This is a genomic window from Streptomyces caatingaensis (assembly GCF_001187435.1).
Lineage (GTDB): Bacteria > Actinomycetota > Actinomycetes > Streptomycetales > Streptomycetaceae > Streptomyces > Streptomyces caatingaensis.
Genome location: NZ_LFXA01000018.1, coordinates 338,510 through 394,912, shown reverse-complemented (window position 1 = coordinate 394,912; position 56,403 = coordinate 338,510). Strand labels below are relative to the sequence as shown.

The window sequence follows — 56,403 nt, the reverse complement described above, 5'->3', positions numbered from 1 at the left end:
CCTCTGCGGTAGGCCGTGTGGGACTCGAACCCACAACCAATGGATTAAAAGTCCACTGCTCTGCCAATTGAGCTAACGGCCCGCACCCCGCAGCATAGCCCGGAGGGGCGCCGGAGCCCGAGTCGTTATGCCCGGGACTTTTCCGGCGGCCTTTCCGGAAGAGGCCCGTCCGGTACGAGCGTGCCGTACGGGCCCTCAGTTCGGCGGGGTGGCCGGGCGCTTGCCCAGGGCTCAGCCGTTGCGCTTCCAGCGGGGCTTGTCGGCGCGGCGGTCGAAGGAGCCGGCACGGTGGCCGTCGTGGCGGTCGTCACGGCGGCCGTACGGACGGTCGCCGCCGGAGCGGAACCCGCCGGAGGGCCGGTCGTCACGGCGGTCGCGGTTGAACGGACGGTCGCCGCCGCCGGAGCGGTAGCCGCCGGACGGACGGTCGTCGCGGCGGAAGCCGCCGCGCTCGTCACGGCCGCGGAACCCCCCGCGGTCGTCGCGGCGGAAGCCGCCCCGATCGTCACGGCGGTCGTCACGACGGTCGTCGCGGCGGAACGCCGGACGGTCGTCACGGTCGCGGCGGAAGCCGGGACGGTCGTCACGCCGCTCGTCACGCCGGAAACCACCACGGTCGTCACGCCGGTCGTCGCGGCGGAACGCCGGACGGTCGTCACGGTCGCGGCGGAAGCCGGGACGGTCGTCACGCCGCTCGTCACGCCGGAAACCACCACGGTCGTCGCGGCGGTCGTCACGACGGTCGTCGCGGCGGAAGCCGGACGAGCGGCGCTCGAAGTTGCCCCGGTCGTCGCGGCGCTCGCGCTGCTCGCGCTCCCGCTCGGCCTGGGCGGCGGCCTCGGCGGCGAGCCGGGCCTCCTCGCGGGCGGCCTCGGCGGCGGCCTCCTCGGCCGCGGCGGCGACGGCGGCCTCCGGGTCCTCGCCGCGCTCGCGGGCGGCGCGGGCCAGCAGGCGGTCGGCCTCGTCGCGCAGCTCGGCGGCGCGCCGCGTGGCGCGCTCCACCTGGCGGTTGAGCTCGGCGAGCTCGCGCTCGGCCTGCTTGGCGGCGTTGGCCGCCGAGTCGGCCTGGACCTCGGTGAGGGAACGGGCGCCGGTGATCCGGGCCACGTCCTCGTCGAAGGCGCCGGCACCGCCGACGATGTGGCGCGAGGCGTCCACGCCCGCGTCCTCCATCAGGCGGAAGATCTGGCGGCGCTGGTGCGGCAGGGCCAGGGAGACGACCGTGCCGGACTGGCCGGCGCGGGCCGTGCGGCCGGAGCGGTGCAGGTAGTCCTTGTGGTCACCGGCCGGGTCCACGTTGAGGACCAGGTCGATGCCGTCGACGTGGATGCCGCGGGCGGCGACGTCGGTGGCGACCAGCACGCCGACGCGGCCGGACTTGAAGTCCTCCAGGACGCGGGTGCGGGCGCCCTGGGTCATGCCGCCGTGCAGGGCGTCGGCGCGCACGCCGGCGTCCACCAGCTGCTCGGCGACGCGGTCGGCGCCCATCTGGGTGCGCACGAAGATGATCGTGCGGCCCTTGCGGGCGGCGATGGCGGCGGTGACCGGGGCCTTGTCCTTCGGCTTCACGACGAGGACGTGGTGGGTCATGGTGGTCACGGCGCCGGCCGACGGGTCGACCTCGTGCGTGACCGGGTCGACCAGGTAGCGCTTGACCAGGGTGTCGATCTCGTTCTCCAGCGTCGCGGAGAACAGCAGGCGCTGGCCGCCGGTCGGCACGAGGTCGAGGATCTCGGTGACCTCGGGCAGGAAGCCCATGTCGGCCATCTGGTCGGCCTCGTCGAGGACGGCGACCTTCACGTCCTCCAGCGAGGCGGCACCGCGGTTGATGATGTCCCGCAGCCGGCCCGGGGTGGCGACGAGGATGTCGACGCCGCGCTCCAGGGCGTAGATCTGGTTGCCCATGGACGTACCGCCGCAGACGACCTTCATCTTCAGGCCGAGGACGTCGCCGTACGGCTGGAGGGCGTCGGCGACCTGCATCGCCAGCTCACGGGTCGGGGTGAGGATCAGACCCCGCGGGCGCTTCTTCTCCGTGCGGCCCTCGGCCAGCAGGGACAGCAGCGGCAGGCCGAAGGAGAGCGTCTTGCCGGAGCCGGTGCGGCCGCGGCCGAGGATGTCCTTGCCGGCCAGGGCGTCCGGGATGGTCGCGGCCTGGATCGGGAAGGGGGTGGTGACGCCGTTCTGGGCGAGCTTGCGGACGATCGCCTCGTCCAGGCCCAGGTCGGCGAAGGTGACGGTCGGCTCGTCGGCGGCGACGGCGTCCTCGGTGACGATCTCGTCGTTCCCGAGGTTCTCGATGCTCTCGTCGTTCTCGAGCAGCGTCGTCGGGTCAGTGGAAATGGACATGCGAAATGCGAAACCTTCCGGAGTTTCGGCACGCGCCCAAGCTCCGTGTCGGCTTCACAAATGACCGCCTCGATGCGGTCAGCCACGGCAAGGTAAGGAACGCGCCACGCGGCGCGCTTCGGTAGGGCGCCGGGCAAATGGGATCAAACGATCTACCACCATACGCACTCGAGGCCGTCCGGCGCAACCCCGCCTCCTCGGTCCGCCGCCGCCCGCCCCGCCCGTCAGTGCGACGGCGGCCCCGACTGGGGGGTCGGCTGCGGCGCCGGGGCGTCGGTGGACGGGGACGGCGGGGCCGGGGGCGCGGAGGTCGGCTTGTCGGGGTTCGGCGCCTTGGTCGGCGGCGCCGGGGTCGGCGGCTTCGGCGGGGCGGACGAAGCGCCGGGCGCGGGCGGCTTCCTGCGCTCCCCCGGCTTGCCGTCCGGCCGTGCGGCCGGCGGCGAGGCCTCGGCCGGCTCCGCCGACGGGGCGGCGGCCGAGGGCTCCCCGGGCCGGGCGCTGCGGACGGCCGACGGCCCGCCCGTGACGCCGCGCACACCCTTCGCGTCCGCGTGGGCGCTCCGCCCGCCCGGCGAGGCCTTCCCGTCCTCCGGCTCCCGCCCGGCCGCCCGCTGCCTCCCCGGCTCGGACGGCGCGGGCCGGCCCGGCTCGCTCACGCTCATGCAGCCGCCGAGGGCCAGGGTCGCGACGGCCGCGGCCGCGATACGGAACGCTGCGTGCACTGGGGTCGCGCGCATGAGGGGGACCGCCTTACGGGATGTACGGGACCACCGGGGGATCCAGGGGATCGCTGGGGAACGGGCCCCCTGCCCAACTGACCCCGCCCCGCCCAGGACACGCGCACGGACCGGCGGACCGGTCGCGGCTCAGCCGTAGCCGAGCGCGTGCAGCCGGGCGTCGTCGATGCCGAAGTGGTGGGCCACCTCGTGGACCACCGTCACCTCGACCTCCGCCACGATCTCGTCCCGGCTGGCGCACATCCGCTGCGTCGGGCCGCGGAAGACGGTGATCCGGTCCGGCAGCACCCCGGCGTACCACTCGCCGCGCTCGGTCAGCGGCGTCCCCTCGTAGAGCCCGAGCAGCTCCGGGTCGCCGGACGGGGGCTCGTCCTCGACGAACACGGCGACGTTGTCCATCAGCCGCGTCAGCTCGGGCGGGATCCGGTCCAGCGCCTCGGAGACCAGCTCCTCGAACTCCTCGCGCGTCATCTCCAGCACGCCGCCATTGTCCGGCACGGACGGGCCCGGCGCGGGTCCGGGGCGGGACGCCGCGGGGGCCCGGGCGGGCGCTGCGGCGGGGACCTCGGCAAACCGTTTTGGCGTTCGCTCCCCGCATCCCATATGCTTCTCACGTCCCCGAGGCGCCGCAAGCGCCCAGGTGGGCCATCAGCCCTCATCGTCTAGTGGCCCAGGACGCCGCCCTTTCAAGGCGGTAGCACGGGTTCGAATCCCGTTGGGGGCACGCACGATCGTGTGCGAGACTGGTTCTCGCACTCGCGCTTGGTCCTGTGGAGCAGTTTGGAGTGCTCGCCACCCTGTCAAGGTGGAGGCCGCGGGTTCAAATCCCGTCAGGACCGCTGCGGTTCCGCGAGGAACCGCGTGGCTGGGTAGCTCAGTTGGTACGAGCGTCCGCCTGAAAAGCGGAAGGTCGCCGGTTCGACCCCGGCCCCAGCCACGACGAGCCCCTCATCCCCGGATGAGGGGCTCAGTGCTGTGTGCCGGGGCCGTCACCGAAAGTCGTTCGCCGCTCCGGCGCGCCTGGTGCGATCCTGGACCCCGTATGTCTACGCAGCCTGCCGCCCCCGCCGCCGCCTTCGCCGACCTCGCCGAGCGCCTCTCCGAGCTCATGCTGCGCGACCAGCAGCGGCTGGGGCGCAGGCTCGACGGCGCCCGCCGCATCCGCAAGCCCGAGGCCCGCGCCGCCGTCCTGGCCGAGATCGCCGACGGGATCGCCGAGGCCGAGCTGCGCGTCGAGAGCCGGCGGGCGGCCCTGCCGGCCGTCAGCTACCCCGAGCAGCTCCCGGTCAGCCAGAAGAAGGACGAGATCCTGGAGGCGATACGCGACCACCAGGTCGTGATCGTCGCGGGTGAGACCGGCTCCGGCAAGACCACCCAGATCCCCAAGATCTGCCTGGAGCTCGGCCGGGGCGTGAAGGGCCTGATCGGCCACACCCAGCCCCGCCGCATCGCCGCCCGCACCGTGGCCGAGCGGGTCGCGGAGGAGCTGCGGACGCCGCTCGGCGAGTCCGTCGGCTGGAAGGTCCGCTTCACCGACCAGGTGAGCCCGGACACCCACGTCAAGCTGATGACGGACGGCATCCTCCTCGCGGAGATCCAGACCGACCGCGAGCTGCGCGCCTACGACACGATCATCATCGACGAGGCGCACGAGCGCAGCCTCAACATCGACTTCATCCTCGGCTACCTCGCCCAGCTGCTCCCCCGCCGCCCCGACCTCAAGGTCGTCATCACCTCGGCGACGATCGACCCCGAGCGCTTCTCCCGGCACTTCGGCGACGCCCCGATCATCGAGGTCAGCGGCCGGACGTATCCGGTGGAGGTGCGCTACCGGCCCCTCCTGGAGGAGAACGGCGAGGACGCCGACCGCGACCAGATCACCGCGATCTGCGACGCCGTGGACGAGCTGGTCCGCGAGGGCGACGGCGACATCCTGGTCTTCCTCTCCGGCGAGCGGGAGATCCGTGACACCGCGGACGCGCTGGAGAAGAAGCTCCCCCGCGCCGGAGGCGCTGACGGACACGGCACTGAGATCCTGCCGCTCTACGCGCGCCTCTCCCACGCCGAGCAGCACCGCGTCTTCCAGCGCCACACCGGCCGCCGCATCGTGCTGGCGACGAACGTCGCGGAGACGTCGCTGACCGTCCCCGGCATCCGGTACGTGATCGACCCCGGCTTCGCCCGGATCTCCCGCTACAGCCACCGCACCAAGGTCCAGCGCCTGCCCATCGAGCCGATCTCACAGGCCAGCGCCAATCAGCGCAAGGGCCGCTGCGGCCGCACCAGCGACGGCATCTGCATCCGGCTCTACTCCGAGGAGGACTTCCTCTCCCGCCCGGAGTTCACGGACGCGGAGATCCTGCGGACGAACCTGGCGTCCGTCATCCTCCAGATGACCGCCGCCGGCCTGGGCGACATCGAGAAGTTCCCCTTCATCGACCCGCCGGACCGGCGCAACATCAAGGACGGCGTCGACCTGCTCCAGGAGCTGGGCGCGCTCGACCCGCAGCAGAAGGACCCCAGGAAGAGGCTCACCCCGCTCGGCCGGAAGCTCGCGCAGCTGCCGGTGGACCCGCGGCTGGCCCGCATGGTCCTGGAGGCCGACCGGAACGGGTGCGTCCGCGAGGTCATGGTCATCGCCGCCGCCCTCTCCATCCAGGACCCGCGCGAGCGGCCCTCGGACAAGCAGCAGCAGGCGGACCAGCAGCACGCCCGCTTCAAGGACGAGACCAGCGACTTCCTCGCGTTCCTCAACCTCTGGCGCTATGTGCGCGAGCAGCAGAGGACGCTGTCGTCGTCGGCGTTCCGGCGGATGTGCAAGTCGGAGTTCCTGAACTACCTGCGCATACGCGAGTGGCAGGACATCTACACGCAGCTGCGCACGGTGGCGAAGTCCATGGGCGTCCACCTCTCCGAGGAGGACGCGGCCCCGGAGCGCATCCACCAGTCGCTGCTGGCCGGCCTGCTCTCCCACCTCGGCCTCAAGGACACCGACAAGAACGAGTACCTGGGCGCCCGCAGCGCCAAGTTCGCGATCTTCCCCGGCTCCGCGCTCTTCAAGAAGCCGCCGCGCTGGGTGATGTCGGCCGAGCTGGTGGAGACCTCCCGGCTCTGGGCCCGGGTGAACGCCCGCATCGAGCCGGAGTGGATCGAGCCGCTCGCCCAGCACCTCGTCAAGCGGAACTACAGCGAGCCGCACTGGGAGCAGAAGCAGGCGGCCGTGATGGCGTACGAGCGCGTCACGCTCTACGGCGTGCCGATCGTCGCCCAGCGGAAGGTCAACTACGGCCGGATCGACCCGGAGACGAGCCGCGAGCTCTTCATCCGCAACGCGCTCGTGGAGGGCGACTGGCGGACGCACCACCAGTTCTTCCACGACAACCGCAAGCTGCTCGGCGAGGTCGAGGAGCTGGAGCACCGCGCCCGCCGCCGCGACATCCTCGTCGACGACGAGACGCTCTTCGACTTCTACGACCAGCGGCTGCCCGAACACATCGTCTCCGGCGCCCACTTCGACTCCTGGTGGAAGCACAAGCGCCGGGAAGAGCCGGAGTTGCTCAACTTCGAGCACTCCATGCTCATCAACGAGAACGCCGAGGCCGTCACCAAGGACGACTACCCGGACTCCTGGCGGCAGGGCCGGCTGAAGTTCAAGGTGACCTACCAGTTCGAGCCCGGCGCGGACGCGGACGGCGTGACCGTCCACATCCCGCTCCAGGTGCTCAACCAGGTCTCCTCCGAGGGCTTCGACTGGCAGATCCCGGGCCTGCGCGAGGACCTGGTGACGGAGCTGATCCGTTCCCTGCCCAAGCCGCTGCGGCGCAACTGCGTCCCGGCGCCGAACTACGCGCAGCGCTTCCTGGACCAGGCATCGCCCCTCGCGGCGCCGCTGACCGTGTCGCTGGCGCGCGAGCTGCACCGGATGACCGGCGTGCGGATCGAGGCGGACGACTTCGACCCCGGCCGCGTCCCCGACCACCTGAAGATCACCTTCCGGATCGTCGACGAGCGGAAGCGGAAGATCGCCGAGGACAAGGACCTGGAGGCGCTGCGGACGCGGCTGAAGCCGAAGACGCAGGCGGCCATCTCCCGGGCCTTCGAGAAGGCCGCCACGGCCCCCGGGAGCGCCCCGGGGCCCGAGCAGCGGTCCGGGCTCACCCGGTGGACGATCGGCGCCCTCCCGCGCACCTTCGAGACCCGGCGGGCCGGGCAGCCGGTCAAGGCGTACCCGGCGCTGGTCGACGAGGGCGCGTCGGTTGCCGTCCGGCTCTTCGACACCGAGCCGGAGCAGCGGCAGGCGATGTGGCGCGGCACGCGCCGGCTGATCCTGCTCAACCTGCCGTCGAACCCGGCGAAGTTCGCCCAGGACCGGCTGAGCAACCAGCAGAAGCTCGCCCTCTCCGCGAATCCCCACGGCTCGATCCAGGCCCTCTTCGACGACTGCGTCTCCGGCGCGGCCGACAAGCTGATCGCCGCGCACGGCGGGCCCGCCTGGGACGAGGAGGGCTTCCGCAAGCTCTTCGACGCGGTCCGGGCGGACATCGTGGAGGCGACGCTCGACACCGTCCGCAAGGTCCAGGAGGTACTGGCCGCCTGGCACGCGTGCGAGCGCCGGCTCAAGGCGACCACCAGCCCCGTCCTGCTGCCGTCCCTCACGGACGTCCGGCAGCAGCTCGCGGAGCTGGTCAAGCCCGGCTTCGTGACGGCGCACGGCGTCCGCCGCCTCCCGGACCTCCTGCGCTACCTGGTGGCCGTGGACCGGCGCCTGACGCAGCTGCCCGCCAACGCCGAGCGCGACCGCTCGCGCATGGCCAAGGTGCAGGAGATGCAGGACGAGTACGCCTGGCTGCTGGAGCAGTTCCCCAAGGGCCGCCCGGTGCCGCAGGAGGCCCTGGACGTGCGCTGGATGATCGAGGAGCTGCGGGTGAGCTACTTCGCGCACGCGCTCGGCACGGCGTTCCCCGTGTCGGACAAGCGGATCGTGAAGGCGATCGACGCCTTGGCGCCCTGACGGGCGCGCCCTCCCCGGGGGTGCGGCCGCGGTCGGGTTCGACCGCACCCCCTGACCTGCTGTACAGTCATCCACGCAACCCCGCGAGAGCGGGAAGCGACCAAGGTCCTGTGGAGCAGTTTGGAGTGCTCGCCACCCTGTCAAGGTGGAGGCCGCGGGTTCAAATCCCGTCAGGACCGCAGTTGACCGAAGGGCCCGTACCAGTTCTGGTGCGGGCCCTTCGGCTACGCGGGCACCCCGCCGCAACCCCCCGCGCCGGCCCGCCCCTTGGGCCGCGATGTCTTGACGACGACACGTGCCAGGGGTACCCAGTCAGTGGGAGGTGCGCGCCCGATGACGACGACGAGCCGGTCCGGTGGCTCCCGGCACGAGACCGGGGCCCTGTTGCGCGCCCACCTCTCGGCCGCCGTCGGCTCCGGGCACCTGACGCTCCACTGCGCCGTCTGCCACCGGCTCCTGCGGCTGGCGGCCCTGGACCCCGGCGCCGAGGGGGACGGAGCGGTGCGGGCCGCCCGCGACAGCGGCCCGGCCGCGTGGTGAGGCGCACCCGGGAGCCCGGGAGCCCAACGGCGGCCCGGGCGGCGGCAGTCGGCCCCGCCGCGGACGAACCGACGGGTCGGTCCGCTTCTTTACCGCGGCGACACGGTGGGTGACAAGCAGACCGCGTTGTGACGGGAGTCACCGAAAGAGTTACGAAGACGGAGGAACTCACCCCCCGCTCACCACCGGTCAATTTAATATGTGCAATTGCACCGCCCGCTCAACCACCCGCCATCCTCCCGCGGGTCACCCGCGAAAGGCACCGACCTGACCGGAATCTGCCCTTCCGAGAGGCCGCCGCCGGCGCGAAGCGGGCACAAAAAAGACCGCGCTGGACCCGGCGGAGTCCAGCGCGGCCGACGACTTCCGCCCGGTTGCCGGCCGGGCGTGGACTCCCGTTGGGGGCGGGCGTCCGTCGTGGTACTGCCTGGTGGAGCTCGGTGGAGCTGAGGGTGGGCGGTCACCGGGTTGGGGGCCCCGGAAAACGCCCGGTCACGCGGTTGTTCAGGACTCGCTGCGCTGCTGCGGGATACCCGCCAGCAGCGCCCGGACCTCCGCCTCGCGGTAGCGGCGGTGTCCTCCGAGCGTGCGGATGGACGTGAGCTTGCCTGCCTTGGCCCACCGCGTGACCGTCTTCGGGTCCACGCGGAACATCGTGGCAACCTCAGCCGGGGTCAGCAGCGGCTCGGCATCAGGGGTGCGAGCGGTCATGAGCGGCCTCCTCGGGAGAACCGAGTTCAGGATCGGTTCTTTCCTCTAAATTCTGCACCTTGACCCACGTTGCCCGAAATGGCAGACGCGGGCCGAGTCGGTTATAGGACGAACGGCTTGTCCTCGGCACTACAACTACACCATCTGTCCAGCCGCGTCGGCCAAACCGATGGAATTGCCCTCTCAGGTGTTCAACCTCGACGGAAGCCGATGGACCGTGCCATAGCGGACAGTCACGCCACCGTGACGATCAGTCACAGCGGGATCAGGGGTCACCAGACCCGCCAAGGAGTGCAATACCGATCAATCCACCCTTACTCGGACGGAAGGAGGACGGAAGGAGTCCTTCCCGGACTCCTTGTCCTATTTTGCCACGAGGATGGGCGATGGGCGCAAGAGCTAACGTAAGTGCGCTAGATCACGATTGCGGCAATTGGCCGGATCGGGACCTAGGTCCTGAGCGCCCGAAAAACCCGCTCCCGACCGCCAGTTGACCGCCGCCGGCCACCCCTGACGTCAATTGGCGAACTGGCGGTCCCGTACCGCCCGCCAACGCTCCGTCAGCCGCTCGTACGCCGCCCCCGCCCGTACGCCGTCACCGTCCCGCAGCGCCGCCAGCCCCTCCGCGATGTCCGCGGCGGACCGGTCGTCCGCCAGCTGTGCCTCCGGAACCATATGCACCAGACCGCCGTAGTCCAGCTCCACCAGGGAGCGCGGATGGAACTCTTCCAGCCACCTCCCGACGTCCACCAGGCCGTCGATCAGCGGTCCCTCCTCGATCGCGTCGCGCAGCGTGCGCAGCCCGCGGGCCACCCGGCGCCGGGCCTCGACCATGGGGGTGCGGTACCGCAGCACCGGCACCTCGCCGGCCCGCCCGTAGTCGCGCTCGCCGTCGGAGAAGAGGACGAACCAGCGCAGCGGCACCTGCCAGGTCGCCGTCCGGATCCAGGGGCGGGCGTCGGGGTTGCCCTCCAGCCAGCGCGCGTAGTCCGCCTCCGCCTGGCGCCGGACCACCGGCGGCAGCACGGCGTCGAGGACCGGCGCGGGGAAGCGCTCGGCCAGCTCCTCCAGGGCCAGCCAGCCGCGCAGCCGGGTGCGCCAGGGGCAGACGCAGACGACCCCGTCCACCACCGCGACGAAGGCGTCGCGGCTCTCGTGCACCGGGACGGGCACGGGCGGGGTCGGCAGCAAGTCGGCCAGCGAACGCCGCAGTTCGTCCTGGGCGGTGGGGAGCGCGTCGCGCCGCGCGTACTTCTCCCAGCGCCGCCGCTCCGCCCGGGGGAAGGCGCTGAGCGGCTCGTAGACCCTCAGGTACGCCGCGTACGGGACGGTCACCGACGTCGCCAGACCCACGCTCGCTCCCTCAAGCAGCAGGAACCCCCAGGGGGCCGCGCCGAGCGCGCGGGCCTCCCGTACCGACCGAATCGTCCCACGGCGCGGCAGCCCGGGAGAGTGATCCTCGGCACCGCACCGGTACGAGCGGCGCTTTGGGCCTATCCTCTGGCCAACCGGCCCTCCTCCACCCCCGGAGGGCGACCTCCGCGAGACATATGGAGTCACCACCGTGACTGACGTACGTCCCACCACCGAAGCCGAGGGCGTGCTGCACACCCTCTTCCGCTCGGACCTCGGCGGTCATGAGCAGGTCGTGCTCTGCCAGGACCGCGAGACCGGCCTCAGGGCCGTCGTCGCCATCCACAGCACCGCCCTCGGCCCGGCCCTCGGCGGCACCCGCTTCCACCAGTACGCCTCCGACGAGGAGGCCGTCCTCGACGCGCTGAACCTGTCGCGCGGCATGTCGTACAAGAACGCCCTCGCCGGCCTCGACCACGGCGGCGGGAAGGCCGTGATCATCGGCGATCCCGAGACGGTCAAGACCGAGCAACTCCTGCTCGCCTACGGCCGGTTCCTGGCCTCCCTCGGCGGCCGCTACGTCACCGCGTGCGACGTCGGCACGTACGTGCGGGACATGGACGTCATCGCCCGCGAGTGCCGCTGGACCACCGGCCGTTCGCCCGAGAACGGCGGCGCGGGCGACTCCTCGGTCCTCACCGCCTTCGGCGTCTTCCAGGGCATGCGCGCCGCCGCGAAGGCCCGGTGGGGCGAACCGACGCTGCGCGGCCGGCGGGTCGGTGTCGCGGGCGTCGGCAAGGTCGGCCACCACCTCGTGGAGCACCTGGTCGAGGACGGCGCCGAGGTCGTGGTCACGGACGTCCGCGCGGACGCGGTCGAGCGGGTCACCGCCCGGCACCCGCGGGTCACCGCGGTGGCCGACACGGACGCCCTGATCCGCACCCCGCTCGACGTCTACGCCCCGTGCGCCCTCGGCGGCGCGCTGGACGACGCGACCGTCGCCGCCCTGACCGCGACCGTCGTCTGCGGCGCGGCCAACAACCAGCTCGCCCACCCCGGCGTCGAGAAGGACCTCGCCGACCGCGGCATCCTCTACGCGCCGGACTACGTGGTGAACGCGGGCGGTGTCATCCAGGTGGCGGACGAGCTGCGCGGCTTCGACTTCGACCGCGCCAAGGCCAAGGCGACCCGGATCTACGACACGACGCTGGCCATATTCGAGCGCGCGGAGGCGGACGGCATCCCGCCGGCCGCGGCCGCCGACCGGCTCGCCGAGCAGCGCATGGCCGAGGCCCGTGGCCCACGCACCCCGGAGGTCCCGCACCAGTCCCGCCCGTGACCGAGCGACGCCTGTGACGCCCGGGAAACCCGTGGCAGGAGCAGGCCGCTCTGGTGGTCGGGGCCCGCACAGCGGTCCCGACAGACCGCCCGCCGGGGGACGGCAAGAGAGAGATCCCTCACCACCCCTCGGCGGGTCGCCGCGCGGATCGGGTTAAAATCGCAGCTGACCAGCGGGGACGGGGCTCCTCGCGGGTCGTGCTCCGTGGCACGTCATGCGGGCGACGTACCGTATGGCCGCGGAAGCAGGTACCGTGGAAGTCCTACAGACCGGGTCCCTCCGCGGGGGTCCGCTCTGACTCATGACAGTGAACGCGTGTCAAGACTCTGGGGCCGTCGAGCCCCGTAATTGAGGGGGTCGAGCCATGGGGCGCGGCCGGGCCAAGGCCAAGCAGACAAAGGTCGCCCGCCAGCTGAAGTACAACAGCGGTGGGACCGACCTCGCACGCCTGGCTGATGAGCTGGGCGCATCGTCGGCGAAGCAGCCGCCGAACGGTGAGCCGCTCGACGATGAGCTGGACGACGACCCGTACGCGCAGTACGCGGCGCGTTACAACCAGGACGACGACGAGGACGAGCAGCAGCCGTCCGGTCAGTCCGTATACCGCCGCCGCGCTTGACGCGATAGCTTTCTCCGACCCGGTCCGGGGCCTCGCCCCGGGCCGGGTTCTGTGCTGCCCGGGACCGGTGGCCCCGGGCGGCACCCCGGCGTCGCCGGTCAGCTCGCGTGGTCACCGTTCAGCACCACCGCGTCGGCGCCGTCGGCGCGCTCGGTGATCTCTCCCGCGACCCAGGCGTCCACACCGCGGTCGGCACAGGTGGCCAGCGCCACGTCGGCGGAGTCCCGGGGGACGACGGCGACCATGCCGACGCCCATGTTCAGCGTCTTCTCCAGCTCCGCCCGCTCGACCCCGCCGACCTCGCCGACCAGGGAGAACACCGCGCCCGGCGTCCAGGTCGAGCGGTCGATCGCCGCGTGCAGACCGTCCGGCATCACCCGCGCGAGGTTGTTGGCGAGCCCGCCGCCGGTGATGTGCGAGAAGGCGTGCACCTCGGTGGTGCGGGTGAGGGCCAGGCAGTCGAGCGAGTAGATCCGGGTCGGCTCCAGCAGCTCCTCGCCGAGGGTGCGGCCGAACTCCGGGACCTCGCGGTCGAGCGCCCAGCCGGCCCGGTCGAAGAGCACGTGGCGGACCAGCGAGTACCCGTTCGAGTGAAGTCCGGACGAGGCCATCGCGATGACGACGTCGCCCTTGCGGATGAGATCGGCGCCCAGCACCCGGTCGGCCTCGACCACTCCGGTGCCGGCGCCCGCCACGTCGAACTCGTCCGCGCCGAGCAGCCCCGGGTGCTCGGCGGTCTCGCCGCCGACCAGCGCGCAGCCCGCGAGGGCGCAGCCCTCGGCGATGCCCTTGACGATCGCGGCGACCCGCTCGGGGTAGACCTTGCCGACGCAGATGTAGTCGGTCATGAACAGCGGCTCGGCGCCGCAGACCACCAGGTCGTCGACGACCATGCCGACGAGGTCGTGGCCGATGGTGTCGTAGACGCCCATGCGGCGGGCGATGTCCACCTTGGTGCCGACGCCGTCCGTGGCGGAGGCGAGGAGCGGGCGCTCGTAGCGCTTGAGGGCACTGGCGTCGAAGAGGCCGGCGAAGCCGCCGAGGCCGCCGACGACCTCCGGGCGGGTCGCCTTCCTCACCCACTCCTTCATGAGTTCGACGGCGCGGTCGCCCGCCTCGATGTCGACGCCCGCGCTCGCGTAGCTGGCACCGGTGCCCGCGTGCGGAGCACGCTCCGAAGATGCTGCGGAAGTCATGTTCCTGAGATCTTTCGTGTCGTTCTTACGGGCGGCGCAGGGCGTCCGCGGCGTCGGGGCCGCCTGCGAGCTCGGACTCCAGCAGGTGCTTGCCGAGCAGCTCGGGGTCGGGCAGCTCCATCGGGTACTCGCCGTCGAAGCAGGCCCGGCACAGGTTCGGCTTGGCGATCGTGGTCGCCTCGATCATGCCGTCGATGGAGATGTAGGCCAGCGAGTCGGCGCCCAGGGACTTGCCGATCTCCTCCACCGTCATGCCGTTGGCGATCAGCTCGGCGCGGGTGGCGAAGTCGATGCCGAAGAAGCACGGCCACTTGATCGGCGGCGAGGAGATCCGGATGTGGACCTCGGCGGCGCCCGCCTCGCGCAGCATCCGCACCAGGGCGCGCTGGGTGTTGCCGCGGACGATGGAGTCGTCCACGACCACCAGGCGCTTGCCGCGGATGACCTCCTTGAGCGGGTTGAGCTTGAGCCGGATGCCGAGCTGGCGGATGGTCTGGCTGGGCTGGATGAACGTCCGGCCGACGTAGCTGTTCTTGACCAGGCCCGCGCTGTACGGGATGCCGCTGGCCTCGGCGTACCCGACGGCGGCCGGGGTGCCGGACTCCGGGGTCGCTATGACCAGGTCGGCCTCGGCCGGCGCCTCCTGGGCCAGGCGGCGGCCCATCTCGACGCGGGAGAGGTAGACGTTGCGGCCCGCGATGTCGGTGTCGGGGCGGGCCAGGTAGACGTACTCGAAGACACAGCCCTTGGGCCGGGCCTCGGCGAAGCGGCTGCTGCGCACGCCCTGCTCGTCGATGGCGAGCAGCTCGCCGGGCTCCACCTCGCGGACGAACGTCGCGCCGACGATGTCGAGGGCGGCGGTCTCCGAGGCGATCACCCAGCCGCGTTCCAGGCGGCCCAGCACGAGCGGGCGGATGCCCTGCGGGTCGCGGGCGGCGTAGAGGGTGTGCTCGTCCATGAAGACGAGCGAGAAGGCGCCCTTGACGTCCGGGAGGACCTTGGCGGCCGCGTCCTCGACGGTCAGCGGCTTGCCGTCGTCGTCGGTCTGCCCGGCGAGCAGGGCCGTGACCAGGTCGGTGTCGTTGGTCGCCGCGACCTGGGTGGCCCGGCCGCCGTCGCGCGGCAGCGCGGCGACCATCTCGGCGAGCTCGGCCGTGTTGACCAGGTTGCCGTTGTGACCGAGGGCTATGGAGCCGTGGGCGGTCGCGCGGAAGGTGGGCTGGGCGTTCTCCCACACCGAGGCCCCGGTGGTGGAGTAGCGGGCGTGGCCCACGGCGATGTGGCCGGTGAGCGAGCCGAGGGAGGTCTCGTCGAAGACCTGGGACACGAGGCCCATGTCCTTGAAGACCAGGATCTGGGAGCCGTTGCTCACCGCGATGCCCGCGGACTCCTGTCCACGGTGCTGCAGCGCATACAGCCCGAAATAGGTGAGTTTGGCGACCTCTTCCCCCGGAGCCCAGACACCGAAGACGCCACAAGCGTCCTGGGGGCCCTTCTCGCCGGGGAGCAGGTCGTGGTTGAGTCGTCCGTCACCACGAGGCACACCTCGAGTCTATGGCAGCCACGTGGTTCATCCGAACCGGGGACGACCGGGGATGTCTCACACCACGCACAGCCACTCGCCGCGTACGCAGGGGAGTTCGGCGCTCAGGCGAGCAGGGGGAGTTGGCCGGAGAGGTCGGCCCGTTCACCGCTCGCGGTGACGAGCGCGTCCTCCACGGCGGCCGCCCACGCGAGGCGGCCGGTGGCCAGCCTGATCCACGTCAGCGGATCGGTCTCGACGACGTTCGGCGGGGTTCCGCGGGTGTGCCGGGGGCCCGCCACGCACTGGACCACGGCGAACGGCGGGATCCGCACCTCCACCGAGCCGCCGGGCGCCCCGGCGGCCAGCGCGTCCGCCAGCAGCCGGGTGACGGCGGCCAGCGCCTGGCGGTCGTGGGTGATCGCGGCGCCGGTGGCGGCGGCGAGGTCGTCGGCGTGCACGACGGCCTCCAGGAGGCGGGTGACCAGGAAGTCCCCCACGGTCATGGGCCCGAAGCGGCTGCGGACCACGGTCGCCGGATCGGTGGCGGCGGCCTCCAGCAGCCGGCCGGCGGCCGCGTCCAACCGCTCGGCGGCGTCCCGGGGTTGGAGCCCCGCCGCGGCCGCCGCGGCCTCCTCGTCGACGGACGCCGCGGCGGAGCGCAGCAGCGGCACGTACTCCTGGAGGGTGACGCGGGGCTCCCCGGGGTCCGGCGCGGTGCCGGCGGCGAGCAGCCCGGGCAGCCGGTCGAGCACGGCCGCGAGGTGGACGACGAGCTCCCGTACGGTCCACGCGCCGAGGCGGGTGGGCGCGTCGAAGGCGTCCGGGCGCCCCGCCTGCTCCCTCACCGCCCCGCACAGCGCCCGGAGTTGGCCCTCCAGGGCGGACCGCACCTTGGCGGGGTCGTGGACGCGGGCGCGGGGCTTGCGGGGGGCAGGGCTCATGGGGCGAGCGTAGTGCGGATGCCCGTCCCGGGCCGGAACGCCCCGGACCGGACGCGGCTCCGCCGCGCGACCGGGGCTCCGCGGCCGGACCGGGTCCGGGCGGAACCCCGGCTCGGGGCGGGGGGATCCCCCTACCCGAAGAGAGCGGGAAGCGTCGCCTCGTAAGCGGCCCGCAGTTCCTCCAGCGGCAGGCTGAACTGCCCCTGCACCTCCACGGATTCACCGTCCACGACACCGACGCGCGTCGCCGGCAGCCCGCGCGCCCCGCACATGTCCGTGAAGCGCAGCTCCTCGCTGCGCGGGACGGCCACGACCGCGCGCCCGGCCGACTCGGAGAAGAGGAAGACGAACGGGTCGGTGCCGTCGGGGACGACGAGCCGGGCGCCGTTGCCGCCGCGCAGGCAGGACTCGACGACCGCCTGGATCAGACCGCCGTCCGACAGGTCGTGCGCCGCGTCGATCATGCCGTCGCGGGAGGCCGAGATGAGGATCTCGCCCAGCAGCTTCTCGCGGTCGAGGTCCACGGCCGGCGGCAGGCCGCCGAGGTGGTCGTGGATCACCTGCGACCAGGCCGAGCCGCCGAGTTCCTCGCGCGTGTCGCCGAGGAGGTAGAGCAACTGGCCCTCCTCCGCGAACGCCATCGGCGTACGGCGGTTGACGTCGTCGATGACGCCGAGGACGGCCACGACCGGCGTCGGGTGGATGGCCGTGTCACCGGTCTGGTTGTAGAGCGAGACGTTGCCGCCGGTGACCGGGGTGCCGAGCGCCAGGCAGCCGTCCGCGAGCCCGCGCGTGGCCTCCGCGAACTGCCACATGACGCCCGGGTCCTCGGGCGAACCGAAGTTGAGGCAGTTGGAGATGGCCAGCGGACGCGCGCCGGTGGCGGCCACGTTGCGGTACGACTCGGCGAGGGCCAACTGGGCGCCCGCGTAAGGGTCGAGCTTGGTGTAGCGGCCGTTGCCGTCCGTGGCGACGGCGACGCCGAGGCCGGTCTCCTCGTCGATGCGCACCATGCCGGAGTCCTCCGGCTGCGCCAGCACCGTGTTGCCCTGCACGAAACGGTCGTACTGGCCGGTGATCCAGGACTTGGACGCCTGGTTCGGGGACGCGACCACCTTGAGGACCTGCTCGCGCAGCTCCTCGCCGGTCGCCGGGCGCGGCAGCTTCGCCGCGTCGTCGGCCTGGAGGGCGTCCTGCCACTCGGGGCGCGCGTACGGGCGCTCGTACACCGGGCCCTCGTGGGCGACGGTGCGCGGCGGCACGTCCACGATCTGCTCGCCGTGCCAGAAGATCTCCAGCCGTTCGCCGTCGGTGACTTCACCGATGACGGTGGCGATGACGTCCCACTTCTCGCAGATCTCCAGGAAGCGGTCGACCTTGCCGGGTTCGACGATCGCGCACATGCGCTCCTGCGACTCGCTCATGAGGATCTCCTCGGGCGAGAGGCTCGCGTCGCGCAGCGGGACGGTGTCGAGCTCGACGCGCATGCCGCCGGAACCGGCGGAGGCGAGCTCGCTGGTGGCGCAGGACAGGCCCGCGCCGCCGAGGTCCTGGATGCCGGTGACCAGGTTCTCGCGGAAGACCTCCAGGGTGCACTCGATGAGGAGCTTCTCCTGGAAGGGGTCGCCGACCTGGACGGCCGGCCGCTTGGCCGGGCCGGTCGAGTCGAACGTCTCGGAGGCGAGGACGGAGACGCCGCCGATGCCGTCGCCGCCGGTGCGGGCACCGTAGAGGATCACCTTGTTGCCGGCTCCGGAGGCCTTGGCGAGGTGGATGTCCTCGTGCTTCATCACGCCGACGCAGAGCGCGTTGACCAGCGGGTTGCCCTGGTAGCAGGGGTCGAAGACGACCTCGCCGCCGATGTTGGGCAGGCCCAGGCAGTTGCCGTAGCCGCCGATGCCCGAGACGACGCCGGGCAGCACCCGCTTGGTGTCGGGGTGGTCGGCCGCGCCGAAGCGCAGCGGGTCCATCACGGCGACCGGGCGGGCGCCCATCGCGAGGATGTCGCGGACGATGCCGCCGACGCCGGTGGCGGCGCCCTGGTAGGGCTCGATGTACGACGGGTGGTTGTGCGACTCGACCTTGAAGGTGACCGCGTAGCCCTGGCCCGCGTCGACGACGCCGGCGTTCTCGCCGATGCCGACGAGCAGCGCGTCGTTGGCCGGGGCCTTCTCGCCGAACTGGCGGAGGTGGACCTTGCTGCTCTTGTAGGAGCAGTGCTCGGACCACATCACGGAGTACATGGCGAGCTCGGCGCCGGTCGGGCGGCGGCCGAGGATGGCGCGGATGCGCTCGTACTCGTCCTGCTTGAGGCCGAGTTCGGCCCACGGCTGCGGGGCGTCGGGGGTCTCGGCGGCGTGCTTGACGGTGTCGAGGGTCATGATGCCTTGACCAGCTTCTTGAGGAGCGAGGTGAAGAATCCGAGGCCGTCCGTGCGGCCCGTGCCGATCAACGGCTCGACCGCGTGCTCGGGGTGCGGCATGAGTCCGACGACGTTGCCGGCGGCGTTGGTGATGCCGGCGATGTCGCGGAGCGAGCCGTTGGGGTTGCCGTCGAGGTAGCGGAAGGCGACCCGGCCCTCGGCCTCCAGCTCGTCCAGCGTGCGCTCGTCGGCCACGTAGCGGCCGTCGATGTTCTTCAGCGGGACGGAGATCTCCTGGCCCGCCGCGTAGTCGGCCGTCCAGGCGGTGTCCGCGTTCTCGACGCGGAGCCTCTGGTCGCGGCAGATGAAGTGCAGGTGGTTGTTGCGGAGCATCGCCCCGGGCAGCAGGTGCGTCTCGGTGAGCACCTGGAAGCCGTTGCAGATGCCGAGGACGGGCATCCCGGCCTTCGCCTGCTCGACGACGGTCTCCATCACCGGCGAGAAGCGGGAGATCGCGCCCGCCCGCAGGTAGTCGCCGTAGGAGAAGCCGCCCGGCAGGACGACGGCGTCCACCTGCTTGAGGTCCTTGTCGCGGTGCCAGAGCGGGACGGCCTCCAGGCCGGCGAGCCGGACGGCGCGCTGGGTGTCGCGGTCGTCGAGGGTGCCGGGGAAGGTGACGACCCCGACCCTGATGTTCCCGCGGCCCGCGGGGCGTTCGTGACGGGTGGCGGCGGGAGACGGGCCGGGGGTCACGACCGGACCCCGGACTCGGTACCGGTCGTGGCCACGGTGTCGGCGTCGGTCTCGACGCGGACGGTGAAGTCCTCGATCACGGTGTTGGCGAGAAACGTTTCCGCCATCTCGTGGACCCGGGCGAGGGCGGCGTCGTCGACCGGGCCCTCCACCTCGAGTTCAAATCGCTTGCCCTGACGGACGCCGGCGATCCCCTCGAAGCCCAGGCGTGGCAGCGCGCGCTGCACCGCCTGCCCCTGCGGGTCGAGGATCTCCGGCTTGAGCATGACGTCGACTACGACGCGTGCCACTGGCACTCCCGGTGTGTGGTGCGTGAGCTGAAGCGGTGCCGCCAGCGTACCGCCCCGAAAAATCTACGCGAGTAGATATGGAACGGTCTCCGGAGCCTTTACCGACGGTCACCGGAGCGCCACCCGGGGAAAAAATCCCGGAAAAATACCGGACCGACACACGGTTCCCATTGCAAACCGGCACGCCGACGGAATTAACTGGGCTGCACCGGACAATGTCCTTTGTCGCAGAGCCGAAAAGGCATTGCCGGAGAACCACCTAATCCCATGCATCGCCGCAGGTCAGCGCGGCGATACAGGCTGAAAGGACCATTCCGTGGCGCAGCGTGTGGTAGTGACGCTCTTCGATGACATCGACGGAGGAGAGGCCGCGGAGACCGTCACCTTCGGCATCGACGGCAAGTCGTACGAGATCGACCTCAACACTGCCAATGCGAAGAAACTCCGGCTCGCCCTCGAGCCTTACCTGGACGCGGGCCGCAAGCGTGCCCGTTCCGGCAAGGCCTACCGCCGCACCTCCGTCGCCCCCGACCCGGCGGCGGTGCGTGCCTGGGCCCGGTCCAACGGCATGGAGGTGCCGCCCCGGGGCCGGATCCCCAAGAAGGTGTACGAGGCGTTCAACGCGGCGAACTGATCACCCCGCCCCCGGGAAGCGGCCCCTGGCCGGCTCCCCGGGGGCCCGCTTGTCCGCCTTTGCACGAGCCTGTCCGCAAGCGTCCACCGGCCCGACTGCCGTTCCCCGCACCGGATTTGCATCGGCCCCCACATGATCCGCTAGAGTCTGGAGCACGCCGAGGGGCGAGGCCGACAGGCCGGACTCCCCGGAACGCGCGGGTGTAGCTCAGTAGTAGAGCGCCCCCTTTCCAAGGGGGAGGCGCAGTGTGCGATTCCTGTCACCCGCTCCGACCGTCCACCGGCCGCACCTGCGGCCCGGAGGACGGACGCGCGGGTGTAGCTCAGTAGTAGAGCGCCCTCTTTCCAAGAGGGAGGCGCAGTGTGCGATTCCTGTCACCCGCTCCGACCGTCCACCGGCCACTCATGTGGCCCGGAGGACGGACGCGCGGGTGTAGCTCAGTAGTAGAGCGCCCCCTTTCCAAGGGGGAGGCGCAGTGTGCGATTCCTGTCACCCGCTCTCATCGCTTACCGACCACTCCGGTGGATCAGGTAGAGTGGTGCTCGCACCGCACGGAAACGCGCGGAGCACATGCGGACGTAGCTCAGTTGGTAGAGCGCAACCTTGCCAAGGTTGAGGTCGCGAGTTCGAGCCTCGTCGTCCGCTCCGGAGCGAAGGCCCCGGTCACCACGACCGGGGCCTTCGGCGTTTCCCCGCTCCCCCGCGTCCTCGGCTCCCCGGCTCCTCCTCCTTCCCTCCCCGCCCCACATGACGTTTGTCAGAGGAAGTCATGACGGGCCGCACTGCACTTCTCCTTGGGGCGCCGGGACGCTGGACCCATGGACATCGGGGAGAGTGTGATCGAGGTCTCGGGGCTGCGCCGGAGGTACGGGCCGGAGGGCGCCGCCGGTTTCGAGGCCGTGCGGGATGTCAGCTTCGACGTACGGCGCGGGGAGGTCTTCGCGCTGCTGGGGACGAACGGGGCGGGCAAGACGTCCACCGTCGAGCTGCTGGAGGGCCTCGCCCCGCCGACCGGGGGGCGGGTCAGGGTCTTCGGCCACGACCCTTATGGCGAACGGGCCGTGGTGCGGCCCCGGATAGGCGTGATGCTGCAGGAGGGCGGCTTTCCGTCCGGGCTGACGGCCGTCGAGACGGCGACGATGTGGGCGGGGTGCACCAGCGGGGCCCGGCCCGTCGGCGAGGCGCTGGAGCTCGTGGGGCTCGACGGGCGGCGGGACGTCCGCGTCAAACAGCTCTCGGGCGGCGAGCGGCGGCGGCTGGATCTGGCCCTCGCCCTCCTGGGCCGGCCCGAGGTGCTGTTCCTGGACGAGCCGACCACCGGGCTCGACCCCCAGGCCCGCCGTCTCACCTGGGAGTTGGTCCGCGAGCTGCGCGACGGGGGGACGACCGTGGTGCTCACCACGCACTATCTGGAGGAGGCGGAGGCGCTGGCCGACCGGCTGGCCATCATGAGCGAGGGCCGGATAGCGGTCGCGGGCACGCCCGGTGAGGTCATCGCCGGCCGGCCGTCGCGGATCCGGTTCGCGATGCCGCCGGGCTGGTTCGTCGGGGATCTGCCGCCGCTGGCCGAGCTGGGCGTCCTGCACCACTCCGAACTCCCGGAGGCACGGGGGCAGGTGGAGCTCAGGACGCGGGAACTGCAGCGCACGCTGACCGGTCTCCTGCTGTGGGCCCGGGAGACGGGCGTCGAGCTGGAGGGGCTGGACGCGCGGACGGCCTCGCTGGAGGAGGCCTTCCTGGCGATAGCCGGCGCGGACGCGACGCGTGAGGGGGCGGAGGCGTGAAGGCCATGACGCGCGTGCTGGCCCTGGGCCGCGCCGAGCTGACCCTGCTCGGACGGAACCGTCTCGCCCTCCATGTGGCCGTGCTGGTGCCCCCGTTGATGGCCTGGGCCATGCGGAGGAGCATCGGCGGCATCGACGGGCTCGGCCTCGGCGAGACCGGGATGTCCCTCGACGAGCTGGCGCTGACGGCCGGTTTCGGGTTCGTCCTGCTCTTCGTGGTCCACCAGAACCTCGTCAGCGCCTATGTGGCGCGGCGCGAGGAGCTCGTCCTCAAGCGGCTGCGCTGCGGGGAGGCACGGGATCCGGAGATCCTCGCGGGGACGGCGCTGCCCGCCGTGCTGATATCGGTGGCGCAGTGCGCGCTGCTGGCGGTCGTGGGCGTGGGCCGGCTGGGGATGCGGGGTCCGGCCCGGCCGGATCTGATGGTGGCCGGGCTGGTGCTGGGCATCGTGGTGTGCGCCACGCTCGCCGCGGTGACGTCCGCGTGGGCGCGGTCCGTGGAGAGTGCCCAGCTCGTGACGTTGCCGCTGTTCCTCGTCTCGCTGATGGGCTCGGGGATCGGCGTTCCGCCGGAGCTCCTGCCCGCGCCGGTGGCCTCGGTGTGCGAGCTGCTGCCGCTGAGCCCGGCCCTGGCGCTGATGCGCGGCGGCTGGCTCGGGGGAATGGGCGCCTATGCGGCGATAGGGCATGTGATGACCGCCTTGGCCTGGACGGGGATGGCCGTGTTTGCTGTGAAGCGGTGGTTCCGTTGGGAGCCGCGGCGCTGAGACGGGGGAGGACATGGGGGTACCGGCACGGCTGACGGGCTGGCGGGGGCGGAGCAGGATCGCCCAGGTGGACAGCTATATGCGCTGGACGCTGTATCTGCTGCCGTTCGTCTTTCCGCTCAGCGCGAGTCCCACCCTGCTGAGCGAGACCGGGGAGGGGCGGGGGCTGTCGCAGGCGGTGTGCGTGCTGTCCCTGGGGCAGTGCGTGCTGGGAGTGGGCCTGCTCCGGCGCGCGCTCGAGCATTACCGGATGAGGCGGCCGGCTCCCTGGCGGCGGGCCGTCCTCGCCGGGGTGTTGCAGGTGGCCACCATCGTCGCGGTGGTCGCCCTGGTCCGCACCGACGGGGTCACGCACGCCACGGCACGGGGCACCGCGCTCCTGTCCGGCGGGCTGACGTTCTTCGGGGCGCTGAGCCTGCTGGCCGCCCGGGTACGGACGTATCTGCTGTGGTGCCTGGTGGGCGGGCCGGTGGCGGGGGTGCTCGTCCTGCTGTTCGGGGGGCGGCCGGCGGGGGCGGTGGTCGTCGTCTTCCTCGTCTGGTTCCTGGCGCTGTGGAGTCTGTCGACGGTGCGGACCACGGGCTGGGTGCTCGCGGTGATGTGGGAGGCGGAGACGGCGCGGGCCGTGCAGGCGCGGCTGGCCGTCGCGGAGGAGCGGCTGCGCTTCTCCCGGGACGTGCACGACGTCCTCGGCCGCAATCTCACGGTGATCGCCCTCAAGAGCGAGCTCGCCGGGCAGCTGGCCCGGCGGGGGTCGCCCGCGGCGGTGGAGCAGATGGCCGAGGTGCAGCGCATAGCCCGGGACGCGCAGCGGGACATGCGCGAGGTGGTCCGTGGATACCGGGAGGCGGACCTCTCGGCGGAACTGGCCGGGGCGCGTGCCGTCCTGGGCGCGGCGGGCATCGCCTGCCGCGTCGACGACACGGTGCGGGAGGAACTGCCGTCCGCGGTGCGGTCGGTGCTGGCCTGGACGGTCCGGGAGGGGACGACGAACGTGCTGCGGCACGCGGAGGCCGGGCGGTGCGCGGTGCGGCTGCGGACGGCCGACGGCCGGGTGGTGATGATCATGGAGAACGACGGGGTGGGGTCCGGTGGCGCGGGCGGTTCCGGGGGCGGCTCCGGGCTCGCGGGGCTGCGCGAGCGGGCCGCCGCGCTGGGCGGGACGCTCGCGGCCGAGCGCCGGGGCAAGGGGACGTTCCGGGTGACGGTGGAGCTGCCGCTCGCGGCCGAGGAGGCGCGTGTGACGGAGGAGTCAGGGGGTGCGGGGGGTGAAGGGGCGCTCGCGGTCGAGGGGGCGCGCGTGACCGGGGAGGCGCGGGCCGCGCGGGACGAGGAGGTGCCGGCGACCGAGGAGGCACGGGGTGCCGGGTCCGAAGGGGCGCTCGCGGCCGGGGAGGTGCAGGGGGCGCGGGACGAGGAGGCGGCGGCGGGGGCCGTCCCGGGGGGCGGGGGCGCCGTGCTCGCCGCGCGCGGAGGGGAGAGCTCTTGATCACGGTGATGCTCGCCGACGACGAGCACCTCATCCGCGGCGCGCTCGCCGCGCTCCTCGGGCTGGAGGACGATCTCCGCGTGGTCGCCGAGGCCGCCTCGGGACCGGAGGCGATCGCCATGGCGCGGGCGCACCGGCCCGATGTCGCGGTGCTGGATCTCCAGATGCCGGGCGCGGACGGTGTGACAGTGGCCACAACGCTGAGATCCGAACTCCCCGGCTGCCGCACCATGATCGTGACCGGGCACGGCCGGCCCGGACACCTCAAGCGGGCCCTGGAGGCGGGGGTGCGGGGGTTCGTCCCGAAGACCGTCTCGGCCCAGCGGCTCGCCGAGATCATCCGCACCGTGCACGGCGGAAGCCGTTATGTGGACCCGGAGTTGGCGGCCGACGCGATCAGCGCGGGGGACTCCCCGCTGACCGCCCGCGAGGCCGAACTGCTGGAGCTGGCGGAGGATGGGGCGCCCGTCGCGGAGATCGCGGAGCGGGCCCGGCTGACCGTCGGGACGGTCCGCAACTACCTCTCGGCGGCCACCGCGAAGCTCGGTGCGGAGAACCGCCATGCGGCGGCGCGCATCGCACGCGCTCAGGGTTGGCTATAGTGGAACCCGCACCGCACGGAAACGCGCGGAGCGCATGCGGACGTAGCTCAGTTGGTAGAGCGCAACCTTGCCAAGGTTGAGGTCGCGAGTTCGAGCCTCGTCGTCCGCTCCAGAGCGAAGGCCCCGGTCACCACGACCGGGGCCTTCGGCGTTCTAGCGCTCCCCGTCCGCCGCGTTCCCCGTGCCACGGCCGGGGAAGCGGAGGCGGAAGAGGGCGCCGCCGCCCTCGGGGCGTTCCGCGGTGAGTCCGGCCCCGTGGGCGCGGGCGATCTGCCGGGCCATGGCGAGGCCGAGCCCGGAGCCGGGCAGGGCCCGGGCCTGGCGGGAGCGGTAGAAGCGGTCGAAGACGTACGGCAGGTCCTCGGCGGAGATCCCCGGGCCGTGGTCGCGGACCGTGAGGTCGATGTGACCCGTGGTGTCCCGGCCGAGCCGGACCTCGACGGTGCCGCCGGGCGGGCTGAACTTGGCCGCGTTGTCGAGGAGGTTGGACAGGAGCCGGGCGAGGCGTGCCGGGACGCCGGCCACCGTGGTCTCCTCCGTGTCCACGGCGAACGGGGTGTCCGGCCAGTGACCGCGCGCGTCGGCCGTGCAGCGTTCGGTGAGCAGGTCCAGCCGTACGGGCTCGACGAGTTGCTGCGGCTCCTCGTCCCGGGCCAGTTCGATCAGGTCGTTGACCAGGCCCGTGACCTCGCGCAACTGGCGGCCCAGGGCGGCCGCGGCGCGGTCGCGCTGCGCGGGGGTGAGCCGCTCGGCGCGGGCGAGGAGTTCGGCGTTGGTGCGGAGCGCGGTGAGCGGGGTGCGCAGTTCGTGGGAGGCGTCCGCGACGAGGCGGCGCTGGGCGGCGACGGCGTCCTCCAGCTCGCCGAGCATGGTGTTGAAGCTGTCGGTGAGGCGGGTGATCTCGTCGCCGCGGGCGGCCTCGTGGGGCGGCAGCTCGATGCGGTGGGCCGGGTCGCGGGTGGCGGCGATGCGCTCGGCGGTCGCGGTGAGCCGGGTCACGGGGCGCAGCGCCGTGCGGGAGGAGAAGTAGCCGAGGCCGGCCGCCAGCAGCACCCCGGCGCCGCCGACCGCGCCGAGGAGCAGGCCGGCCTGGTGGACGCCCTTCTCCACGGTGTCGGAGCGCACGGCGACCTGGAGCGCGCGGCCGCCGCCGAGGGGCGTCGTGTACATCCGCAGCGAGCGGCCGTCGCGGACGATGTCGCTGTAGTACGGGCCGAGGGTGCCGGCCGCGACGCGGCGCGTGGCGCCGGTGACGGGCAGGACCAGCCCGCCCTGTCCGGGAGCCGCCGGGTCGGCCGGGACGACCTGGGCGCAGGCCGGGGCCGCGAGCCAGGCGCACTCCCCGTACAGCACGCCGGTGCCGCCCTGCCTGCCCTGCTGGACGAGCACGCCGGACTGCTGCTTCAGCTGGAGGTCGAGCTGGTTCCTGATCTCGTAGCGGATGACGACGTACGCGGCGGCGAGCACGCCGAGGGCGACGAGGGCGACGGCGGCCGTCGTGACGAGGGCGAGGCGGGTGCGGAGGCGGGCCTTGACGCGGGCCCTCGTGCGGGCTCCGGTGCGGGCCCTCGTCCCGGGTTCCGTGCGGGGGTTCACCGGGCCGCCAGCCGGTAGCCGACGCCGTGCACGGTGTGCAGGAGGCGGGGGCCGCCGCCCTGCTCCAGCTTGCGGCGGAGGTAACCGATGTAGACGGAGAGGGAGTTGGACTCCGGGCCGAAGTCGGTGCCCCAGACGTGCTGTTGGATCGTCTCCCGGGGCAGGACCTGGCCGGGGTTCCGCAGGAACAGCTCCAGGAGCGTGAACTCGGTGCGGGTGAAGTCGAGGTGGACGCCGGAGCGGGTGCCGGTGCGGGTGACCGGGTCCACGGTCAGGTCCTCGAACGTCAGCCGCCGCTCGTCCGCCTGCGCGCCGGCGGGGGCCACGCGGCGGAGCAGGGCGCGGAGGCGGGCGAGGAGCTCGTCGAGGGCGAAGGGCTTGACGAGGTAGTCGTCGGCTCCGGCGTCCAGGCCCGCGACGCGGTCGGAGACGGCGTCCCGCGCGGTGAGGACGAGCACGGGGGTGCGGTCCCCGAGGTCGCGCAGGCGCCGGCAGACGGAGAGGCCGTCGAGGACGGGCATGGCGAGGTCGAGGACGAGGGCGGCGGGTTGCTCCTCGGCCAGGGCTTCGAGGGCTTCCAGGCCGTCCTTGGCGGTGCGGACCTCGTAGCCCTCCACGCGGAGGCTGTCGGCGACGGCTTCGCGGACGTCCGGGTCGTCGTCCACGACGAGGAGGGGGGTGGGGGTGGCCATGCGTCCCCACTCTAGGTGGGTTCGTTCCGCCCCCGGCCCGCGCTCACTGCCAGCGGGTCAGCGTCAGGCGTTCGTACGCCTCCACGTAGCGGGCCCGGGTCTGGGCGACGACGTCGTCGGGGAGGGGCGGCGGGGGGGTGCCGCCGTGGCGGTCCCAGCCGGAGGCGGGGGAAGCGAGCCAGTCGCGGACGTACTGCTTGTCGAAGGAGGGCTGGCGGCGGCCGGGGGTCCACTGGTCGGCCGGCCAGAAGCGGGAGGAGTCGGGGGTGAGGACCTCGTCCGCGAGGTAGAGCCGGCCGCCGTCCGAGGGGTCCCGGCCGAACTCGAACTTCGTGTCGGCGAGGACGATCCCGCGGTCCCGGGCGATCTCCCGCGCCCGGTCGTAGACCGCGAGCGTCGCCTGCCGCAGCTCCGCCGCCGTCTCGGCGCCGACCTGCCGGGCCACCTCCTCGTAGGAGACGTTCTCGTCGTGCTCGCCGACCTCCGCCTTCGCCGCGGGCGTGAAGATCGGGGAGGGCAGCTCGGAGCCGTCGACGAGGCCCTCGGGGAGGGCGAGGCCGCAGACGGTGCGCGTCTGCTCGTACTCGGCCAGGCCGGAGCCGGTCAGGTAGCCGCGGGCGACGCACTCGACGGGGAGCATGTCGAGGGAGCGGCAGACGAGCGTGCGGCCCGCCCAGTCGGCGGGGGCGCCGGCCGGCGGCTCGGTGGAGAGGACGTGGTTCGCGACGAGGTCGGTGAGGCGGTCGAACCACCACAGGGACAGCTGGGTGAGGATGCGGCCCTTGTCGGGGATCCCGGTGGGCAGCACCCAGTCGTAGGCGGACATCCGGTCGCTGGCGACCATCACGAGCCGCCCGTCCCCGTCCCGGTACAGGTCGCGGACCTTGCCCGTGTGCAGGTGCACAAGTCCGGGCACCTGCACGGGTTCGGGCTTCTCGACGAATCCGGACACGCGTCCTCCTGGTGGTTTGTCCAAACGTCTCGATTCTGCCGCATGGCCGGGGCGGCCCCGGCAGGGGGTCAGGCGGGTTTGCAGATGTGGTCGAGGAGGTTGGCCGTGGCGCGCTGGATCCGGGCGTCCGTGTGGCCCGCGCGGTCCAGGGCGGGGGCCCAGGCGGAGGTGCCGGCGGCGAAGACCAGGGCGCCGCTCGGGGCCCGGTAGAGGGACGTCTCCTGGTGGCGCCGGGCGCCCTTGGCGTCCCGGTACGGGGAGTGGGCGAGCAGGACGCGCTCGGTGTGCGCGGGCAGGGCCGTGCGCGGGTGGTAGCGGTCGGCGGCGCCCGCGACCAGGCCGGGGAGCTCCTCGCCCTCGGCCGCGCCGGTGCCCTCCCACAGCCAGTGCCGGGCGTTGCGGACGACCAGGGGGGCGGGGGCGGGGACCCGGCCCGCGTACTGGATGCCCAGGAGCTGCTGCTCGGGGGCGGCGTCGCGCCAGCGCGCCGCGGAGCGGCCGGACGCGCGGGACCGGCGGCAGGTCAGCAGCCGGTCGGGGCCGGCCGGCGAGGGGGCCGTGGCGACCTGCCGGAGGAGGGCGCCGGCGCCGAGGAAGACCAGGGACGTGCCGGCGTCGCGGGCGGCCTCGGCGGCGTGCCGCAGGGGCGCCGACCAGTACGGGGCGGGGCCGGGGAAGACCAGGCCGCGGTGGCGGGCCGGGTCGACGCGGCCCGCGTGCAGGTCGGAGGCGTGGGCGCAGCCGAGGTCGTAGCCCTGGCGCTCGGCCCAGCGGATGACGTCGTAGGCGTGCCCGATGTCCGGGGGCAGGCCGGTGCCCGCGTAGGGGCGGTCGGCGCAGACGGTGACCGCCGCGTCCTCCTCGCCGAGCAGCCGGCCGTCCTCGTCCCAGGCGCGGTGCAGGGCGGCGCCGGTACGGCCGTCCTCGGGGTAGAGGTTGTGGGCGTCCCAGCTGAGGTCGGGCAGGACGAGCAGCAGGTCGGTGGGGGCCGGGTCGCGGACGGTGAAGGGCACGTGGGCGCGGTCGCCGCCGGCGGTGGCGAGGACGGCGACGTAGGCGCCGGGCGGCCAGTGGGCGGGGACGGGCAGGCGCCAGGAGAGCCACCAGTGGTGGCAGGAGACGGCCCGGTCGGCGACGAGGGGCGGCGGCTGGGCCGTCCCGGCCAGGGGCGGGCTCTCGGCGACGGTGGCGGCCCCGTGCCCGGCGTAGTGACCGACGCGGTGGACGGTCACGGTGAAGGGGCGCGGGGGCTCGACGGTGACGCGCAGGTCCAGGGTCTCGCCGGCGGTGACGGAGGGCCGGGAGGTGAAGCCGCGGACGGGACGGCGGACGTCGTCGGCCGCGTACCAGGGCGCGTCGGCGGTGCCGTGCAGCCAGGGCAGCGGGGGGGCCGCGCGGAAGGGGTCGGCCGCGGCGTGCGCGAGCGCGCCGGACTCCCAGCCGTCCACCCCGCCCTCCCTCCGCTTCCCCTGGCCGCGCCGCGCTCAGCCGAGCCGGACCGGCTTCTCCGGGCGCACCCCGACCTCGCCCAGCCAGGCGCGCAGCGGCTCCCCGTCCCCGTCCTCGACGAGGCTGAGCACCGTGCGGGCCAGGTCGGCGCGGCGGGCGCCGCCGACCAGCAGGGCGGGGCCGTCGAGCCAGTCGAGGCCGGGGACCGCGCCCGCGGTGTCCACGGCGGCGCAGCAGACCATGGCCGTGACGTGGTCGGTGAGCAACTCGCGGTCGCTGCGCGGCGGCTGGGGCGGGAACAGCGGGACGAGCCCGTCGCACCGCGGCCCGTCGGCGCCGCGCGCGCCCGGACCGCCGGGCGGCCGGGGGCCGGCGGCGCGGTGACCGGCCTCGCGGGCCAGCTCGGCGCTGAGCCGGGCGCCCAGCCGCGCGCCGACGCCCGGGCCGGCCGGGCCGGTGAGGCGGTCGAGGACGCGGGCGACGGTGGGCGGGGCGGGGGTGGCGTCGGCGAGGGGCGGCGGCCCGGCGGGGCAGACCGTGAGGTCGTCGAGGACGTCCTCCAGGACGCGGTGCAGCCGGGCGGCCTCCAGCCGCCATTTGCGGTCCACGACCTCCTCGGGGTACTGGCTCCAGCTGACCGGGGTCCAGCCGGGGCCGGGCCGGTCGGGGCCGCCGTGGAAGAGGCGGGCGGCCAGCAGGGAGGCGGCCTCGTCGATGACGCCCGGCTCCTCCAGCAGGTCGCAGGCGGGGCGCTCGCCGAGGCGGGAGGCGAAGCCCTCCGCGAGCCGGTCGCGGCGGGAGAGCTCGGTGAGCGCGGAGACCACGCCGGCGTCCAGCCGGGAGGGCCAGCGGCCCATCCGCCAGGCGGGCAGGGCGACGCGGTTGAGCAGCCGGTCCCAGCCGGCGTAGGCGAGGCCGACCTGCTCCTGGGCGACGATCCGCAGACCGTAGTCGACGGTCTGGGCGCGCTCGGCGGCGGCCGCGGCGACGCCGCGCTCCATCTCGGCGGCGTGCTCGCGGCAGGAGCGCAGCAGCACCCTGGCCGTCCAGCCGACGAAGGCCAGCGGGGGGCGGCGGGCGGCGACGGCCACGGCGGCGTCCAGGCCGCGGACGAAGCGGCGGGCGGCCGCTATGTCCGGCTGGGCGGACGGGCCGGTGCCGGCGACGACCGGGGCGAGCAGGGCGCGCAGCTCGGCGACGCGCATCCACCACAGGAACGGCGAGCCGATCACCAGCACCGGCGCGGCCCCGCGCCCGCCCGGCGCGGGGCGGGGGCGGTGCGCGGGGTGCGTGCGGTCCTCCAGCCAGCTGTCGCAGTCGGGGGTGAGGGCTATGGCGGAGGGCGCCGGGACGTCGAGCCGGTCGGCGAGGTCGCGGACCAGGCGGTAGAGGTCGGGGGCGGTCTCTTCGGGGACGGGCACGGTGGGGCTGAGCGCGGGCCGGGCCCGGACGACCACCGCGGCCACCACCCCGGCGAGGGCGAGGACGACCAGGGCGGCCGCGGTCACGGCCGGGCCGGCGGCGCCCGCCGCGCTGCCGTCCGGGATGCGGCCGGTGAGCGAGCCCGTGAGGAGCACCACGGCGGCGGCGGCCGGCAGCAGGGCGACGGCCAGCGCGGTGCTGCGGACGCGCAGCACGGCCAGCGCCCGGGTGCGCGCGGCGTGCGCGCCGGCTTCCGTACCTGCCACGAGACCGATCACCCCCAGTTGCCTGACGTGCGCTGTGGGCCTTTCCGAGGAGCCGCGGCGGCCGGGAGGGGGCCGTCGTCGTCGCCTACCACCCCACTGTGGCACCGGCCTCTGACATCGCAATGCCGGTGGGCCAGTTGCCGGACGCACGGCAGTCGGCCTGCGCGGCACCCTAGTTGGGCCTGGGGCGTACGTCAGCCGATCGGCCTATTGGTCACCCGATGGAATGGCTTTGCCCAAAGCAGCTGCGTGGGCGCGGTTCCGGCTGTCCCGGGGGCCCGGCCCCCGGGAGGGGGGTGTCAGCCGGCGGCCTTGGCCGCGATGTCCGTCCGGTGCCGCCCGCCGTCCAGACGGATGCGGGCCACCGCCTCGTACGCCCGCTCCCGGGCCCGGGCGAGGTCGGCGCCGGTCCCCGTCACGGACAGGACCCGGCCGCCGGCGCTGACGACCGCGCCCGACGCCGCGTCGCGCCGGGTGCCGGCGTGCAGGACGTAGGCGTCCTCGACGGCGTCCGCCTCGGCCAGGCCCTCGATCGGGTCGCCGGTGCGCGGGGCGCCGGGGTAGTTGTGCGCGGCGACGACGACCGTCACGGCGGCGCCGTCGTCCCAGCGCAGCGGCGGGAAGGCGGCGAGGGAGCCGGTGGCGGCCGCGTGCAGCAGCCCGGCGAGCGGGGTCCTCAGGCGCGCCAGGACGACCTGTGTCTCCGGGTCGCCGAAGCGGGCGTTGAACTCGATGACCCGCACGCCGCGCGAGGTGATCGCCAGGCCCGCGTAGAGCAGGCCGCCGAACGGCGTCCCGCGGCGCCGCAGTTCGTCGACGGTCGGCTGGAGGACGGTCCGCAGCACCTCGTCCACCAGGCCGGGGTCGGCCCAGGGCAGCGGCGAGTAGGCGCCCATGCCACCGGTGTTGGGGCCCTCGTCGCCGTCGAGGGCGCGCTTGAAGTCCTGGGCGGGCTGGAGGGGGACGACGGTCTCGCCGTCGGTGACGGCGAAGAGGGAGACCTCGGGGCCGTCGAGGAACTCCTCGATCACCACCTGGTCGCAGGCGAGCGCGTGCGCGCGGGCCGTGGCGAGGTCGTCGGTGACGACGACGCCCTTGCCGGCCGCGAGGCCGTCGTCCTTGACGACGTAGGGGGCGCCGAAGGCGTCGAGCGCGGCGTCGATCTCCTGGGGGGTGGTGCACACGTAGCTGCGGGCGGTGGGCACGTTCGCGGACGCCATCACGGACTTGGCGAACGCCTTGGAGCCCTCCAGCCGGGCCGCCTCGGCGGAGGGGCCGAAGGCGGGGATGCCGCGCGCGCGGACCGCGTCGGCCACGCCGGCGACCAGCGGCGCCTCCGGGCCGACGACGACGAGGTCCGCGCCCAGGGACGCGGCCAGGTCCGCGACGGCCGCGCCGTCGAGGGCGTCGACCGGGTGCACCTCGGCGACCTCGGCGATGCCGGCGTTGCCGGGGGCGCAGTGCAGCGCGGTGACGTCGGGGTCGAGGGACAGTGAGCGGCACAGGGCGTGTTCGCGGGCGCCGCCGCCGATGACGAGGACCTTCACGGGGGTCACCCTATTGCCTTCCGGAACGATCAGTGCCGCCTGTCCCGGCTCTCCCACCATGCCCGTCAGGCCTCGTCAGAACGTTTCGCCGCACGCGCCCCGTCACGTCCACACAGGTGACCCACTCTTTCGAGTGAGGGCGAAAAGGGCCCCTATACCCGATTCCCAGGCACTTACGGGCGGCAAAGGCCCGATCCGGTGCACAAGGCCAACCGTTCGGCGGTAGGAAAGGGGCGGTGACAGGGGTACTCAGCGGCGAAGAGGGAGTACAGGGGTGAGCCAGCCTGAGATGCGGCCCGAGGGACCCCCCAAGGAGCAGGACGGGAAACACCGGGGAGACCTGCGCGGCCGGACGTTCCCGCTCGGCGACTGGGGGGAGCCGGCCCAGCGGCTGGACGAGCTGTACCGGTGGGTGGAGAGCGGCGCGCTGTACCTGGCGGACTGGTATCTGGCGGACCGCGCGTGGAAACGGCGCTGGGCCCGCGTGCTGCGGGTGGCCTCCGCGGCGTTCACGGTCGTCGGCGCCGCGCTGCCGCTGCTGCAGCTGGCCGGGGCCCTGCGCTCCGGTTCCACCTGGGCGTTCCTCGCCCTGCTGGGCACGGTGGCCTGCGTCGGCTGCGACCGCTACTTCGGGCTGACCACGGGCTGGATGCGCGCCGTGGCCACCGCGCAGGCGGTCCAACGGCGGCTGGAGGTGCTGCAGTTCGACTGGGCGTCGGAGTGCGTCCGCGAGGTGCTCGGTCCGACCGAGGGCACGGCGAGCGAGGCGGCCGAGCGCTGTCTGACGGTGCTGCGCCGCTTCTCGGAGGATGTGTCGGAGCTCGTCCGGGCCGAAACGGCCGACTGGATGGTGGAGTTCAGGGCCGGGCCGGCGCCGCTGCTGACGCAGTCGCTGGTCGCCTGGGGCCCCCGGGGGGAGAACGGGGCGGCCGTCGGCCGCTTCCCGCTCCCGCCCGGTTCCCGGCCGAACATGCCGCGCCAGCGGCCCCCGGAGTCGCCCCGCTAGGCGGCTCCGGAGGGCCACCGGCCCGCGGGGGGACGGCTCAGCTGAAGACGATCATCGAGCCCTGGCCCAGGCTCCGGGTGGCCGCCGCGTGCAGCCCCAGCCACACGTGGCGCTCCCGGGCGAACGGGCTGTCGTCCGCCGGGCCGGGCGCGGCCCGCTCGTCCAGGGCGGTGGGCCGGCCGGGCGCGGCCGGCGCCTCGGGCGGGTTGTCCGGGTCGATGCCCAGCACCGGTGCCACGGACCGCAGTTCGCGCAGCAGACCGTGGCTGGACCCCAAGGGGCCGCCGCCGTCGAGGAGTTCGTCGGTGGCCAGCGGCTCGGCGAAGTCCACCGGGACGTAGGCGCCGGCGTGGTCGTAGTGCCAGACCAGGTGCGACTGCCGGGCCGTCGGCTCGAACATCTCCAGCAACTGCTCGTAGTCGCCGCCGAGTTCGTCCACGGGGGTGACGGACAGCCCGCACAGGTTCAGCAGGTGGGCGCGGCGCAGGAAGTGGAGCGCGTCGTAGTCGAAGCCCGCGACGGGGGCCACGTCCCCGGACAGGCCCGGCATGTAGCCGAAGACGGGGACGGGCGGCAGCCCCGCGTCGCCGAGCGCCTTGTCGTAGACGGCTATCTCCTCGGCGAAGGGGTTGTCGGGGCTGTGGCAGAGCACGTCGACCAGGGGGACAAGCCAGAGGTCACAGGCCACGTGAGCTCACTCTCGTTTTCGCCGTCGGTGCGATGGTCGGGCCAGAGTAGTGCCGCTCAGCGGGTTGTCACACGGGCCGGAGGGCGCGGAGGGCCGGATCCCGCCGCCGGACCGGCGGCTTTCAGGCCGTCAGGGACTTGATGAGCGTCATCGCGTGCGTGTTGTAACCGGTGACGATGCGCCGGACGGCGGCCGCCTCCCGGCGGGCCAGCGCGTCCACCATCTCCGTGTGGCCGCACCACAGCCGGCCGCGCAGGTCGGCGACCCGGCGCAGCAGCGGCACCATGAAGACCCAGCACTGCACGCGGACCCGGTCCAGGAAGTCGGAGATGTAGGGGTTGCCGACCAGGGCCGCGAACTCGCGCCAGAAGCGCAGGTCGTAGCCGATGAGGATGTCGAGGTCACCGGCGCTCGCGGCGCGTGACGCCTCCTCGGCTCGGCGCCGCACGGAGGCCAGGACGGGCGGGGTGGCGGCGGTCAGCGCCTGCTCGGTGGCGTGCCGGAACATGCCCTCCAGCATCATCGTGCGGGCCTCGACCATGTCGATGAAGTCGGCGTACGAGAACTCCCGCACCCGGTAGCCCCGGTGCAGCTCCACGTCGAGGAGCCCCTGCGAGCACAGGTCGAGCAGGGCCTCGCGGACGGGGGTGGCCGACACCCCGTAGCTCTCGGCGATCTCCTTGACGGTGAACTGCCGGCCCGCCGGGAGCCGGCCCGCGATGACCTCCTCGCGCAGGGCGTCGGCGATCTGTGAGCGCAGTGTCGTGCGCTTGACAGCCTCGCTGCCGGGCATCGTCGTCCGTCTCCCCTTCCGTGACCGCGCGCCAGCGCGAACGGCCCCCGCAACAAGATAGGCGAGGGCCGTCGGGGAGCGTACCGGTACGGCCGGGAGGCGCGGCGGTCAGGCGGTGTGACGGTCAGGCGGTGTGGCGGTCGGCCACCGTCAGCGCCTCGTCCAGCAGCGCGAGTCCGTCCTTGGCCTCGGAGTCGGTGACGGTGCACGGCGGGACGACGTGGATCCGGTTCATGTTCACGAAGGGCCACAGGCCCGCGGCGCGGCAGGCGGCGGCCAGGGCGGCCATCGGGGCGTTGTCCTCGCCGGCCGCGTTGTAGGGCACCAGCGGCTCGCGGGTGGTGCGGTCGCGCACCAGCTCCAGCGCCCAGAAGACGCCGAGGCCGCGCACCTCGCCGACGGCGGGGTGGCGCTCGGCGAGCTCGCGCAGCCCGGGGCCGAGGACGTCCGCGCCGATCCGGGCGGCGTTCTCCACGATGCCCTCCTCGGCCATGGTGGTGATCGTCGCCACCGCCGAGGCGCAGGCCAGCGGATGGCCGGAATAGGTCAGTCCGCCCGGGTAGGGGCGCTTCTCGAAGGTCGCGGCGATCTCGTCGGAGATGGCCACGCCGCCGAGGGGGACGTAACCGGAGTTGACGCCCTTGGCGAAGGTCATCAGGTCCGGGACGACGCCCCAGTGGTCGGCGGCGAACCAGCGGCCCGTGCGGCCGAAGCCCGCCATGACCTCGTCGAGGACGAAGACGATCCCGTACCGGTCGCAGATCTCGCGCACCCCGGCCAGGTAGCCGTCCGGCGGCACCATGATCCCGGCGGTGCCCGGCACGGTCTCCAGGACGATCGCGGCCACGGTCGCCGGTCCCTCGAAGACGACCGTGTCCTCCAGGTGCCGGAGCGCCCGCTCGCACTCCTGCTCCTCGGTCTCCGCGTGGAACGGCGAGCGGTAGAGGAACGGCGCCCAGAAGTGGACGACGCCGGCGGCGCCGCTGTCGTTCGGCCAGCGGCGCGGGTCCCCGGTGAGGTGGATCGCCGCGGCGGTGGCGCCGTGGTACGAGCGGTAGGCGCTGAGCACCTTGGGGCGGCCGGTGTGCAGCCGGGCCATCCGGACGGCGTTCTCGACGGCCTCGGCGCCGCCGTTGGTGAAGAAGATCCGGTTCAGGTCGCCCGGCGTCCGTCCGGCGATGAGCCGGGCCGCCTCGGAGCGCGGCTCCACGGCGAAGCCCGGCGCGAACGTGCACAGCCGCGCGGCCTGTTCCTGGATCGCCGCGACGACCCTGGGGTGCTGGTGGCCGATGTTGGTGTTGACGAGCTGGGAGGAGAAGTCGAGGTAGCGGTTGCCTTCGAAGTCCCAGAAGTACGAGCCCTCGGCACCCGCGACGGCCAGCGGGTCGATGAGGCCCTGGGCGGACCAGGAGTGGAAGACGTGGGCGCGGTCGGCGGCCTTGACGGCGGCACCGAGGGCGGGGTCGGGCAGCGTGCTCACGGGCGTGACCTCGGGTGGCTCGGCGGGCGGGCTCGGAACGGTCCTGCGGCGGGGCGGTCCTGCGGCGGGGCGGTCCTGCGGCGGGGCGGTTGGGGGCCGGACGGCCCTGCGGGCTGGTACACGGTCAGCCTACGGTCGGCGCGCTCCCGGCAGCACCGGCACTGTGTCCGGAACCGGACGCGGATACCGGCACCGTGCCGGGTCCGGTCCGCGAATCGCCGTAGCGGAAATCCCGTTTCGCCCGGGTTTAGCGTGCTACGTTCATCACCAGTTGCGCCTGACGGTCTGTGACCTCGGGCGCTCTTCCTCTTTCGGGGCGCCTCCGGAGCGCCCCACACCGCTCTAACGAGGAGTCATCTTGGCCACGGGCACCGTGAAATGGTTCAACTCGGAGAAGGGCTTCGGCTTCATCCAGCAGGACGGCGGCGGGGCCGACGTCTTCGCCCACTACTCCAACATCGCGACCACGGGCTTCCGGGAACTCACGGAAGGCCAGAAGGTCACCTTCGACATCACCCAGGGCCACAAGGGCCCGCAGGCCGAGAACATCGTCCCCGCCTGATCACCCCGTTCCCCTCCGAGGGCCGGCGCCCCGCATGTCCCGTGCGGCGCACCGGCCCTCGTGCCGTGCGGCTATCCTCCGGCAGGAACCACGGGGGGAAGGAGAGCTGACGGCATGGACGCCCTGACGCCGGAGGACCCGCGCACGCTCGGCGCCTACCGGCTGCTCGGCCGGCTCGGCGCGGGCGGCATGGGCCGCGTCTACCTGGCCCGTTCGGACCGCGGACGCACGGTCGCGGTCAAGCTCGTCCAGCCGGGGCTGGCCGAGCAGGAGGAGTTCCGCCGCCGCTTCCGGCGCGAGGTGCGCGCCGCCCGGGAGGTCGGCGGGGAGTGGACCGCGCCCGTCCTGGACGCCGACACCGAGGCGGACGTGCCGTGGGTGGCGACCGGCTACATCGCCGGGCCCTCCCTGCGCCAGGTCGTCGGGCAGGACTTCGGGCCGCTGCCGGAACGGTCCGTCCGTGTCCTCGCCGCCGGGCTCGCCCGCGCCCTCCGGGCGATCCACGCGGCGGGCCTCGTCCACCGCGACCTCAAGCCCTCCAACGTCCTGATCACCCTCGACGGGCCGCGCGTCATCGACTTCGGCATCGCCCGCGCCCTCGACGCCGTCACCGACGGGGAGGGGCTCACCCGCACCGGCGCGGCCGTCGGCTCCCCCGGCTTCATGTCGCCCGAGCAGGTGCGCGGCCTGGAGACCACCCCGGCCAGCGACGTCTTCTGCCTCGGCTCGGTGCTCGCCTACGCGGCCACCGGCCGGATGCCCTTCGGCACCGCGGACAGCGGCGCCCACGCCCTGATGTTCCGCGTCGCCGAGGAGGAGCCGGACCTGGCGGGGCTCCCCGGGCCGCTGCTCCCGCTGGTCTCGGCCTGCCTGGCGAAGGATCCGGCGGACCGCCCCACCCCCGGGCAGGTGCTCGACCGGCTCGGCCCGGCGGACGCCGACGAGGAGCCGTGGCTGCCGGGCGGGCTCGTCGCCCAGCTGGCACGGCACGCGGTACAGATGCTCGACATCGAGGGGCCGGCGGAGATACCCGGGCCGGGCGGGGCCTCGCCGGATGCGCCGCCGGCCGCGCCGGCGCCGGCCACCGACGCCCCGGCCGTCCCGGCCCCCGCCCCGGCCTCCGAGCAGCCCACCGTCGCCGGGCCCCCGCGGACGCCCCCGCCCGCCGAGCCGCCCACCGCGACGGCCGTCACCACCTCCGTCGGGCACCCCACGCCGCCGCCGGCGGGATACGGCCCGGCGCACCCCGGCCCGTACGCTCCGTACCCCCCGTACGGCCCCTACGCGCCCCCGCCGCCGCCCCCGCGCCGCTCGCGCGGGCCGTTCGTGCTCGTCACCATCGCGGCGGCCGGGCTGCTGGCCGGGGCCGGAGCCGTCTACCTCGTCAAGCAACAGCAGCGCGGGGACGACGACAAGCCCGCCGCCCGTCCGGCGGCGTCCGCCAGGAACCCCGCCCGCGGCACCCCGGCCCCGCAGCGCACGCCGCGCACGACCGCCCCCGCGACGAGCACGGCACCGGCCGGCGGCGCGCAGGCCTTCGCCGGCACCTGGTCCTCCGACTTCCCCACCGGCGGCGGCCGCAGCTACCGCACCATCGTCCTCACCGTGGGGGCCGGCGGCGGCACCGCCGAGATCGAGGGCTACGGCAACCTCGACGACGGCACCTCGTACCGCTGCGCCTGGACGGCCCCCGTCCTCGGGAACGGCACCGACACGGTGCTGCGCCTCGGCCCGTCCACCGTCACCACCGCCCAGCCGGCGACGGCCTGCCAGCCGGGCTCCGCGTCGGACCTGACGCTGCTGCCGGACGGCCGCCTGCGCCGCGCCTTCGTCGACTCGGGCACGAAGGACGCCTCGCTGGTCTACTCCAGGAGCAACTGAGAACGCCCCGGTGGCCGTCGACGGCCACCGGGGCGTTCCGGACGCGCTCGCGCCTTACGACAGGAACGAGTTGATCTCGATCGTCTCGTCGCGGCCCGGGCCGACGCCGATCGCGGAGATCGGGGCGCCCGACATCTCCTCCAGCGCCTTCACGTAACGCTGGGCGTTCTTCGGCAGGTCGGCGAAGGTCTTGGCCTTGCTGATGTCCTCGGACCAGCCCGGCAGCATCTCGTAGACCGGCTTCGCGTGGTGGAAGTCGCTCTGGCTGTACGGGAGTTCCTCGACGCGCCTGCCGTCGATCTCGTAGGCGACGCAGACGGGGATCTGCTCCCAGCCGGTGAGCACGTCGAGCTTGGTGAGGAAGAAGTCCGTGAGGCCGTTGACGCGCGTGGCGTAGCGGGCGATCACGGCGTCGAACCAGCCGCAGCGCCGGTCACGGCCGGTGGTGACACCGCGCTCGCCGCCGATGGTGCGCAGCTTCTCGCCGTCCTCGTCGAACAGCTCGGTCGGGAACGGACCGGCGCCCACGCGGGTGGTGTACGCCTTGAGGATGCCGATGACTCGGTTGATCTTCGTGGGGCCGACGCCCGCGCCCGTGCAGGCGCCGCCCGCGGTCGGGTTCGAGGAGGTCACGAAGGGGTACGTGCCGTGGTCGACGTCCAGCAGGGTGCCCTGGCCGCCCTCGAAGAGGACGACCTTGCCCTCGTCGATGGCGTTGTTGAGGACCAGCGTGGTGTCGGCCACGAACGGCTTGATCTGCTCCGCGTAGCCCAGCAGCTCGTCGACGATCTTGTTGGCGTCGATCGCGCGGCGGTTGTAGAGCTTCGCCAGGATCTGATTCTTGAAGTCGAGGGCCGCCTCGACCTTCTGCGTCAGGATCGACTCGTCGTAGAGGTCCTGGACGCGGATGCCGACGCGGTTGATCTTGTCCGCGTAGGTCGGGCCGATGCCGCGGCCGGTGGTGCCGATCTTCCGCTTGCCGAGGAAGCGTTCCGTCACCTTGTCGACCGTGGTGTGGTACGGCGTGATCAGGTGGGCGTTGCCGCTGACCAGCAGCTTCGACGTGTCGACGCCGCGCTCGTTCAGCCCGCTCAGCTCGGAGAGCAGGACCGCCGGGTCCACGACGACGCCGTTGCCGATGACCGGGGTGCACCCCGGCGAGAGGATTCCGGAGGGGAGGAGGTGGAGCGCGTATTTCTGGTCACCCACGACGACCGTGTGGCCGGCGTTGTTGCCACCTTGGTAGCGCACCACGTAGTCCACGGATCCACCGAGCAGGTCGGTGGCCTTTCCCTTGCCCTCGTCACCCCACTGAGCACCGAGCAGCACAAGTGCGGGCACAGGCGTACACCCCTTCCGGGCGGGGCATGTCCAACGTGCGCAGGTGGCCGTCGCCCGCCTGATACGGGCGCTCACCACCGCTAGAGCCGTCGAACCGGTGCCCCGGATAGACGAAGCCCCTGGCGCAACAGCGACAGGGGCTCTTGCACCGAGAGGTTACCTGAGGAAGGACGAACGTGTCGGCTGCAGACCCGACTGGACAGCAGCTGCTTGTCGTCGTCGACCCGGCCGCGCGGCGTGTGGACGGCGAGTCCGTGCGGATCGCGAGGGATGTGCTGAGCGCCGGATCGGTGGCGAAAATCTGTCTCCCGGACGGCCCCGCGGAGATCGCCCGGGCGGTGGCCCGGCGCGGCCGGAGGCGGACGGTCGTCGTCGGGGACGACCGGGCGTTACTGCGCGTGGTCGCGCTGCTGCACTGGCAGCGGGAGCTGGCGGACGCGCCGCTGGCCTGGGTGCCCGTCGGGCCGCTCCCGGCGGTCTCGGTGGCCCGCGCGCTCGGCGTCCCGCTCGGGGCGGTCGCGGCCGCGCGGGCGGTGCTGGACGGGGTGGAGCGGCGGCTCGGGCTGCTCGCGGACGAGAGCGGGGGGCTGGTGCTGGGCGGGCTCTGGGCGCCGGTGGACCGGGCGCGGGCCGGGGGCGCCGCGGCCTCTCCGCCCTCGGCCCGGCCGTGGTGGTCGCCCGCGGCGCGGACCGCGCGGACGGCGCTGGCCCTGCTGGCCCGGCCCGCCGGGCGCCCGGCGGGCGTGGGGCCGCGGCTGCGGGTCGAGGCGGACGGGGTGGTGCTGTCCGACGCGGACCAGCCGCTGGAGCGCGTCGCGGTGTCCCTCGCCGGGGGGCTCGCGGACGTCGCCGTGCACCCGCAGGGCGCCGAGACGCCGCTGCGGTGCCGGGCGCGGGCGGTCACCGTCTCCGGCCCGGACTTCCGCTACCGCGCGGACAACCGGATACGGGGGCCCGTGGGGATGCGGACGTGGACGGCGCAGGGGGACGCGTGGCGGCTGACGCTGCCGAGGGGGTGAGGCCGGGCGGAGCTCATCCGCCCGGCGTGATCAGCCCCGCCTCGTAGGCGAAGACGGCCGCCTGCGTCCGGTCCCGCAGCCCCAGCTTCACCAGGATCCGGCTGACATGCGTCTTCACCGTCGACTCGGCGACGACGAGGTAGGACGCGATCTCCGCGTTGGACCGCCCCTGGGCGACCAGCACCAGCACCTCCGTCTCGCGCTCGGTCAAGTCCCCGATGCGCTCCTGCGACGGCACCCGCGGCGTGCCCAGCCGCGAGAACTCCTGGATGAGCCGCTTGGTGACCGTCGGGGCCAGGAGCGCCTCGCCGGAGGCGACGATGCGGACGCCGTCCGCGAGCTGCCGCGCCGACGCGTCCTTGAGGAGGAAGCCGCTCGCCCCGGCCCGCAGCGCCTGGTAGACGTACTCGTCGAGATCGAAGGTGGTCAGCACGAGCACCTTCGCGTCCGCGTCCGCCGCGACGATCTCCCGCGTGGCCTCCAGCCCGTTGAGCTCGGGCATGCGGATGTCCATGAGGACGACGTCGGGGCGCAGCTCCGCGACCTTCGCGAGCGCCTGGCGGCCGTCCACGGCCTCGCCGACGACCTCGATGTCGGGCTGGGCGCCCAGCAGGACGGAGAAGCCCTCGCGGACCATCATCTGGTCGTCGACGATCAGCACCCTGATGGTCACGCGGCGGCCTCCGCCGCGGAGACCGGCAGGAAGGCGGTGACCTCGTAGCCCCCGTCGCCCGTCGGCCCGTCCGTCATCTCGCCGCCGAGCATCGCGACGCGCTCGCGCATGCCGAGCACGCCGTGCCCGGCCCCGGGCGAGGGCTTGGCCAGCCGGTCCGGCGGCCCGTTGACGATCCGCAGGCCGAGCCCGACGGGCACGTAGGAGAGCTCGACGCGGGCGACGGCGCCGGGCGCGTGCCGCAGCACGTTGCTCAGCGCCTCCTGGACGATCCGGTACGCGGAGAGCTCCACGCCCTGCGGCAGCGGCCGCACCACCCCGGTGGTGACCCGCTCGACGGTCAGCCCGGCGCCCCGGACGTTGGCCAGCAGCCCGTCGAGGGCGGCGAGCGTCGGCTGCGGGGCCTCGGGGTCGTCGAACGCGTCGGAGCCGTCGGAGCGGATGACGCCGAGGACGCGGCGCAGCTCGGTGAGGGCCGCGACCGCGTTCTCGCGGATGGTGACGAAGGCGGCGGCCAGCTCGGGCGGCGTGTCCTGGACCCGGTACGGCGCGGCCTCGGCCTGGATGGCCACGACGGACATGTGGTGCGCCACGACGTCGTGCAGCTCGCGGGCGATCGTGGTGCGCTCCTCCAGGACCGTGCGCCGGGACCGCTCCGCCTCGGTGACGGCGGTCTGGGCGACGACCTGCTGCCGGGACTCGCGCAGCAGCCGCACGGCGAGGACGGCGAAGAGCAGCACGCCGGAGACGACCAGCAGCTCGAAGAGCCCGTCGACTCCGACGACCGGCCGGAAGACCACGAAGAACGCCGCGATGACGGCCGTCAGCAGCCACATCTCGCCCGCCACCCGCGGCCGCGACCGCATCGCGACGAGCATCATCACCAGCACGTGGACGCCCAGGGCGATCACCACCGCGGACCCGAGGGCGGTCGCGAAGAAGATCGCGCCGACCGAGCACCACCAGGCACCGACCGGGCGCAGGAGGGTCATCAGGAGCGGCACCCCGACCAGCGGGAACGCCAGCAGGCCGATCTCCCCGGCGCCCTGGAGGACCAGGAACCCCGTGGCGGCCACCAGGGCCGCGTGCGGCAGCCACCGCGCGTAGCGGCGGAGCCGGCGCGGCACGACGCGCAGGAGACGGCTGCCGGGCGCGAGCGGCGCCAGCGGCCGGAAGGCGAAGGCGTCGGTGAACAGATCGCGGTGGATGCCGTCGAAAGCGCTCTTGAACATGAGCAGCTCGCTGCGGAAGGAGGTCGGCTCGGGGGTCGGATTCACGCGTTCCACGGTAAGCAGACTTCCGGCGGGCGTCGTCCGCGCCGATGAGGATCTCCGGCCGTCCGTCTCAAGTACTACCCGGCACGTCTCCCAGCACCTCCCCCAGGATCCGCGCCGCCCGCTCCGCGTCGGCGAAGCGGCAGTACAGCGGGGCGAAGCCGAAGCGCAGCACGTCGGGACGGCGGAAGTCGCCGACGACACCGCGCCGGACGAGCTCCGCCATGACCGCCCCGGCGCCGGGGCAGCGCAGCGAGACCTGGCTGCCGCGCTCGGCGTGCGCGGCCGGGGTGAGGGATGTCACCCGGCCGTCCGGCGCGTAGGCGGCCGCGCAGCGCAGGAAGAAGTCGGTGAGGGCGAGGCTCTTGGCGCGCAGGGCCGCGAGGTCCACGCCGTCCCAGACGTCGAGGGCGGCGTCCAGGGCGAGCAGGGAGAGGATGTCGGGCGTGCCGACCCGGCCGCGCGCGGCCCCGTCGGCGGGCCGGTAGGCGGGCTCCATGCCGAACGGGTCGGCGTGCGAGTTCCAGCCGGGCAGCGGGGAGTCGAAGCGGGGCTGGAGGTCGCGGCGGATGTGGAGGAAGGCGGGCGAGCCGGGGCCTCCGTTGAGGTACTTGTACGTGCAGCCGGCCGCGAGGTCCACGCCGTGCTCGTCGAGCCCTATCGGCAGGGCGCCCGCGCTGTGGCACAGGTCCGCCACCACATACGCGCCGGCGGCGTGCGCGGCGGAGGTGACGCCGGGCAGGTCGTGCAGCCGCCCGGTGCGGTAGTCGACGTGGTTGACGAGGAGGGCGGCGGTGCGGGGGCCGCACGCGCGGGCCATGGCGGCGGGTTCGACGGGCCGGACGCGGCGGCCGGTCATCCGGGCCGCCGAGGCGGCGACGTAGCCGTCCGTGGGGAAGGCCGTGGCGTCGACGAGGAGTTCGTCGCGGTCCGGCCCGGCCAGGCGGACGGCAGCGACCAGGGCCTTGAAGAGGTTGACGCTCGTCGAGTCGCCGACGACGACCTGTCCGGGCGCGGCGCCGACGAGCCGTCCGATCCGGTCGCCGACGCGCTCGGGCGCGGTCCACCACCCCGACTCGTCCCACGAGCGGATCCGCAGCCGCCCCCACTCGTGCCGGACGACCTCGGCGAGGCGGGGCGCCACGGCGCGGGGCAGCGCGCCCAGCGAGTTGCCGTCGAGGTAGACGGCGCCGTCGTCGAGGTCGAACGCGGCGCGCAGCGGGGCGAGTTCGTCGCCGGCGTCGCGGTCGGCCGCCTCGCGGGCGAGGTCAGACACGGCTGCGGGCCGTCCACAGCTCGGGGAAGACGGTCTTCGCGGCGCGCTTCTCCAGCCAGGCGACCCCGGACGAGCCGCCGGTGCCCTTCTTGGCGCCCATCGCCCGGCGGGTGGCGACCAGGTGGTCGTTGCGCCAGCGCCACACGCGTTCGGCGATCTCGGTCAGGGTCTCCCCCAGGCGGCACTCGTCGGGGTGCCGCTCCTCCTCGGCGTAGACGCGCTGCCACACGTCCTCGACGGCGGGGTGCGGCTCGTAGGGCGCGCTGACGTCGCGCTCCAGGACGGCGGCGGGCACCGGGTGGCCGCGGCGGGCGAGCCAGCGCAACGCCTCGTCGTAGAGGGAGGGTTCGTGCAGCGCCTTCTCCAGCCGGGCGTGCACCTCCGGGACGTTGCGGTAAGGCACCAGCATGGAGCGGGACTTGTCGCCGAGCAGGAACTCCAGGCGGCGGTACATGGCGGACTGGAAGCCGGACGCCTCGCCGAGCGCGGCGCGGTAGCGGTTGAACTGGCCCGGTGTCAGGCGGGAGATGGGCTGCCAGGAGGCGTTGAGCGCGCCCAGCTCGGCGACGGAGCGGTCGAGCGCGGCCAGCGCGAGGGGCAGGCTGCCGGCCCGCAGGGCGCGCCCGGCGGTCTCCCACTCGTGGACGACGAGGCCGAACCACAACTCCATGACCTGGGTGGTCACCAGGAACGCCGGCTCCCCCGGGTCGTCGGACAGCGGCGTCCGCAGCCGGGCGAGCGCCTCGGCGCGGACGTAGTCCTCGTACGGGGTGGTGGCGGCGAACTCGAGCTCGGGGGGCGTGGGCGGTCGCGACATCGCGGACTCCTCGGGACGTCATGCCTGCGGGTAGCGGTCCGCCCCTTCCTCTCGCGCGTGGAGCCCCGGTCCCCTGTCGGCATCATCCGTCCCGCGCGGCACCCGTGCAAGGGGTCGTCCGGCCGGAACCGGCCGCCCGGAGGCGGGAGTTCCGGCCGGGACGGGATCAGCCCAGGGTGCTGGCGGCCGTCGGCGAGCTCTCGCGGAGGAACGTCGTGCAGCGCTCGTACTCCTCCTGCTCCCCGATCGCCTGGGCGGCGCGGGCGAGGGCGTGCAGCGCGCGCAGGAAGCCGCGGTTGGGCTCGTGCTCGAAGGGCACCGGGCCGTGGCCCTTCCAGCCGTTGCGGCGCAGCGCGTCGAGGCCGCGGTGGTAGCCGGTGCGGGCGTACGCATACGACTCCACGACCCGGCCCGCCTCGAAGGCGTCGTCGGCGAGCTGGGCCCAGGCGAGCGAGGAGGCGGGGTACTTGGCGGCGACCTCGGCGGGGGCGGCGCCGGAGGCGAGCAGCTCGCGCGGCTCGGGGTCGTCGGGCAGGTGGGTCGGGGGCGGTCCCCCGAGCAGGTTCTCGTGAATGGCCATGGCCTCCAGTCTGCCCTGTCGCCCCGCCGGGCGGGGAGGCCGCTCAGTCCCCGGGCCGGCGCTCGCCCGGGTCCAGCGGGGGTGCCGTCACCCCGCAGTGGTAGGCGCACTCGGGGTGGGGGCGGCCGCGCCGCGGGGCGCGGATCGTCGTCCAGGCCAGCAGCGCCCCGGCCACCAGGGCCCCCGCGCACCACAGCATCGCCCGCTGGAACGCGGCGCCGAAGGCCGCCGGGTCGCGGTACGCCTCCGGGCCCATCCCCGTCAGCAGCGGCAGGGCGGCCACCGCCACCAGGCCCGCGGCCCGCGCGGCCGCGTTGTTGATGCCGCTGGCCAGGCCCGCCCGGCCGACGTCCACCGAGGCGAGCACGGTGGCGGTGAGCGGGGCGACCAGCGCCGACATGCCCAGGCCGAGGACGACCAGCGCGGGCAGCACGTCCCGCCAGTACACGGCGCCGTGGCCGGCGCGGGTCATCAGCAGCATGCCGGCCGCGCACAGCAGCGGGCCGACGGTCAGCGGCAGCCGGGCGCCGACGGCCTCGCCGACGCGGCCGGCGCGGGGGGAGAGCAGCAGCATCAGCACGGTGGTCGGCAGCAGGGCCGTGCCCGCCTCCAGCGCGGACCAGCCGGAGACGATCTGGAGCTGGAGCACGGAGAGGAAGAAGAAGCCGCTGAACGCCGCGTACACGCAGACGGTGACCGCGTTCACGGCGGAGAACGTCCGGTTCGCGAAGATCCCCGGCGGCATCATCGGTTCGGCCAGGCGCCCTTCGAGCCGGACGAAGAGGACGCCGAGCAGGACGCCGGCGACGCCCGGCACGATCACCGCGGGCGAGGCGCCGTGGCCGGGGGCGGCGATCAGGGCGTAGGTGGTCAGCCCGAGGGCCAGCGCGCCCAGGACCGCGCCGAGCACGTCGAAACGGCCGCGGGCGGTGGGGTCGCGGGTCTCGGGCACGTACCGCAGGGCGACCGGGACGCACACGGCCGCGATCGGCAGGTTGACGAGGAACACCCAGCGCCAGCCGGGCCCGTCCACCAGCCAGCCGCCCACGAACGGCCCGACCGCCGAGGCCACGCCGCCCAGCCCGGACCAGGCGCCCACCGCGGCCGCCCGGTCGTCGGGGTGGAAGACCGCCTGGAGCAGGGCGAGCGAGCCGGGGGTGAGCAGCGCCCCGCCGATGCCCTGGAGGGCGCGGGCCGCGATCAGCACCCCGGCGTCCGGGGCGATCCCGCAGAGCAGCGAGGCGAGCGCGAACCAGACGATGCCGAGGACGAACACCCGCCGCCGGCCGAAGCGGTCGCCCAGCGCCCCGCCGAGCAGGATCAGTCCGGCGAGGGTGAGCATGTAGGCGTTGACGGTCCACTGGAGGACGGCCAGGTCGGCGTGGAGGTCGGTGCCGATGTGCGGCAGGGCCACGTTGACGACGGTGCTGTCGAGGAGGGCCATGCCGGAGCCGAGGACGGCCGTGAGCAGGACGAACCGCCCGGTGGGCGTGCCCATGCGGACGGCCGGGCCGGCCGCGGGCCGGGGTGCCGCGCCCTCCTCGGCCGTGCGGTCCCGGCGGTGCGGGTCGCGGCCTGTGTCGCTCATGGTCCGATCGTCCCCCGCCGCGGCGCGCGCGGCCATGCGAGAGGGGCCCGGCGCACCGCCGGGCCCCTCCGCGTACCGCCGTGCCGCCTACTTGCCGAGCTTGGTGCCCGTCGAGCGCAGGTCGGCGCAGGCCTTGGTGACGCGCTCGGCCATGCTCGCCTCGGCCAGCTTGCCCCAGGTGCGCGGGTCGTAGGCCTTCTTGTTGCCGACCTCGCCGTCGACCTTCAGGACGCCGTCGTAGTTCTGGAACATGTGGGCCGCCACCGGGCGGGTGAAGGCGTACTGGGTGTCCGTGTCGAGGTTCATCTTCACGACGCCGTTCTCCAGCGCGGTGCGGATCTCCTCCTCCGTGGAGCCGGAGCCGCCGTGGAAGACGAAGTCGAACGGGTCCTGCTTGCCGTGCTTGGCGGCGATGCCGTCCTGGAGCTCGCGGAGCAGCTCGGGGCGGAGGACGACGTTGCCCGGCTTGTAGACACCGTGGACGTTGCCGAAGGAGGCGGCCAGCAGGTAGCGGCCGTTCTCGCCCAGGCCCAGCGCCTCGGCGGTCTTCTCCACGTCGGCGACGGTGGTGTACAGCTCGTCGTTGATCTCGTGGCTGACGCCGTCCTCCTCGCCGCCGGTCGGGGTGATCTCGACCTCGAGGATGATCTTCGCCTTGACGGCCTCGGCGAGGAGCTCCTTCGCGATGGCGAGGTTCTCGTCGAGCTTCTCGGCGGAGCCGTCCCACATGTGGGACTGGAACAGCGGGTTGCGGCCGGCGGCCACGCGCTCCTGGGAGATCTTCAGCAGCGGGCGGACGTAGCCGTCCAGCTTGTCCTTGGGGCAGTGGTCGGTGTGCAGCGCGATGTTGACCGGGTACTTCTCGGCCACGACGTGCGCGAACTCGGCCAGCGCGACGGCGCCGGAGACCATGTCCTTGCTGTACTGGCCGCCCAGGAACTCCGCGCCACCGGTGGAGATCTGGATGATGCCGTCGCTCTCCGCCTCGGCGAAACCGCGCAGCGCGGCGTGCAGAGTCTGGGTCGAGGTCACGTTGATGGCCGGGTAGGCGAACTTGCCTGCCTTCGCCCGGTCGAGCATCTCGTTGTAGACCTCGGGGGTTGCGATGGGCATCTGTCCGCTCCTTGTGATGTGCGGGTGGGCTTCGGGGATGACCCTGACCTAGGGGGCGACGTGAGCCGTCGCCCCCATCTTCCCAGACTCCCCGAATTGCTCCACATGGCGCTTCCGCCAGATACGGCGGTGGGCGCGTGGTTTCACGTGAAACCACGCGCCCACCGGGGACGCCCTGGGGATAACCGCAGGTCAGGCCAGGTCGAGGTCGGCCAGCTGGTAGCCGGTGACATAGCGCAGACCGGCGTCGGCGATGGCCTGCGCGGCACCGCGGTCGACGATCGTCGCCACGGCGACGACCTCCGCGCCCGCCTCGCGGGCCGCCTCGACGGCGGTCAGCGGGGAGCCGCCGGTGGTCGAGGTGTCCTCGACGACCAGGACGCGGCGGCCCTTGATGTCCGGGCCCTCGATGCGGCGCTGCATGCCGTGCGTCTTCTGGGCCTTGCGGACGACGAAGGCGTCCAGCCGGCGGCCGCGCGCGGCGGCGGCGTGCAGCATCGACGTGGCGACCGGGTCGGCTCCGAGGGTGAGCCCGCCCACGGCGTCGTACTCCAGGTCGGCGGTGGCGTCCAGCATCACCTGGCCGACCAGCGGGGCGGCCTCGGCGTCCAGGGTGATCCGGCGCAGGTCGATGTAGTAGTCGGCCTCCTTGCCGGAGGAGAGGGTCACCTTGCCGTGGACGACGGCCTTGTCCTTGATCTGCTGCAGCAGGGCGTCACGCGCGTTCATGGACATGAGCTTAGGCCAGCGTGCGCCAGGTCCACGTCGTGGAGATCTCCAGCGGATCGATGGGGGTGACCAGGCGCGGCAGGGTGTTGAGCCCGTTGGGCGGGCCGGACTGGGGCTCCACGCAGACGGCCTCGTCCTGCTCGTCGTAGACGACGACCCACTCGGCGCGGCTGGTGACGGTGAGTTCCAGGGCGCCCGGCCAGGTGAGGGTGACCCGCACCCCGTCGGGCATCCCGAAGCAGTCGTCCCAGGGGCCGGGCCTCGGGTCGATGCGGTTGCCGGTGGGCAGGTGGTCGTCGCCGCGCTCCTCCTGCCAGGCGGGGGCGAAGTCGATCTGGACGTCGCCGCCGGTGCCGAGGTTGCGCCGGAACCAGGGGTGCCAGCCGGCCTGGGCCGGGAAGGAGTCCGCGGCCGCCTCGACGCCGAGGGTGAGCGTCAGGGAGTCCTCGGCGAGTTCTGCCATCTGGGTGACGCGGCCGGCGTAGGGCCAGGGCGTGTCGGCCAGTTCGTAGGTGAACGCGGCGAAGGTGTCCTCCGCGCGGACCGTGCGCCACGGCACGTCGCGTCCGGTGCCGTGGATGGCGTGGGGCGGGTGGTTGACCGGCATCTGGTGCGTCTCGCCGCCGTTGCGGAAGCGGCCCTCCGCGATGCGGCCGCACCAGGGGACCATCGGGAACGAGCCGTACGTGGGCCCCTGCCGGAGGAGTTCGAGCCCGCCGACCCGGAGGCCGGAGAGGCGGCAGCCCCTTCCGGTGTCCACGGTGACCCGGGCGGGGCCGGCGCTGAGGGTGGTTGTCTGGGCGTTCGTCGTCACAGGACCGACGATAGGTCGCGGCCGCGCGCCGCGCGGGCTCCGCCCCGCCTAGCGGCGCCGGCGCAGCACCCGGCCCACCACCACCGCGGAGGCCAGGGCCACGGCCGCCGCGGGGGCCGCCCAGCGGAGGGCCGCCCGGCCCGTGGTCGTCTCGGGGGCCGGGACGGGGGCGTAGCGGCCACGCGGGGGCGCGTGGTCGACCTCCTCCGCGCTGCGGCCGATCATCGTGCGGCGGGCGTGGGCGGCCTCGGCCGGGGGCTCGCCCCCGGGGACGTCCTCGGCGACGACGTCCTCGACGACCTCGGCCACGACGTCCGCCACCACGTCGTCGTCCGCCGGCACGTCCTCGGCGGTCCCCGCCTCCTCGGCGTCCTCCGCGCCGGCCGACTCGGCGTCCGCGTCCGGGAGTTCGTCCCGCTCGTGCGCCAGCGTCCCCGCCAGCGCGGTCGCGAAGCGGTCCATGAGGCGGCGCCCCGCCGCTGCGGCCGTGCGGGCGTCCACCTCGGCCAGCCGCCCGGCGCGCTCGACCGTTCCGGTGCAGGCCAGCCGGGTGCCACCGGGGGCCTCGGCGGGCACGGCGAGCAGGGTGAGGCGCACCGTCGCCGAGCCGCGCGCCTCCGTGCCCTCGGCCGTCAGCTCGTGCGCGCCGTCGCGCACGGCCACCCGGAGCGTCCCCCGGTAGGTGATCGTCGATCCGCCGATGCGCAGCCGCAGCCGCCCCGCGACGGCCTCGCCCGGCGCGTCCCCCGCTCCCCCCGCGTCCCGCTGGAGGCCCGGCACGCACCGGGCCACCCGCTCGGCGTCGGACAGCGCCCGCCGGACGTCGCCGACGGGAAACGGAACGAAAACCTCATGCTCCATGGCATGCGAGCCTACCCACCGGTTTCCCCCGCAGGGACTCCCCGGTCGGATCCGTGGCAAGTTTCCGGCGGAACGCGGACGTCCGGAACGCGGGCGTCCGCGCGGCGGGACCGGGGAGGCGGCGGGGCGGTGTCAGTCGGCGACCGTGAAGCGCTCGCCGACGTGCTGGGGCTTCTCGATCTCGTCGATGAGGGCGACGGCGTAGTCCTGGGCGGAGATGCGGCTCTTGCCGTTCTCGTCGACGACGAGGTCGTCGAGGGCGGTGCGGTAGGTGCCGGTGCGCTCGCCGGGCTCGATGGTGGCGGCGGGGCTGACGTTGGTCCAGCGGACGTCGGTCACCGTGCGGTAGAAGTCCAGCGCGTCGCCGTGGGCGTGCATGATCTGGAGCAGGAACTCCGGCAGGCCCTCGGCGTCCCAGACCTGCTTGCCGTCGGGGGTGCGCAGCGAGCCCGCGCCGCCGACCGCGATCAGCCGGGGGGCGGCGTCGCCCAGCGTGCGCAGCCCGGCCACCAGCGACTCGGCGGCCGGCTTGATGGTGGCGAGGTGGCCGGGGCCGTCGCCGCTGCCGCCGCCGACCGCGCTGACGACGACGTCCTGGCCCTCGGCCACGGCCGCGACGGAGGCCGGGTCGAGGACGTCACCGGTCACGACGGTGAGGGCGGGGTGCTCGACGGTGACCTTGGAGGGGTCGCGGACGACGGCGGTCACCTGGTGGCCGCGGTCCAGCGCCTCGCGCAGGACGCGGCTGCCGATCATGCCGTTGGCGCCGAAGAGAGCGATCTTCGCCATGGGAATCTCCTGAGGAAGAGGAAGGGTGGGGAGGGAAAAGGGGTTACGCGCCGGTTCCATGGTCGTCCAGGGCCCGGGTGAGCGCGCGGGCGGACGTGGTCGGTCCGCCGAGCCGCCGCACCGTGCCGTCGGCGGAGTGCAGCAGCAGGGTGGGGAAGCTGTCGACGCCGAGCCGACGGGCCTCGCGGAAGCCGGCCAGGGCCTCCTGGCGGGTCTCGGGCCGGGCGTACGCCGCGACGGCCGCCTCGGCGTCCAGGCCGCCGGCCTCGTCGGCCACGGCCTTGAGCGTCGCCGGGTCCGAGAGGCTGAGCCCGTCGACGTACCAGGCGCGCTGGAGGGCGCCCGCGAGGTCGAGCGTCCGGTCCGGGGCCTGCCGGGCCAGCGCGACCAGCGCGGTCGCGGCGTCGGCCGAGTCGAGCACGGTCGTGCCGTCGGCCACCGCGCGCCGGTAGGCCGGGCCGAAGACCGCGCCGGTCAGCTCGGCGATGCGGGCGTCCGACTGCGGGATGTACGAGGCGTAGGCGCCCACCGGCTGGGCGCGGGCGCCGGTGAACAGGCCGCCGCTGAGCACCCGCAGGTCCAGCCGGTCGGCGTTCACCGCCGCGAACTCCCGCACCGTGGGCCCGAAGCCGTAGCACCATCCGCAGTAGGCGTCGAACGCGTACGTGACCTTGTGCCGGGGCTGCTGTGCCATGCCGTTCACCTCTTCCGCAACATCGTTTTGTCATCAACCACTCTGGTGAATGACATCGACCTTAGGCAGCCGGAAAGCCGCCGACCAGGTACGCTCGGGTCTTCTCATGGTGAAAAAGCGACATGCCGACGACATCCTCGATCTCACCTACACCCCGCCGCCCGGCGCCCCGGCCGGCGTCGAGGTGATGACCGTCGCCGAGCTGCGCACCCGGGCCACCGAGGGTTTGCTGCAACGGCCCCAGCGGCTCGACTTCCACCAGCTCGTCGTCGTCGACTCCGGCGCCGCCGCCCACAGCGTCGACTTCACCGGCTACTGGCTGACGGAGGGCTCGGTGCTGTGGGTGCGCCCCGGCCAGGTGCAGAGCTTCGGGGACGCCACCCGTATCGAGGGCACGGTGATCCTGGTCCAGCCCAACTTCCTGCCGTCCGGCAGCGCGGTCGCCGCCATGGCCGACGACCCCTTCCACCCGGTGCTCTGGCAGCCGGTGGGCGACGACCTGGAGGCCGTCGCCCTCGCGGTGCGGCACCTGGCGGCCGACTACCGCACCGGCGCCGGGCTGCCGCCCGCCGTCCACGCCGACGTGCTGCGCCATCTGCTGTCCGTGCTCGTGCTGCGGCTGGCCCATCTCACGGCCCCGGTGGGCAGCCGGGTCGCGGCGCCGACGGACGCGTTCGTCCGCTTCCGGGCCGCGGTGGAACGAGACTTCGCGACCAGCCACCGGGTCGCGGACTACGCCCGCGCGCTGGGGTACGCGCCGCGCACGCTGTCGCGGGCGACGCTGGCGGCGGCGGGCATGGGGGCGAAGGAGTTCATCGACCGCCGGGTCGTCCTGGAGGCCAAACGGTTGCTGGCGCACAGTGACCTGCCGGTCGTCAGGGTCGGGGAACGCGTCGGCTTCGAGGACCCGGCCAACTTCTCCAAGTTCTTCCAGCAGCGCGCGGGGCTCACCCCCGGCGCCTTCCGCGCGGCGGCGCGCAGGACCGCCTGACGCCCGCCCCCTACTCCCCGTACCGCGGGTGCATCAGCGTGGACGGCGCCGCCGCCCCGCCGTCCAGCGCCCGCAGCCCGGCCGGCGGCCCCACCGGCGCGCGGCCCGCGAGCACGAAGGCCCAGCCCTGGCCCGCCCCCGGCGTCCGGTACGGCCGGGTGTCCAGGCCGACGGACCGCACCGTCGCGTCCACCGTCCGCACGTCGTGCTCCCGCTCCCCCACCCGCCCCGCGTGCACCACCAGCCGGCCCGCGTCGCTCAACTGCCGCGCCACCAGCCCGTAGAACTCCTGCGAGTACAGCTTCGCGCCCCCGGTCCCCTCCGGGCCCGGCAGGTCGCAGACCACCACGTCGTACGCCTCCCCGGGCCCCGCCGGGGGCCGGCCGCGCAGCCACTCGAAGGGATCGGCGTGCGCCACGGCGACCCTCGCGTCCCGGTAGGCGCCGCCGTTGAGCCGGACGAACCGGGCGTCGGTGCGGGCGAGCCGGACCACGGTCGCGTCCGGATCCACCACGGTCACCGCCACCACACCCGGATACCGCAGCACCTCGTGCACCGCGATGCCGTCGCCCCCGCCGAGCACCAGCACCCGCCGGCGCGGCCCCTCCATCGCCGGGCGCACCAGGGCCTCGTGGTAGCGCGAGGGCTCGCCGGCGGCCCGCAGCCGGCCGTCCAGGAAGAGTGCGGGCGGGCGGCCGTCCACGTCGCCGCCGGTGAGCACCACCTCCTGCAGGCCGGTGCGCACCGCCACCCGGACGTCCGCCCCGTAGACCGCCTGCCGGGCGGCGCGCTCGAACGGCCCGCTGAGCGCCGAGCAGAGCGCGAGCAGCGCGAGCACCAGCCCGTTGGCCGCCATCACCGCCCAGCGGGCGCGCGCGCTCAGATCGCCCCGGAAGAGCCAGAGCACCAGCGCCCCGCCCGCGGCCGCGTTGACCGCGCCGGTGACCAGGGCGCCCGTCAACTGGCCCAGGACGGGCAGCAGGAGGAAGGGGAAGGCGAGCCCGCCCACCAGCGCGCCCACGTAGTCGGCGGCGAAGAGGTCGGCGACCGCGCCGCCCGCGTCCTGCCGCCGGATCCGCTGGATCAGGGTCATCAGCAAGGGCACCTCGGCCCCGGTGAGCACCCCGATGAGCAGCGAGAAGCCCACGAGCGCGGGCCAGGCCCGGCCGTACCAGGCGAAGCAGGCGTACAGCGCCATCGCCGACAGGCCGCCCGCCAGGGCGAGCACCGCCTCCACCGCCGCGAAGCCGAGTGCGGCGCGGGCGCGCAGCCGTTTGGCGAGCAGGGAGCCGACCCCCATGGCGAACACCATCACCGAGAGCACGACGGACGCCTGGGTGACGGAGTCACCGATGAGGTACGAGGCCAGGGCGACCAGCTCCAGCTCGTACACCAACCCGCAGGCGGCGCAGATGAAGACCGTGGTCAGCACGAGGAGGCGGCCGATCCCGGCCGGTACGGGCAGTCGTGCGGGTACCGGACGGTAGATCATGCGGGAACGCTACGTCACGATCCGGCATCGTCTTGTCACCCACACGAGTTCAATGCACGGGATCTCCGGGCCGGTTGACGGTGCCCCGGTTCGCCAGGGGGCTCGCGCCAGGCCCGTGCGGGGCGCCCGGCGCACCGGGGGGTGCGCAACCGACGCGCACTCCCACCCGGGTGCGGGTGACGACGAGCCGGCCCTCCTGCGGATACGCGTGCCAGGTGCGCCAGCTGACCTGGCCGTCGCGCCGCTGGGCGAGCAGCGCGGTGAAGGCGTGCGGGTCACCGGGAAACGTTCCGGCCAGGCCCTGGGGGTGCTCGGCGACCAGGGCCAGCAGCTCCTGCGCGCGGCCCGCGAACGAACATCGCGACAGGGTCTCGACGCGGGCCGCGAACTCGTACTCCCAGGCGCCGACCCGCTTGGCCACGCCCAGGGGCAGCGGGGTGCTGCTGCCGGGTATGCACGCGACCGTCTCCGAGCAGGCCCCGCTCCCCTCCTCCAGCAGGACCTGGTGCGAGGCCCCGAGCAGCCTCAACTGGACCGAGGCCCGGTCGAGTCGGAGGTCGAGGACGGCCAGCGCCGGGAGCGGCTCCCGGCCGAGCGCCCAGGCGAGGTCGGCCGCGCGGGTGTCGGTGTAGCTGGTCTTGAGCGTGGTGAGCATGGGTCGGCTCCGCGAGCGAACAGTGGGGGATGGCCGGCCCGCCCCGAGGAGGACCAGGTCTTCGGGTACGCCGGCTCATGCCCACTCTGGGGGCTCCCTGATCCGGCGGAGGCGTTTCCGGTGGATTCCCGGGCGTTTTCTCCAAACGTCTCCGGACGCTGCCCCGATCGAGAGGAAATCATGAAGCCGGCGGCGCTCACAGCATTTTTACCCATCATCGTCGATTTTCCATCCACGCGTGGGCCCGACAGTTCAAGTGTTCAACAAGACGGCGCCCGGCGGGAGTTGAGGTTCCGTCGGGCGCATATGCGGTCGGCCCCGCGCCACTTGCACATCCCCTGCTCAGCCCTTGATCGAAGGG

Annotated in this window: 50 protein-coding genes and 10 tRNA genes (1 of these 60 running past the window's edge); 23 read left to right on the top strand and 37 right to left on the bottom strand. The window is 73.8% G+C overall.

Going from position 1 to position 56,403, the window contains the following annotated elements; translation table 11 throughout:
• Positions 1–9: 9 nt before the first annotated feature.
• The 4 genes from AC230_RS28530 to AC230_RS28515 all read right to left on the bottom strand — a co-directional run bounded on the left by AC230_RS28530 (position 10) and on the right by AC230_RS28515 (position 3,566).
• Positions 10–82 (bottom strand) — tRNA-Lys (locus tag AC230_RS28530).
• Between the two features lie 149 nt (positions 83–231).
• Entirely contained in the window at positions 232–2,349 is a 2,118-nt protein-coding gene (locus tag AC230_RS28525; protein ID WP_049719225.1) for a DEAD/DEAH box helicase, read from the bottom strand.
• A 224-nt stretch (positions 2,350–2,573) separates the two neighbouring features.
• Complete coding sequence (locus AC230_RS28520) at positions 2,574–3,086, bottom strand: hypothetical protein (protein WP_157868672.1); 513 nt, start codon at positions 3,084–3,086, stop codon at positions 2,574–2,576.
• Between the two features lie 129 nt (positions 3,087–3,215).
• A complete protein-coding gene (locus AC230_RS28515; protein WP_049719223.1) occupies positions 3,216–3,566 on the bottom strand; it encodes a metallopeptidase family protein in 351 nt (116 codons plus the stop codon).
• 171 nt (positions 3,567–3,737) lie between these two features.
• On the opposite strand from AC230_RS28515, the gene AC230_RS28510 reads away from it, so the two are divergent.
• The 6 genes from AC230_RS28510 (at position 3,738) to AC230_RS28485 (ending at position 8,637) form a co-directional block, all read left to right on the top strand.
• Positions 3,738–3,810 (top strand) — tRNA-Glu (locus tag AC230_RS28510).
• A gap of 40 nt (positions 3,811–3,850) precedes the next feature.
• Positions 3,851–3,925, top strand: a tRNA-Asp gene (locus AC230_RS28505).
• 24 nt (positions 3,926–3,949) lie between these two features.
• Positions 3,950–4,023: transfer RNA gene (locus tag AC230_RS28500), tRNA-Phe, on the top strand.
• Positions 4,024–4,128: 105 nt separating this feature from the next.
• On the top strand, positions 4,129–8,097 hold the full coding sequence (gene hrpA, locus AC230_RS28495) for an ATP-dependent RNA helicase HrpA (RefSeq protein ID WP_049719222.1): 3,969 nt from the start codon (positions 4,129–4,131) through the stop codon (positions 8,095–8,097).
• Positions 8,098–8,201: 104 nt separating this feature from the next.
• Positions 8,202–8,276 (top strand) — tRNA-Asp (locus AC230_RS28490).
• Positions 8,277–8,430: 154 nt separating this feature from the next.
• Entirely contained in the window at positions 8,431–8,637 is a 207-nt protein-coding gene (locus AC230_RS28485) for a DUF6274 family protein (RefSeq protein ID WP_049719221.1), read from the top strand.
• Between the two features lie 504 nt (positions 8,638–9,141).
• On the opposite strand, the gene bldC is transcribed toward AC230_RS28485, so the two are convergent.
• On the bottom strand, positions 9,142–9,348 hold the full coding sequence (bldC, locus tag AC230_RS28480; protein ID WP_003980577.1) for a developmental transcriptional regulator BldC: 207 nt from the start codon (positions 9,346–9,348) through the stop codon (positions 9,142–9,144).
• Positions 9,349–9,864: 516 nt separating this feature from the next.
• Positions 9,865–10,701: a DUF8083 family protein gene (locus tag AC230_RS28475; RefSeq protein WP_049719220.1), complete on the bottom strand. Its 837-nt coding sequence runs from the start codon at positions 10,699–10,701 to the stop codon at positions 9,865–9,867.
• A 211-nt stretch (positions 10,702–10,912) separates the two neighbouring features.
• Between AC230_RS28475 and AC230_RS28470 the strand changes: the two genes are divergently transcribed.
• Both AC230_RS28470 and AC230_RS28465 read left to right on the top strand, forming a co-directional pair.
• A complete protein-coding gene (locus AC230_RS28470; RefSeq protein WP_049719219.1) occupies positions 10,913–12,040 on the top strand; it encodes a Leu/Phe/Val dehydrogenase in 1,128 nt (375 codons plus the stop codon).
• Between the two features lie 364 nt (positions 12,041–12,404).
• Complete coding sequence (locus AC230_RS28465; protein ID WP_049719218.1) at positions 12,405–12,659, top strand: DUF3073 domain-containing protein; 255 nt, start codon at positions 12,405–12,407, stop codon at positions 12,657–12,659.
• A gap of 98 nt (positions 12,660–12,757) precedes the next feature.
• Here AC230_RS28465 and purM read toward each other — a convergent pair whose 3' ends face one another.
• From purM to purS, 6 genes are all read right to left on the bottom strand, one after another.
• Positions 12,758–13,855, bottom strand: coding sequence for a phosphoribosylformylglycinamidine cyclo-ligase (purM, locus tag AC230_RS28460; RefSeq protein WP_049719217.1), 1,098 nt, complete (start codon positions 13,853–13,855; stop codon positions 12,758–12,760).
• Positions 13,856–13,880: 25 nt separating this feature from the next.
• Positions 13,881–15,398 carry an amidophosphoribosyltransferase gene (purF, locus tag AC230_RS28455; RefSeq protein WP_049719216.1) on the bottom strand — a complete coding sequence of 506 codons (1,518 nt, stop codon included), beginning with the start codon at positions 15,396–15,398 and terminating at the stop codon, positions 13,881–13,883.
• A gap of 104 nt (positions 15,399–15,502) precedes the next feature.
• Positions 15,503–16,321 (bottom strand): sterol carrier family protein, encoded by an 819-nt coding sequence (locus tag AC230_RS28450; protein WP_049719215.1) that lies wholly within the window; start codon positions 16,319–16,321, stop codon positions 15,503–15,505.
• Positions 16,322–16,452: 131 nt separating this feature from the next.
• On the bottom strand, positions 16,453–18,702 hold the full coding sequence (gene purL / locus AC230_RS28445) for a phosphoribosylformylglycinamidine synthase subunit PurL (protein ID WP_049719214.1): 2,250 nt from the start codon (positions 18,700–18,702) through the stop codon (positions 16,453–16,455).
• On the bottom strand, positions 18,699–19,376 hold the full coding sequence (gene purQ, locus AC230_RS28440; RefSeq protein ID WP_049719535.1) for a phosphoribosylformylglycinamidine synthase subunit PurQ: 678 nt from the start codon (positions 19,374–19,376) through the stop codon (positions 18,699–18,701). Before purQ ends, purL begins: the two co-directional genes overlap by 4 nt.
• A 56-nt stretch (positions 19,377–19,432) precedes the next feature.
• Complete coding sequence (gene purS, locus AC230_RS28435; RefSeq protein ID WP_049719213.1) at positions 19,433–19,726, bottom strand: phosphoribosylformylglycinamidine synthase subunit PurS; 294 nt, start codon at positions 19,724–19,726, stop codon at positions 19,433–19,435.
• Positions 19,727–20,042: 316 nt separating this feature from the next.
• Between purS and AC230_RS28430 the strand changes: the two genes are divergently transcribed.
• The 10 genes from AC230_RS28430 to AC230_RS28385 all read left to right on the top strand — a co-directional run bounded on the left by AC230_RS28430 (position 20,043) and on the right by AC230_RS28385 (position 25,114).
• The gene (locus tag AC230_RS28430) at positions 20,043–20,360 is read left to right on the top strand and encodes a histone-like nucleoid-structuring protein Lsr2 (RefSeq protein WP_049719212.1); all 318 of its coding nucleotides are present in this window, start codon (positions 20,043–20,045) and stop codon (positions 20,358–20,360) included.
• A 196-nt stretch (positions 20,361–20,556) separates the two neighbouring features.
• Positions 20,557–20,628 (top strand) — tRNA-Gly (locus AC230_RS28425).
• 43 nt (positions 20,629–20,671) lie between these two features.
• Positions 20,672–20,743, top strand: a tRNA-Gly gene (locus AC230_RS28420).
• Between the two features lie 43 nt (positions 20,744–20,786).
• A tRNA-Gly gene (locus AC230_RS28415) sits at positions 20,787–20,858 on the top strand.
• 74 nt (positions 20,859–20,932) lie between these two features.
• A tRNA-Gly gene (locus tag AC230_RS28410) sits at positions 20,933–21,005 on the top strand.
• A gap of 173 nt (positions 21,006–21,178) precedes the next feature.
• Positions 21,179–22,144 (top strand): ABC transporter ATP-binding protein, encoded by a 966-nt coding sequence (locus AC230_RS28405; protein WP_049719211.1) that lies wholly within the window; start codon positions 21,179–21,181, stop codon positions 22,142–22,144.
• Positions 22,145–22,149: 5 nt separating this feature from the next.
• Positions 22,150–22,911: an ABC transporter permease gene (locus tag AC230_RS28400; protein WP_078871689.1), complete on the top strand. Its 762-nt coding sequence runs from the start codon at positions 22,150–22,152 to the stop codon at positions 22,909–22,911.
• Between the two features lie 13 nt (positions 22,912–22,924).
• Positions 22,925–24,400, top strand: coding sequence for a sensor histidine kinase (locus AC230_RS30480; protein ID WP_078871639.1), 1,476 nt, complete (start codon positions 22,925–22,927; stop codon positions 24,398–24,400).
• 8 nt (positions 24,401–24,408) lie between these two features.
• Positions 24,409–25,002, top strand: coding sequence for a response regulator transcription factor (locus tag AC230_RS28390; RefSeq protein WP_049719533.1), 594 nt, complete (start codon positions 24,409–24,411; stop codon positions 25,000–25,002).
• Between the two features lie 36 nt (positions 25,003–25,038).
• A tRNA-Gly gene (locus AC230_RS28385) sits at positions 25,039–25,114 on the top strand.
• A 41-nt stretch (positions 25,115–25,155) separates the two neighbouring features.
• Here the strand turns inward: AC230_RS28385 and AC230_RS28380 are convergent.
• From AC230_RS28380 to purD, 6 genes are all read right to left on the bottom strand, one after another.
• The gene (locus AC230_RS28380; RefSeq protein WP_078871638.1) at positions 25,156–26,598 is read right to left on the bottom strand and encodes a HAMP domain-containing sensor histidine kinase; all 1,443 of its coding nucleotides are present in this window, start codon (positions 26,596–26,598) and stop codon (positions 25,156–25,158) included.
• Positions 26,595–27,290 (bottom strand): response regulator transcription factor, encoded by a 696-nt coding sequence (locus AC230_RS28375; protein WP_049719209.1) that lies wholly within the window; start codon positions 27,288–27,290, stop codon positions 26,595–26,597. The genes AC230_RS28380 and AC230_RS28375 overlap by 4 nt, the downstream gene beginning before the upstream one ends.
• Positions 27,291–27,333: 43 nt before the next feature.
• Complete coding sequence (locus AC230_RS28370) at positions 27,334–28,242, bottom strand: phosphoribosylaminoimidazolesuccinocarboxamide synthase (protein WP_049719208.1); 909 nt, start codon at positions 28,240–28,242, stop codon at positions 27,334–27,336.
• A gap of 68 nt (positions 28,243–28,310) precedes the next feature.
• Positions 28,311–29,690 (bottom strand): N,N-dimethylformamidase beta subunit family domain-containing protein, encoded by a 1,380-nt coding sequence (locus AC230_RS28365; protein ID WP_049719207.1) that lies wholly within the window; start codon positions 29,688–29,690, stop codon positions 28,311–28,313.
• A 36-nt stretch (positions 29,691–29,726) separates the two neighbouring features.
• Positions 29,727–31,388, bottom strand: coding sequence for a hypothetical protein (locus AC230_RS28360; RefSeq protein WP_241833411.1), 1,662 nt, complete (start codon positions 31,386–31,388; stop codon positions 29,727–29,729).
• A 290-nt stretch (positions 31,389–31,678) separates the two neighbouring features.
• A complete protein-coding gene (purD, locus tag AC230_RS28355; protein ID WP_049719531.1) occupies positions 31,679–32,926 on the bottom strand; it encodes a phosphoribosylamine--glycine ligase in 1,248 nt (415 codons plus the stop codon).
• Positions 32,927–33,200: 274 nt separating this feature from the next.
• On the opposite strand from purD, the gene AC230_RS28350 reads away from it, so the two are divergent.
• Complete coding sequence (locus AC230_RS28350; RefSeq protein ID WP_049719205.1) at positions 33,201–33,932, top strand: SLATT domain-containing protein; 732 nt, start codon at positions 33,201–33,203, stop codon at positions 33,930–33,932.
• Positions 33,933–33,969: 37 nt separating this feature from the next.
• On the opposite strand, the gene AC230_RS28345 is transcribed toward AC230_RS28350, so the two are convergent.
• The 3 genes from AC230_RS28345 to AC230_RS28335 form a co-directional block, all read right to left on the bottom strand.
• The gene (locus tag AC230_RS28345) at positions 33,970–34,620 is read right to left on the bottom strand and encodes a hypothetical protein (RefSeq protein WP_049719204.1); all 651 of its coding nucleotides are present in this window, start codon (positions 34,618–34,620) and stop codon (positions 33,970–33,972) included.
• A gap of 121 nt (positions 34,621–34,741) precedes the next feature.
• On the bottom strand, positions 34,742–35,413 hold the full coding sequence (locus tag AC230_RS28340) for a GntR family transcriptional regulator (protein ID WP_049719203.1): 672 nt from the start codon (positions 35,411–35,413) through the stop codon (positions 34,742–34,744).
• A 124-nt stretch (positions 35,414–35,537) separates the two neighbouring features.
• Positions 35,538–36,893, bottom strand: coding sequence for an aspartate aminotransferase family protein (locus AC230_RS28335; protein ID WP_049719202.1), 1,356 nt, complete (start codon positions 36,891–36,893; stop codon positions 35,538–35,540).
• Positions 36,894–37,251: 358 nt separating this feature from the next.
• Here AC230_RS28335 and AC230_RS28330 point away from each other — a divergent pair, with 358 nt between their 5' ends.
• Together AC230_RS28330 and AC230_RS28325 are read left to right on the top strand one after the other, a co-directional pair.
• The gene (locus tag AC230_RS28330) at positions 37,252–37,455 is read left to right on the top strand and encodes a cold-shock protein (protein WP_049719201.1); all 204 of its coding nucleotides are present in this window, start codon (positions 37,252–37,254) and stop codon (positions 37,453–37,455) included.
• A 114-nt stretch (positions 37,456–37,569) separates the two neighbouring features.
• Positions 37,570–39,336 carry a serine/threonine-protein kinase gene (locus AC230_RS28325; RefSeq protein WP_049719200.1) on the top strand — a complete coding sequence of 589 codons (1,767 nt, stop codon included), beginning with the start codon at positions 37,570–37,572 and terminating at the stop codon, positions 39,334–39,336.
• 54 nt (positions 39,337–39,390) lie between these two features.
• On the opposite strand, the gene AC230_RS28320 is transcribed toward AC230_RS28325, so the two are convergent.
• Positions 39,391–40,677 carry an adenylosuccinate synthase gene (locus tag AC230_RS28320; protein WP_049719199.1) on the bottom strand — a complete coding sequence of 429 codons (1,287 nt, stop codon included), beginning with the start codon at positions 40,675–40,677 and terminating at the stop codon, positions 39,391–39,393.
• 176 nt (positions 40,678–40,853) lie between these two features.
• Here AC230_RS28320 and AC230_RS28315 point away from each other — a divergent pair, with 176 nt between their 5' ends.
• Positions 40,854–41,696 (top strand): hypothetical protein, encoded by an 843-nt coding sequence (locus tag AC230_RS28315; RefSeq protein WP_049719198.1) that lies wholly within the window; start codon positions 40,854–40,856, stop codon positions 41,694–41,696.
• Between the two features lie 13 nt (positions 41,697–41,709).
• On the opposite strand, the gene AC230_RS28310 is transcribed toward AC230_RS28315, so the two are convergent.
• From AC230_RS28310 to AC230_RS28255, 12 genes are all read right to left on the bottom strand, one after another.
• Positions 41,710–42,369: a response regulator gene (locus tag AC230_RS28310; RefSeq protein WP_078871637.1), complete on the bottom strand. Its 660-nt coding sequence runs from the start codon at positions 42,367–42,369 to the stop codon at positions 41,710–41,712.
• Entirely contained in the window at positions 42,366–43,601 is a 1,236-nt protein-coding gene (locus tag AC230_RS28305) for a sensor histidine kinase (protein WP_049719529.1), read from the bottom strand. Before AC230_RS28305 ends, AC230_RS28310 begins: the two co-directional genes overlap by 4 nt.
• A gap of 112 nt (positions 43,602–43,713) precedes the next feature.
• Entirely contained in the window at positions 43,714–44,919 is a 1,206-nt protein-coding gene (kynU, locus tag AC230_RS28300) for a kynureninase (protein WP_049719197.1), read from the bottom strand.
• The gene (locus tag AC230_RS28295; RefSeq protein WP_049719196.1) at positions 44,912–45,736 is read right to left on the bottom strand and encodes a tryptophan 2,3-dioxygenase; all 825 of its coding nucleotides are present in this window, start codon (positions 45,734–45,736) and stop codon (positions 44,912–44,914) included. The genes kynU and AC230_RS28295 overlap by 8 nt, the downstream gene beginning before the upstream one ends.
• 166 nt (positions 45,737–45,902) lie before the next feature.
• The gene (locus tag AC230_RS28290; protein ID WP_049719195.1) at positions 45,903–46,316 is read right to left on the bottom strand and encodes a DUF3151 domain-containing protein; all 414 of its coding nucleotides are present in this window, start codon (positions 46,314–46,316) and stop codon (positions 45,903–45,905) included.
• A 43-nt stretch (positions 46,317–46,359) separates the two neighbouring features.
• Positions 46,360–47,814 (bottom strand): MFS transporter, encoded by a 1,455-nt coding sequence (locus AC230_RS28285; RefSeq protein ID WP_049719528.1) that lies wholly within the window; start codon positions 47,812–47,814, stop codon positions 46,360–46,362.
• 177 nt (positions 47,815–47,991) lie between these two features.
• On the bottom strand, positions 47,992–49,017 hold the full coding sequence (gene fbaA / locus AC230_RS28280; RefSeq protein ID WP_049719194.1) for a class II fructose-bisphosphate aldolase: 1,026 nt from the start codon (positions 49,015–49,017) through the stop codon (positions 47,992–47,994).
• A 192-nt stretch (positions 49,018–49,209) separates the two neighbouring features.
• Complete coding sequence (gene pyrE, locus AC230_RS28275; protein WP_422125648.1) at positions 49,210–49,746, bottom strand: orotate phosphoribosyltransferase; 537 nt, start codon at positions 49,744–49,746, stop codon at positions 49,210–49,212.
• Positions 49,747–49,756: 10 nt separating this feature from the next.
• Positions 49,757–50,560: an aldose epimerase family protein gene (locus AC230_RS28270; protein WP_049719192.1), complete on the bottom strand. Its 804-nt coding sequence runs from the start codon at positions 50,558–50,560 to the stop codon at positions 49,757–49,759.
• Between the two features lie 48 nt (positions 50,561–50,608).
• The gene (locus tag AC230_RS28265; RefSeq protein WP_049719191.1) at positions 50,609–51,421 is read right to left on the bottom strand and encodes an SRPBCC family protein; all 813 of its coding nucleotides are present in this window, start codon (positions 51,419–51,421) and stop codon (positions 50,609–50,611) included.
• A 132-nt stretch (positions 51,422–51,553) separates the two neighbouring features.
• On the bottom strand, positions 51,554–52,210 hold the full coding sequence (locus AC230_RS28260; protein WP_049719190.1) for an NAD(P)-dependent oxidoreductase: 657 nt from the start codon (positions 52,208–52,210) through the stop codon (positions 51,554–51,556).
• Positions 52,211–52,253: 43 nt separating this feature from the next.
• Positions 52,254–52,904, bottom strand: coding sequence for a DsbA family protein (locus AC230_RS28255; protein WP_049719527.1), 651 nt, complete (start codon positions 52,902–52,904; stop codon positions 52,254–52,256).
• A gap of 106 nt (positions 52,905–53,010) precedes the next feature.
• Between AC230_RS28255 and AC230_RS28250 the strand changes: the two genes are divergently transcribed.
• Positions 53,011–53,895 carry a helix-turn-helix transcriptional regulator gene (locus AC230_RS28250; RefSeq protein WP_049719189.1) on the top strand — a complete coding sequence of 295 codons (885 nt, stop codon included), beginning with the start codon at positions 53,011–53,013 and terminating at the stop codon, positions 53,893–53,895.
• 10 nt (positions 53,896–53,905) lie between these two features.
• Here AC230_RS28250 and AC230_RS28245 read toward each other — a convergent pair whose 3' ends face one another.
• From AC230_RS28245 to AC230_RS28235, 3 genes are all read right to left on the bottom strand, one after another.
• Positions 53,906–55,387 (bottom strand): polyamine aminopropyltransferase, encoded by a 1,482-nt coding sequence (locus tag AC230_RS28245; protein ID WP_049719188.1) that lies wholly within the window; start codon positions 55,385–55,387, stop codon positions 53,906–53,908.
• A 49-nt stretch (positions 55,388–55,436) separates the two neighbouring features.
• Entirely contained in the window at positions 55,437–56,042 is a 606-nt protein-coding gene (locus AC230_RS28240; protein WP_049719187.1) for a DUF2617 family protein, read from the bottom strand.
• Positions 56,043–56,384: 342 nt separating this feature from the next.
• On the bottom strand, positions 56,385–56,403 hold the 3' end of the coding sequence (locus AC230_RS28235; protein WP_049719186.1) for an aminotransferase class I/II-fold pyridoxal phosphate-dependent enzyme. It continues 1,202 nt past the right edge of the window; the window shows 19 of its 1,221 coding nt (coding positions 1,203–1,221); its start codon lies beyond the right edge, outside the window; its stop codon occupies positions 56,385–56,387.

Excerpts from the sequence above, each read along its gene's own strand:
- AC230_RS28525 (WP_049719225.1), bottom strand. The coding sequence starts at position 2,349 with ATGTCCATTTCCACTGACCCGACGACGCTGCTCGAGAACGACGAGAGC.
- AC230_RS28520 (WP_157868672.1), bottom strand. The coding sequence starts at position 3,086 with ATGCGCGCGACCCCAGTGCACGCAGCGTTCCGTATCGCGGCCGCGGCC.
- hrpA (WP_049719222.1), top strand. The coding sequence starts at position 4,129 with ATGTCTACGCAGCCTGCCGCCCCCGCCGCCGCCTTCGCCGACCTCGCC.
- AC230_RS28485 (WP_049719221.1), top strand. The coding sequence starts at position 8,431 with ATGACGACGACGAGCCGGTCCGGTGGCTCCCGGCACGAGACCGGGGCC.
- bldC (WP_003980577.1), bottom strand. The coding sequence starts at position 9,348 with ATGACCGCTCGCACCCCTGATGCCGAGCCGCTGCTGACCCCGGCTGAG.
- AC230_RS28465 (WP_049719218.1), top strand. The coding sequence starts at position 12,405 with ATGGGGCGCGGCCGGGCCAAGGCCAAGCAGACAAAGGTCGCCCGCCAG.
- purM (WP_049719217.1), bottom strand. The coding sequence starts at position 13,855 with ATGACTTCCGCAGCATCTTCGGAGCGTGCTCCGCACGCGGGCACCGGT.
- AC230_RS28450 (WP_049719215.1), bottom strand. The coding sequence starts at position 16,321 with ATGAGCCCTGCCCCCCGCAAGCCCCGCGCCCGCGTCCACGACCCCGCC.
- purL (WP_049719214.1), bottom strand. The coding sequence starts at position 18,702 with ATGACCCTCGACACCGTCAAGCACGCCGCCGAGACCCCCGACGCCCCG.
- AC230_RS28405 (WP_049719211.1), top strand. The coding sequence starts at position 21,179 with ATGGACATCGGGGAGAGTGTGATCGAGGTCTCGGGGCTGCGCCGGAGG.
- AC230_RS28400 (WP_078871689.1), top strand. The coding sequence starts at position 22,150 with ATGACGCGCGTGCTGGCCCTGGGCCGCGCCGAGCTGACCCTGCTCGGA.
- AC230_RS30480 (WP_078871639.1), top strand. The coding sequence starts at position 22,925 with ATGGGGGTACCGGCACGGCTGACGGGCTGGCGGGGGCGGAGCAGGATC.
- AC230_RS28390 (WP_049719533.1), top strand. The coding sequence starts at position 24,409 with ATGCTCGCCGACGACGAGCACCTCATCCGCGGCGCGCTCGCCGCGCTC.
- AC230_RS28375 (WP_049719209.1), bottom strand. The coding sequence starts at position 27,290 with ATGGCCACCCCCACCCCCCTCCTCGTCGTGGACGACGACCCGGACGTC.
- AC230_RS28340 (WP_049719203.1), bottom strand. The coding sequence starts at position 35,413 with ATGCCCGGCAGCGAGGCTGTCAAGCGCACGACACTGCGCTCACAGATC.
- AC230_RS28325 (WP_049719200.1), top strand. The coding sequence starts at position 37,570 with ATGGACGCCCTGACGCCGGAGGACCCGCGCACGCTCGGCGCCTACCGG.
- AC230_RS28305 (WP_049719529.1), bottom strand. The coding sequence starts at position 43,601 with ATGTTCAAGAGCGCTTTCGACGGCATCCACCGCGATCTGTTCACCGAC.
- AC230_RS28295 (WP_049719196.1), bottom strand. The coding sequence starts at position 45,736 with ATGTCGCGACCGCCCACGCCCCCCGAGCTCGAGTTCGCCGCCACCACC.
- AC230_RS28290 (WP_049719195.1), bottom strand. The coding sequence starts at position 46,316 with ATGGCCATTCACGAGAACCTGCTCGGGGGACCGCCCCCGACCCACCTG.
- AC230_RS28285 (WP_049719528.1), bottom strand. The coding sequence starts at position 47,814 with ATGGGCACGCCCACCGGGCGGTTCGTCCTGCTCACGGCCGTCCTCGGC.
- fbaA (WP_049719194.1), bottom strand. The coding sequence starts at position 49,017 with ATGCCCATCGCAACCCCCGAGGTCTACAACGAGATGCTCGACCGGGCG.
- pyrE (WP_422125648.1), bottom strand. The coding sequence starts at position 49,746 with ATGAACGCGCGTGACGCCCTGCTGCAGCAGATCAAGGACAAGGCCGTC.
- AC230_RS28265 (WP_049719191.1), bottom strand. The coding sequence starts at position 51,421 with ATGGAGCATGAGGTTTTCGTTCCGTTTCCCGTCGGCGACGTCCGGCGG.
- AC230_RS28260 (WP_049719190.1), bottom strand. The coding sequence starts at position 52,210 with ATGGCGAAGATCGCTCTCTTCGGCGCCAACGGCATGATCGGCAGCCGC.
- AC230_RS28255 (WP_049719527.1), bottom strand. The coding sequence starts at position 52,904 with ATGGCACAGCAGCCCCGGCACAAGGTCACGTACGCGTTCGACGCCTAC.
- AC230_RS28250 (WP_049719189.1), top strand. The coding sequence starts at position 53,011 with ATGGTGAAAAAGCGACATGCCGACGACATCCTCGATCTCACCTACACC.
- AC230_RS28245 (WP_049719188.1), bottom strand. The coding sequence starts at position 55,387 with ATGATCTACCGTCCGGTACCCGCACGACTGCCCGTACCGGCCGGGATC.
- AC230_RS28240 (WP_049719187.1), bottom strand. The coding sequence starts at position 56,042 with ATGCTCACCACGCTCAAGACCAGCTACACCGACACCCGCGCGGCCGAC.